The organism is Streptomyces sp. NPDC046805 (assembly GCF_040645355.1).
Taxonomy (GTDB): Bacteria; Actinomycetota; Actinomycetes; order Streptomycetales; family Streptomycetaceae; genus Streptomyces.
The window spans coordinates 1-55,579 of sequence record NZ_JBEYYC010000003.1 but is presented as its reverse complement, the minus strand read 5'-3'; the positions used below and the strand labels follow the sequence as shown (position 1 = coordinate 55,579).

53 protein-coding genes, 1 tRNA gene, 2 pseudogenes and 1 riboswitch (1 of these 57 cut by a window edge) are annotated in these 55,579 nt (G+C 69.7%); of the genes and pseudogenes, 26 read left to right on the top strand and 30 right to left on the bottom strand.

What is annotated here, in order from left to right:
• Positions 1-79, bottom strand: the start of a protein-coding gene (locus tag ABZ910_RS04770) for a hypothetical protein (protein WP_361359252.1). 239 nt of this gene lie to the left of the window's left edge; the window shows 79 of its 318 coding nt (coding positions 1-79); the start codon lies at positions 77-79; the stop codon falls past the left edge of the window.
• 262 nt (positions 80-341) lie between these two features.
• On the opposite strand from ABZ910_RS04770, the gene rpsF reads away from it, so the two are divergent.
• From rpsF to rplI, 4 genes are all read left to right on the top strand, one after another.
• On the top strand, positions 342-632 hold the full coding sequence (rpsF, locus tag ABZ910_RS04765) for a 30S ribosomal protein S6 (protein ID WP_009189556.1): 291 nt from the start codon (positions 342-344) through the stop codon (positions 630-632).
• 73 nt (positions 633-705) lie between these two features.
• Positions 706-1,296, top strand: a complete 591-nt coding sequence (locus ABZ910_RS04760) for a single-stranded DNA-binding protein (protein ID WP_361359249.1) — start codon at positions 706-708, stop codon at positions 1,294-1,296.
• An 82-nt stretch (positions 1,297-1,378) separates the two neighbouring features.
• The gene (gene rpsR / locus ABZ910_RS04755; protein WP_003949403.1) at positions 1,379-1,615 is read left to right on the top strand and encodes a 30S ribosomal protein S18; all 237 of its coding nucleotides are present in this window, start codon (positions 1,379-1,381) and stop codon (positions 1,613-1,615) included.
• A gap of 18 nt (positions 1,616-1,633) precedes the next feature.
• Positions 1,634-2,080, top strand: a complete 447-nt coding sequence (gene rplI, locus ABZ910_RS04750) for a 50S ribosomal protein L9 (protein ID WP_361359246.1) — start codon at positions 1,634-1,636, stop codon at positions 2,078-2,080.
• 175 nt (positions 2,081-2,255) lie between these two features.
• Here rplI and ABZ910_RS04745 read toward each other — a convergent pair whose 3' ends face one another.
• Positions 2,256-3,593, bottom strand: coding sequence for an MATE family efflux transporter (locus tag ABZ910_RS04745; RefSeq protein ID WP_361359243.1), 1,338 nt, complete (start codon positions 3,591-3,593; stop codon positions 2,256-2,258).
• 460 nt (positions 3,594-4,053) lie between these two features.
• Between ABZ910_RS04745 and dnaB the strand changes: the two genes are divergently transcribed.
• Both dnaB and ABZ910_RS04735 read left to right on the top strand, forming a co-directional pair.
• On the top strand, positions 4,054-5,532 hold the full coding sequence (gene dnaB, locus ABZ910_RS04740) for a replicative DNA helicase (protein ID WP_361359240.1): 1,479 nt from the start codon (positions 4,054-4,056) through the stop codon (positions 5,530-5,532).
• 108 nt (positions 5,533-5,640) lie between these two features.
• Positions 5,641-7,026 carry a serine hydrolase domain-containing protein gene (locus tag ABZ910_RS04735; protein WP_361359237.1) on the top strand — a complete coding sequence of 462 codons (1,386 nt, stop codon included), beginning with the start codon at positions 5,641-5,643 and terminating at the stop codon, positions 7,024-7,026.
• 69 nt (positions 7,027-7,095) lie between these two features.
• Here the strand turns inward: ABZ910_RS04735 and ABZ910_RS04730 are convergent, their stop codons facing one another.
• Both ABZ910_RS04730 and ABZ910_RS04725 read right to left on the bottom strand, forming a co-directional pair.
• Positions 7,096-7,548 carry a GNAT family N-acetyltransferase gene (locus ABZ910_RS04730; protein ID WP_361359235.1) on the bottom strand — a complete coding sequence of 151 codons (453 nt, stop codon included), beginning with the start codon at positions 7,546-7,548 and terminating at the stop codon, positions 7,096-7,098.
• A gap of 9 nt (positions 7,549-7,557) precedes the next feature.
• Positions 7,558-7,737: pseudogene (locus ABZ910_RS04725) on the bottom strand (MarR family transcriptional regulator); the annotation flags it as partial.
• 203 nt (positions 7,738-7,940) lie between these two features.
• Here ABZ910_RS04725 and ABZ910_RS04720 point away from each other — a divergent pair.
• Positions 7,941-8,362: pseudogene (locus ABZ910_RS04720) on the top strand (heme-binding protein).
• Between the two features lie 79 nt (positions 8,363-8,441).
• On the opposite strand, the gene ABZ910_RS04715 reads toward ABZ910_RS04720, so the two are convergent.
• Positions 8,442-9,305, bottom strand: a complete 864-nt coding sequence (locus ABZ910_RS04715; RefSeq protein ID WP_361359232.1) for a GNAT family N-acetyltransferase — start codon at positions 9,303-9,305, stop codon at positions 8,442-8,444.
• 694 nt (positions 9,306-9,999) lie between these two features.
• On the opposite strand from ABZ910_RS04715, the gene ABZ910_RS04710 reads away from it, so the two are divergent.
• On the top strand, positions 10,000-11,373 hold the full coding sequence (locus ABZ910_RS04710) for a globin domain-containing protein (protein WP_361359229.1): 1,374 nt from the start codon (positions 10,000-10,002) through the stop codon (positions 11,371-11,373).
• A 3-nt stretch (positions 11,374-11,376) separates the two neighbouring features.
• Here ABZ910_RS04710 and ABZ910_RS04705 read toward each other — a convergent pair whose 3' ends face one another.
• The 5 genes from ABZ910_RS04705 to ABZ910_RS04685 form a co-directional block, all read right to left on the bottom strand.
• The gene (locus ABZ910_RS04705; protein ID WP_361359226.1) at positions 11,377-11,859 is read right to left on the bottom strand and encodes an NUDIX hydrolase; all 483 of its coding nucleotides are present in this window, start codon (positions 11,857-11,859) and stop codon (positions 11,377-11,379) included.
• Positions 11,860-11,944: 85 nt separating this feature from the next.
• Positions 11,945-12,850, bottom strand: coding sequence for a LysR family transcriptional regulator (locus tag ABZ910_RS04700; RefSeq protein ID WP_361359223.1), 906 nt, complete (start codon positions 12,848-12,850; stop codon positions 11,945-11,947).
• A gap of 222 nt (positions 12,851-13,072) precedes the next feature.
• Positions 13,073-14,218 carry a cystathionine gamma-lyase gene (locus ABZ910_RS04695; protein ID WP_361359221.1) on the bottom strand — a complete coding sequence of 382 codons (1,146 nt, stop codon included), beginning with the start codon at positions 14,216-14,218 and terminating at the stop codon, positions 13,073-13,075.
• Positions 14,215-14,706, bottom strand: a complete 492-nt coding sequence (locus ABZ910_RS04690; protein ID WP_361359218.1) for a low molecular weight protein-tyrosine-phosphatase — start codon at positions 14,704-14,706, stop codon at positions 14,215-14,217. Before ABZ910_RS04690 ends, ABZ910_RS04695 begins: the two co-directional genes overlap by 4 nt.
• A 6-nt stretch (positions 14,707-14,712) precedes the next feature.
• Complete coding sequence (locus ABZ910_RS04685; RefSeq protein WP_361359215.1) at positions 14,713-15,093, bottom strand: phage holin family protein; 381 nt, start codon at positions 15,091-15,093, stop codon at positions 14,713-14,715.
• Positions 15,094-15,153: 60 nt separating this feature from the next.
• Here ABZ910_RS04685 and ABZ910_RS04680 point away from each other — a divergent pair, with 60 nt between their 5' ends.
• From ABZ910_RS04680 to ABZ910_RS04665, 4 genes are all read left to right on the top strand, one after another.
• A complete protein-coding gene (locus ABZ910_RS04680; RefSeq protein WP_361359212.1) occupies positions 15,154-15,471 on the top strand; it encodes a cupin domain-containing protein in 318 nt (105 codons plus the stop codon).
• A 177-nt stretch (positions 15,472-15,648) separates the two neighbouring features.
• On the top strand, positions 15,649-15,861 hold the full coding sequence (locus ABZ910_RS04675; RefSeq protein WP_361359210.1) for a DUF5326 family protein: 213 nt from the start codon (positions 15,649-15,651) through the stop codon (positions 15,859-15,861).
• 196 nt (positions 15,862-16,057) lie between these two features.
• Complete coding sequence (locus tag ABZ910_RS04670; RefSeq protein ID WP_361359207.1) at positions 16,058-16,915, top strand: IclR family transcriptional regulator C-terminal domain-containing protein; 858 nt, start codon at positions 16,058-16,060, stop codon at positions 16,913-16,915.
• A gap of 99 nt (positions 16,916-17,014) precedes the next feature.
• Complete coding sequence (locus ABZ910_RS04665; RefSeq protein ID WP_361359204.1) at positions 17,015-17,452, top strand: SsgA family sporulation/cell division regulator; 438 nt, start codon at positions 17,015-17,017, stop codon at positions 17,450-17,452.
• A gap of 99 nt (positions 17,453-17,551) precedes the next feature.
• On the opposite strand, the gene ABZ910_RS04660 is transcribed toward ABZ910_RS04665, so the two are convergent.
• Positions 17,552-19,042, bottom strand: a complete 1,491-nt coding sequence (locus ABZ910_RS04660) for a YibE/F family protein (protein ID WP_361359201.1) — start codon at positions 19,040-19,042, stop codon at positions 17,552-17,554.
• A 71-nt stretch (positions 19,043-19,113) separates the two neighbouring features.
• Positions 19,114-19,292, top strand: a riboswitch (TPP riboswitch).
• Between ABZ910_RS04660 and thiC the strand changes: the two genes are divergently transcribed.
• On the top strand, positions 19,285-21,087 hold the full coding sequence (thiC, locus tag ABZ910_RS04655; RefSeq protein ID WP_361359198.1) for a phosphomethylpyrimidine synthase ThiC: 1,803 nt from the start codon (positions 19,285-19,287) through the stop codon (positions 21,085-21,087). It overlaps the preceding riboswitch by 8 nt.
• A 103-nt stretch (positions 21,088-21,190) precedes the next feature.
• Positions 21,191-21,508, top strand: coding sequence for a hypothetical protein (locus ABZ910_RS04650; RefSeq protein ID WP_361359195.1), 318 nt, complete (start codon positions 21,191-21,193; stop codon positions 21,506-21,508).
• 40 nt (positions 21,509-21,548) lie between these two features.
• Here the strand turns inward: ABZ910_RS04650 and ABZ910_RS04645 are convergent, their stop codons facing one another.
• The 3 genes from ABZ910_RS04645 to ABZ910_RS04635 form a co-directional block, all read right to left on the bottom strand.
• Positions 21,549-22,415 carry a hypothetical protein gene (locus tag ABZ910_RS04645; protein ID WP_361359192.1) on the bottom strand — a complete coding sequence of 289 codons (867 nt, stop codon included), beginning with the start codon at positions 22,413-22,415 and terminating at the stop codon, positions 21,549-21,551.
• A 183-nt stretch (positions 22,416-22,598) separates the two neighbouring features.
• Positions 22,599-23,672 (bottom strand): metallophosphoesterase, encoded by a 1,074-nt coding sequence (locus ABZ910_RS04640; protein WP_361359189.1) that lies wholly within the window; start codon positions 23,670-23,672, stop codon positions 22,599-22,601.
• Between the two features lie 454 nt (positions 23,673-24,126).
• Positions 24,127-25,239 (bottom strand): LacI family DNA-binding transcriptional regulator, encoded by a 1,113-nt coding sequence (locus tag ABZ910_RS04635; protein WP_361359186.1) that lies wholly within the window; start codon positions 25,237-25,239, stop codon positions 24,127-24,129.
• Positions 25,240-25,678: 439 nt separating this feature from the next.
• On the opposite strand from ABZ910_RS04635, the gene hisC reads away from it, so the two are divergent.
• From hisC to cydB, 3 genes are all read left to right on the top strand, one after another.
• The gene (hisC, locus tag ABZ910_RS04630) at positions 25,679-26,758 is read left to right on the top strand and encodes a histidinol-phosphate transaminase (RefSeq protein ID WP_361359184.1); all 1,080 of its coding nucleotides are present in this window, start codon (positions 25,679-25,681) and stop codon (positions 26,756-26,758) included.
• 187 nt (positions 26,759-26,945) lie between these two features.
• A complete protein-coding gene (locus tag ABZ910_RS04625) occupies positions 26,946-28,454 on the top strand; it encodes a cytochrome ubiquinol oxidase subunit I (protein WP_361359181.1) in 1,509 nt (502 codons plus the stop codon).
• Between the two features lie 20 nt (positions 28,455-28,474).
• On the top strand, positions 28,475-29,470 hold the full coding sequence (gene cydB / locus ABZ910_RS04620) for a cytochrome d ubiquinol oxidase subunit II (protein WP_361359178.1): 996 nt from the start codon (positions 28,475-28,477) through the stop codon (positions 29,468-29,470).
• A 55-nt stretch (positions 29,471-29,525) separates the two neighbouring features.
• On the opposite strand, the gene ABZ910_RS04615 is transcribed toward cydB, so the two are convergent.
• From ABZ910_RS04615 to ABZ910_RS04595, 5 genes are all read right to left on the bottom strand, one after another.
• Positions 29,526-30,452, bottom strand: coding sequence for a Cof-type HAD-IIB family hydrolase (locus ABZ910_RS04615; protein ID WP_361359176.1), 927 nt, complete (start codon positions 30,450-30,452; stop codon positions 29,526-29,528).
• Positions 30,453-30,534: 82 nt separating this feature from the next.
• Positions 30,535-31,437 carry an LLM class flavin-dependent oxidoreductase gene (locus ABZ910_RS04610; RefSeq protein ID WP_361359173.1) on the bottom strand — a complete coding sequence of 301 codons (903 nt, stop codon included), beginning with the start codon at positions 31,435-31,437 and terminating at the stop codon, positions 30,535-30,537.
• 97 nt (positions 31,438-31,534) lie between these two features.
• Positions 31,535-32,116, bottom strand: coding sequence for an RNA 2'-phosphotransferase (locus tag ABZ910_RS04605; protein WP_361359170.1), 582 nt, complete (start codon positions 32,114-32,116; stop codon positions 31,535-31,537).
• Between the two features lie 280 nt (positions 32,117-32,396).
• The gene (locus ABZ910_RS04600) at positions 32,397-34,157 is read right to left on the bottom strand and encodes an SDR family oxidoreductase (protein ID WP_361359167.1); all 1,761 of its coding nucleotides are present in this window, start codon (positions 34,155-34,157) and stop codon (positions 32,397-32,399) included.
• Positions 34,154-34,996, bottom strand: a complete 843-nt coding sequence (locus tag ABZ910_RS04595) for a M24 family metallopeptidase (RefSeq protein ID WP_361359164.1) — start codon at positions 34,994-34,996, stop codon at positions 34,154-34,156. Before ABZ910_RS04595 ends, ABZ910_RS04600 begins: the two co-directional genes overlap by 4 nt.
• A gap of 236 nt (positions 34,997-35,232) precedes the next feature.
• Between ABZ910_RS04595 and ABZ910_RS04590 the strand changes: the two genes are divergently transcribed.
• From ABZ910_RS04590 to ABZ910_RS04565, 6 genes are all read left to right on the top strand, one after another.
• Positions 35,233-36,222, top strand: coding sequence for an ABC transporter ATP-binding protein (locus ABZ910_RS04590; RefSeq protein ID WP_361359936.1), 990 nt, complete (start codon positions 35,233-35,235; stop codon positions 36,220-36,222).
• Positions 36,212-37,129: an ABC transporter permease gene (locus tag ABZ910_RS04585; RefSeq protein WP_361359161.1), complete on the top strand. Its 918-nt coding sequence runs from the start codon at positions 36,212-36,214 to the stop codon at positions 37,127-37,129. The genes ABZ910_RS04590 and ABZ910_RS04585 overlap by 11 nt, the downstream gene beginning before the upstream one ends.
• A 51-nt stretch (positions 37,130-37,180) precedes the next feature.
• Positions 37,181-38,092, top strand: coding sequence for an ABC transporter ATP-binding protein (locus tag ABZ910_RS04580; protein ID WP_361359158.1), 912 nt, complete (start codon positions 37,181-37,183; stop codon positions 38,090-38,092).
• Between the two features lie 10 nt (positions 38,093-38,102).
• Positions 38,103-38,822, top strand: a complete 720-nt coding sequence (locus ABZ910_RS04575) for an ABC transporter permease (RefSeq protein WP_361359155.1) — start codon at positions 38,103-38,105, stop codon at positions 38,820-38,822.
• A 130-nt stretch (positions 38,823-38,952) separates the two neighbouring features.
• Positions 38,953-39,180, top strand: a complete 228-nt coding sequence (locus ABZ910_RS04570) for a hypothetical protein (RefSeq protein ID WP_361359152.1) — start codon at positions 38,953-38,955, stop codon at positions 39,178-39,180.
• A 270-nt stretch (positions 39,181-39,450) separates the two neighbouring features.
• Positions 39,451-39,535: transfer RNA gene (locus tag ABZ910_RS04565), tRNA-Ser, on the top strand.
• A gap of 71 nt (positions 39,536-39,606) precedes the next feature.
• Here ABZ910_RS04565 and ABZ910_RS04560 read toward each other — a convergent pair.
• The 9 genes from ABZ910_RS04560 to ABZ910_RS04520 form a co-directional block, all read right to left on the bottom strand.
• A complete protein-coding gene (locus tag ABZ910_RS04560; RefSeq protein ID WP_361359149.1) occupies positions 39,607-40,425 on the bottom strand; it encodes an HAD family hydrolase in 819 nt (272 codons plus the stop codon).
• Positions 40,422-41,699 carry a serine--tRNA ligase gene (gene serS, locus ABZ910_RS04555; RefSeq protein WP_361359146.1) on the bottom strand — a complete coding sequence of 426 codons (1,278 nt, stop codon included), beginning with the start codon at positions 41,697-41,699 and terminating at the stop codon, positions 40,422-40,424. Before serS ends, ABZ910_RS04560 begins: the two co-directional genes overlap by 4 nt.
• A gap of 560 nt (positions 41,700-42,259) precedes the next feature.
• Positions 42,260-43,192, bottom strand: a complete 933-nt coding sequence (gene pheA, locus ABZ910_RS04550; RefSeq protein ID WP_361359143.1) for a prephenate dehydratase — start codon at positions 43,190-43,192, stop codon at positions 42,260-42,262.
• A gap of 108 nt (positions 43,193-43,300) precedes the next feature.
• Complete coding sequence (gene efeB / locus ABZ910_RS04545; RefSeq protein ID WP_361359140.1) at positions 43,301-44,632, bottom strand: iron uptake transporter deferrochelatase/peroxidase subunit; 1,332 nt, start codon at positions 44,630-44,632, stop codon at positions 43,301-43,303.
• Between the two features lie 8 nt (positions 44,633-44,640).
• Positions 44,641-46,557 (bottom strand): copper resistance protein CopC, encoded by a 1,917-nt coding sequence (locus tag ABZ910_RS04540; protein WP_361359137.1) that lies wholly within the window; start codon positions 46,555-46,557, stop codon positions 44,641-44,643.
• A 13-nt stretch (positions 46,558-46,570) separates the two neighbouring features.
• A complete protein-coding gene (locus tag ABZ910_RS04535; protein ID WP_361359934.1) occupies positions 46,571-47,041 on the bottom strand; it encodes a copper chaperone PCu(A)C in 471 nt (156 codons plus the stop codon).
• 17 nt (positions 47,042-47,058) lie between these two features.
• On the bottom strand, positions 47,059-47,736 hold the full coding sequence (locus tag ABZ910_RS04530) for an SCO family protein (protein WP_361359134.1): 678 nt from the start codon (positions 47,734-47,736) through the stop codon (positions 47,059-47,061).
• 91 nt (positions 47,737-47,827) lie between these two features.
• Positions 47,828-48,574, bottom strand: a complete 747-nt coding sequence (locus tag ABZ910_RS04525; protein ID WP_361359131.1) for a YcnI family protein — start codon at positions 48,572-48,574, stop codon at positions 47,828-47,830.
• 157 nt (positions 48,575-48,731) lie between these two features.
• A complete protein-coding gene (locus tag ABZ910_RS04520; protein ID WP_361359128.1) occupies positions 48,732-49,649 on the bottom strand; it encodes a hypothetical protein in 918 nt (305 codons plus the stop codon).
• Positions 49,650-49,896: 247 nt separating this feature from the next.
• Here ABZ910_RS04520 and ABZ910_RS04515 point away from each other — a divergent pair, with 247 nt between their 5' ends.
• The gene (locus ABZ910_RS04515; protein WP_361359125.1) at positions 49,897-50,343 is read left to right on the top strand and encodes an ATP-binding protein; all 447 of its coding nucleotides are present in this window, start codon (positions 49,897-49,899) and stop codon (positions 50,341-50,343) included.
• Positions 50,344-50,376: 33 nt separating this feature from the next.
• On the opposite strand, the gene ABZ910_RS04510 is transcribed toward ABZ910_RS04515, so the two are convergent.
• Entirely contained in the window at positions 50,377-51,870 is a 1,494-nt protein-coding gene (locus ABZ910_RS04510) for an aminopeptidase P family protein (protein WP_361359122.1), read from the bottom strand.
• A gap of 161 nt (positions 51,871-52,031) precedes the next feature.
• Entirely contained in the window at positions 52,032-53,441 is a 1,410-nt protein-coding gene (locus tag ABZ910_RS04505; protein ID WP_361359119.1) for a PP2C family protein-serine/threonine phosphatase, read from the bottom strand.
• A 625-nt stretch (positions 53,442-54,066) separates the two neighbouring features.
• Here ABZ910_RS04505 and ABZ910_RS04500 point away from each other — a divergent pair.
• A complete protein-coding gene (locus ABZ910_RS04500; protein ID WP_361359116.1) occupies positions 54,067-54,744 on the top strand; it encodes a bifunctional DNA primase/polymerase in 678 nt (225 codons plus the stop codon).
• Between the two features lie 56 nt (positions 54,745-54,800).
• Entirely contained in the window at positions 54,801-55,376 is a 576-nt protein-coding gene (locus ABZ910_RS04495; RefSeq protein WP_361359113.1) for a hypothetical protein, read from the top strand.
• Positions 55,377-55,579: the final 203 nt, after the last annotated feature.

Genomic DNA, 55,579 nt, shown 5'->3' with positions numbered 1-55,579 from the left:
GGGCGTCCGGGAGCGGATGGGGTCTGCCGTCCGTGGCCAAGAGGGATCCGGCGGTGTTGGGTCGCAATGCCTGTGTCATGGGCACCTCCTGCGGAAAGCGGCGCATCGTAGCGCCGCGCACACCCGATGTGTACAGATTGGCGGTCCGCCCGACTGGATTTCAACCGGAAGCCAGTGGGCGGGTAGTCTGTAACGTCTGCATTGGTGTCTGCCCATGCCATGAATCGGGAACCCCCGCGGAACCCCGATTGTCAGTGGTGGCCGATACCGTTGCGCACGCATAACAACCCTCCTGCCACGGAACGACCGTGGCCGCTGAGTCCAAAGGAGGTGGGTTCCACATGCGTCACTACGAGGTGATGGTCATCCTCGACCCCGATCTCGAGGAGCGCTCTGTCTCCCCGCTGATCGAGAACTTCCTGTCTGTCGTCCGTGACGGCGGCGGCAAGGTTGAGAAGGTCGACACCTGGGGCCGTCGTCGTCTCGCGTACGAGATCAAGAAGAAGCCCGAGGGCATCTACTCGGTCATCGACCTGCAGGCCGAGCCTGCGGTCGTCAAGGAGCTCGACCGCCAGATGAACCTGAACGAGTCGGTCCTCCGGACCAAGGTCCTCCGCCCCGAGACCCACTGAGCCTCCGGCTCAGCTGATCTCGGGATTCGAGTAGCAAGCAAGCAGCCAGAGCAATCCCGCCGAGAGGTTCCCCATGGCAGGCGAGACCGTCATCACGGTCATCGGCAATCTTGTCGATGACCCCGAGCTGCGCTTCACCCCGTCCGGTGCGGCTGTCGCGAAGTTCCGCGTCGCGTCCACTCCCCGCACCTTCGACCGTCAGACGAACGAGTGGAAGGACGGCGAGAGCCTGTTCCTGACCTGCTCGGTCTGGCGTCAGGCGGCGGAGAACGTCGCCGAGTCGCTCCAGCGAGGCATGCGCGTCGTCGTGCAGGGCCGGCTGAAGCAGCGGTCCTATGAGGACCGTGAGGGCGTCAAGCGCACGGTCTACGAGCTGGACGTCGAGGAAGTCGGCCCCAGCCTGCGCAACGCCACGGCCAAGGTCACCAAGACGTCCGGCCGCGGTGGCCAGGGCGGTTACGGTGGCGGTGGCGGCAACCAGGGTGGCGGCAACCAGGGTGGCGGCGGCTGGGGCGGTGGCCCCAGCGGCGGTCAGCAGGGCGGCGGCGCTCAGGCCGACGACCCGTGGGCGACCGGAGCTCCCTCCGGTGGCAACCAGGGTGGCGGCGGCTGGGGCGGTGGCTCCGGCGGCAGCGGCGGCTACTCGGACGAGCCCCCCTTCTAGGTCTCGGTGCCGGGCCCTTAGGGGCCGACCGGATCAGGGGCGGGTCGTTACCCAAACTTCTTGATCACACAGGAGAAACACCATGGCGAAGCCGCCTGTGCGCAAGCCGAAGAAGAAGGTCTGCGCTTTCTGCAAGGACAAGGTCACGTACGTGGACTACAAGGACACGAACATGCTGCGGAAGTTCATTTCCGACCGCGGCAAGATCCGTGCCCGCCGCGTGACCGGCAACTGCACGCAGCACCAGCGTGACGTCGCCACGGCCGTGAAGAACAGCCGTGAGATGGCGCTGCTGCCCTACACGTCCACCGCGCGCTAAGGGAAGGGTGACCGACACATGAAGATCATCCTCACCCACGAGGTCTCTGGCCTCGGTGCCGCCGGCGACGTCGTCGACGTCAAGGACGGTTACGCTCGCAACTACCTGATCCCGCGGAAGTTCGCTATCCGCTGGACCAAGGGTGGCGAGCAGGACGTGGCGCAGATCCGCCGCGCCCGCAAGATCCACGAGATCCAGACCATCGAGCAGGCCAACGCTGTGAAGGCCCAGCTCGAGGGTGTCAAGGTCCGCCTGGCCGTTCGCTCCGGCGACGCCGGTCGTCTCTTCGGTTCCGTCACCCCGGCCGACATCGCTTCCGCGATCAAGGCTTCCGGTGGCCCCGAGGTCGACAAGCGCCGCATCGAGCTCGGTGCGCCGATCAAGACGCTGGGCGCCCACGAGACGTCCGTGCGTCTGCACCCCGAGGTTGCCGCCAAGGTCAACATCGAGGTCATCGCGGCCTGATCGCCGTGTTCGGCTTGAACAGCTGACAGAAGGGCCGTACCCCGAACGGGTACGGCCCTTCTGCGTGGTCGGAGCGGGCAACGGTTTCACGTGAAACATGGACAGCTGGCGCTGTTTCACGTGAAACGGTCAGCCGATCGTGGCGGCGGCCCGGGTCGGCGGGGCGCCCACGCGGTCAGCGGGTCGCGCCGGTGACGATCCAGCGTCCGGAACGGGTGCGCAGCCAGAGGGTCAGCATCCGGACCGTCATCATCAGCGTCATCGCGGCCCAGAGCGCGGTGAGGCCGCCACCGAGTGCGGGCACGAGCAGTGCCGCCGGGACGAAGGCGGCAAGGGTGACCACCATGGCCCAGGCCAGGTACGGCCCATCGCCTGCTCCCATCAGGACGCCGTCCAGGACGAAGACGACGCCGCAGATCGGCTGGGAGAGCGCCACGATGATCAGCGCGGGCAGTGCGGTGTCCGTGACCGCGGGGTCGCTGGTGAACAGCGGCAGGAAGAGCGGTCGGGCGGCCACCACGAGCAGTCCGAGTCCGGCGCCGATCGCGATGCCCCACTGGACCATGCGGCGGCATGCCTCGCGGGCCCCCTGTGCGTTGTCCGCGCCGAGGTAGCGCCCGATGATGGCCTGTCCCGCGATCGCGATGGCGTCGAGCGCGAAGGCCAGAAGGCTCCACAGGGACAGGATGATCTGGTGGGCGGCGATGTCCGCGTCGCCGAGGCGAGCGGCGATGGCCGTGGCGATCATGAGGATCGCTCGTAGCGAGAGCGTACGGACGAGCAAGGGGACGCCCGCCTGACCGGAGGCCCGTATCCCCGCCGCGTCGGGACGCAGGGACGCCCCGTGCTTGCGGGCGCCCCGGACGACCACAGTGAGATAGATCGCCGCCATGCCGCACTGGGCGATGACGGTTCCCCAGGCGGAGCCGGCGATGCCGAGTCCGGCTCCGTAGACGAGTCCGGCGTTGAGGGCGGCGTTGGCGACGAAGCCCGCCACGGCGACGTACAGCGGAGTCCTGGTGTCCTGGAGTCCGCGCAGTACCCCGGTTGCGGCGAGCACGATCAGCATGGCCGGTATGCCGAGGGAAGAGATCCGCAGATAGTCGATGGCATACGGGGCTGCCGTGTGCGAGGCGCCGAACAGGTCGACGAGCGCGGGCGCCAGGGGCAGTACGACAGCGATGACGGCGGCTCCGAGCAGCAGTGCCAGCCAGATGCCGTCCATGCCCTGGCGGATGGCCGACTGCAGATCGCCCGCTCCGACGCGTCGGGCGACGGCGGCCGTGGTGGCGTAGGCGAGGAAGACGAAGACGCTCACGGCGGTTGTCAGGAGAGCCGAGGCCACGCCGAGTCCGGCGAGCTGGGCCGTGCCGAGGTGGCCGACGATCGCGCTGTCCGCCATCACGAACAGGGGCTCTGCGACGAGTGCGCCAAAGGCCGGAAGGGCCAGCGCGACGATCTCTCGATCGTGGCGTCGGCGGGCGGCTTTGGGGGTCGCGAGAGCCTGAGGCATGGGGGCTAATGTAATCGTCCACAGGTAAGAGATGCAAATGGTCTACGCCCCTTACTTTGCAGCTCGCGGCGCACGCTGTCGCGCACCGTTCGAAGTGATCTTGACTCGGTTGGGGAAGTTTTTCTTCTGCACAGCCGGTGGACGGGAAACACGCAGGTCAGAGGGCCTCCCCTGGTGAGGGCGAGGGCTTGTTCACAGTGCTGTCCACCGGGTCGTGCACAGGTTTTGCCAGGTTCTCCACAGTATCCGGGCCGTCGTCCACAGGGCCTGTGGATAACCAGATTGGCTGACGGTGCCGAGAGCCCTACCGTTGTCCGGCGCCCGCTCTTCGCGCCGACCTCGGGAACGTCATAAAACCGACGCGTCAGAACCGGAGTTGGGCATCTCAATTGTCGGTGCCGTGCCGTAGAAAAGATGGGGCATGGCGAGGTCCGCCCGGCGGACGGGAGGAGGTGGCTCGGTGAGCATTTCCGAGCCCTTGGACGACCCGTGGGCCGACAGCGGACCCGCTGATCGTCTGCCTGCCTCCCGCCGACGCGACGATGGCGGCCGCGGCCGTGCCGAGCAGCACGATCGAGGCCGGGAACACGGCGAGTGGGACGGCGGAGGGTCCTCCTTCGAGAGGGTGCCGCCGCAGGACCTGGACGCCGAGCAGTCCGTACTGGGCGGCATGCTGCTGTCCAAGGACGCCATCGCCGACGTGGTCGAGGTCCTCAAGGGCCACGACTTCTACAAGCCCGCGCACGAGACGATCTACCAGGCGATCCTCGACGTCTACGCGAAGGGCGAGCCGGCCGACCCGATCACGATCGCCGCCGAGCTCACCAAGCGCGGCGAGATCAACAAGGTCGGCGGGGCGTCGTATCTGCACACCCTCGTCCAGACCGTGCCGACGGCGGCGAACGCCGAGTACTACGCGGAGATCGTCCACGAGCGGGCCGTCCTGCGCCGCCTGGTGGAAGCCGGTACGCGCATCACGCAGATGGGATACGCGGCCGACGGCGACGTCGACGAGATCGTCAACAGCGCGCAGGCCGAGATCTACGCCGTCACCGAGCAGCGCACCAGCGAGGACTACCTGCCGCTGGGCGACATCATGGAGGGCGCTCTCGACGAGATCGAGGCGATCGGCTCGCGCAGCGGCGAGATGACGGGCGTGCCCACCGGGTTCACGGACTTCGACTCGCTGACGAACGGTCTGCATCCGGGCCAGATGATCGTCATCGCGGCACGTCCGGCCATGGGTAAGTCGACGCTGGCGCTGGACTTCGCGCGCGCCGCCTCGATCAAGCACAACCTGCCGAGCGTCGTCTTCTCCCTGGAGATGGGCCGCAACGAGATCGCGATGCGTCTGCTGTCCGCCGAAGCCCGCGTCGCCCTGCACCACATGCGCTCCGGCACGATGACCGACGAGGACTGGACGAGGCTGGCCCGCCGGATGCCGGACGTCTCGGCCGCCCCGCTCTACATCGACGACTCCCCGAACCTGTCGATGATGGAGATCCGGGCCAAGTGCCGTCGCCTGAAGCAGCGCAACGACCTCAAGCTGGTCGTCATCGACTATCTCCAGCTGATGCAGTCCGGCGGTTCGAAGCGTGCCGAGAGCCGTCAACAGGAGGTCTCGGACATGTCCCGTAACCTCAAGCTGCTCGCCAAGGAGCTGGAGATCCCGGTCATCGCGCTCTCCCAGCTGAACCGTGGTCCCGAACAGCGCACCGACAAGAAGCCGATGGTCTCCGACCTGCGTGAGTCGGGCTCCATCGAGCAGGACGCCGACATGGTCATCCTGCTGCACCGCGAGGACGCGTACGAGAAGGAGTCTCCTCGCGCGGGCGAGGCCGACCTGATCGTCGCCAAGCACCGAAACGGTCCGACAGCGACCATCACCGTCGCCTTCCAGGGCCACTACTCGCGCTTCGTGGACATGGCGCAGACCTGACCGGTCCGCGGGAGGACGCGGCCGGCAGGCGGACCTGACGACGTGCCCGGCGATGTGTCCCGGGAAAATGAACTCGACGCATGCCGCCTCGCCGGATGGACTTGGGGCATGACGACATCTCCGGAAGAGCTGCTTCCCAGTACAGAGCGTGCGTTGCTGCACCGGATCGCCGTCGCGCAGGCCGAGGGGCGGGTGCCGTCCCTGGTGGCGGCGGTGGTGCGGGGCGGCCGGACTGTGTGGCACGGGGCACGGACCTCGGTGGACGGGTCTGCGCCCGACGAGAACGTGCAGTACAGGATCGGATCGATCACCAAGACGTTCACCGCGGTCCTTGTGCTGCGACTGCGCGACGAGGGCGTGCTCGACCTCGACGACCCGCTGGAGAAGTATCTGCCCGGCACCGGGGCGGGGGAGGCCACCATCGCCGAACTGCTCGCGCACACCAGCGGGTTGGCCGCCGAGTCGCCCGCACCCTGGTGGGAGCGGACCCCGGGTTCGTTGCGGCCCGAGCTGAGCGACGTCCTCGGCGAGAGTCCCCTTCTGCATCCCGCCGGCCGCCGGCACCACTACTCGAATCCCGGCTACACGCTGCTCGGTGCGCTGGTGGAGGAGTTGCGCGGCGCTCCTTGGGAGGAGGTGCTGCGGCGTGAGGTGCTGGAGCCGCTGGGGCTGCACCGCACGAGCGCTCAGCCGCAGGCGCCGCATGCCGACGGCTGGGCCGTGCATCCCTGGGCCGACGCGTTGCTGCCCGAGCCTCTGGAGGATCTCGACCGCATGGCGCCTGCCGGGCAACTCTGGTCCACCACGGGCGACCTGGCGCGTTTCGCTGTCTTTCTGGCTCACGGCGACGACCGCGTGCTGAGTGCAGAATCGACGCGGGAGATGCGGACCCCGGCGGCACCGGCCGAGGCGGCCGACGTCGCGGACGGTTCCGCGTACGGCCTCGGTCTGCAGATCCAGCACCGCCACGGCCGGCTTCTCGTGGGGCACTCCGGCTCGCTCCCGGGTTTCCTGGCCGGCCTTGCGATCAGCGTCGCGGACGACGTGGCCGCCGTGGTGCTGGTCAACGCCACCTCCGGCCCGATGGTGTCCGTGGTGGCCGCCGATCTCGTCCGTATCGTCGCCGAGGCCGAGCCGAGGATGCCCGAACCGTGGCGCCCGCTGGGTGAAGTCGAGCCATCCGTGCTGGAGTTGGCGGGGCCGTGGTACTGGGGAACGCATGCCTTCGCGCTGCGGGTGAGGGCCGATGGCCTCCTGTCGCTGGGTCCGCTGTCCGGCCCCGGTCGCCGTGCACGCTTCCGGGACAACGGTGACGGCACCTGGACCGGCCTGGAGGGCTATTACGCCGGAGAGCTTCTACGGCCCGTACGGCGCCCGGACCGTTCCCTGAGTCACCTGGACCTCGGATCGTTCGTGTTCACGCGACAGCCGTACGACGAAGAGGCTCCGGTGCCGGGCGGAGTGGACCCGGACGGCTGGCGCGGGATCGAGTAGTACAGCGCCGCTGTCTCGGTGATCCGGATGGATGGGCCTGTTTCACGTGAAACAGGCCCATTCGGGCTTTCAGAGCTGAAGCTTGAAGCCCACGTGCGAGGCCTTGAAGCCGAGCCGCTCGTAGAAACGGTGGGCGTCAGTGCGCGATGTGTCGGAGGTCAGCTGTACCAACTGGCAGCCCTGACGCCGGGATTCATCGATGGCCCACTCGATGAGCTGGGTGCCCAGGCCGCTGCCTCGCTCGTCGGCGTGGATGCGTACGGCTTCGATGATCGACCTGGTGGCGCCGCGCCTCGAAAGCCCCGGGATGATCGTGAGCTGGAGGGTGCCGACCACCCGGCCCTCGCGTACGGCTACGACCAGCCGCTGGTTCGGGTCGGCGCTCAGCCTCTTCAACGCGGTCAGATACGGCGCCAGGTCGTCCGGTGATTCCCGCTGTGCGCCCAGCGGGTCGTCGGCGAGCATGCCGACGATGGCGGGGATGTCGTCGGCGACGGTGGCGCGTATTTCAAGATCTCCCATGTCCGCACTCTAGGCGGGCACGTTCAGCGACTCCACGACGCGTACCAGCGGGGCCAGTTCGGGATTCATGGCCGCTTCGTCGAGTGCCTCGCGCAGAGCGGCGTCATTGGTCGGCCGCGCTTCTTCGAGCAGCTTCAGCCCCGCCTCGGTGACGTTCGTGTAGATGCCGCGACGGTCGGTGGGACACAGGTCTGGTCCTCGCCCTCGTCTCAGCGGCCCTGAAGCGCCGGAACAGCGCCTCCAGCGTCGTGGTGGCGGCCGGTGCGCCCGCCGAGCAGCGCTCGCCGGTCCACCACTGAGCCGTCCGCACCCGAGGCCTCCCGGCCCTGCGGCCGCAGTCGGTGGCCGCCTCCCTCCGTCATCCCCCTCAGCAACACTCAAGGAGCAGTTCCATGAGCACGACCACCGTCGCCCCGTTCACCACCCAGGACGCCGAGATCCTCGTTACGGAGGCTCGTCCGGCGGCCGACGCCGCGGGGTCACCGTCAGCGTCACCGTCCTGGACGCCGGCGGGCACCTGCTCGCCTTCCGGCGGGACGACCGGGCCGTGCTGATCTCCGGCGAGACCAGCACCCGCAAGGCCTACACGGCGCTTCAGCTGAACGCGCCCACCGCCGACCTCGTCGACGCGGTCCAGCCCGGTGGCCTCTTCCATACGCTGCCCACCGCGCTCGACCGGCCGCTGCTGTTGTTCATCGCGGGCGGTATCCCCGTCCACCGCGACGGCCGTCTGATCGGCTCGATCGGTGTGGGCGGCGGTGCGCCGGAGCAGGACCACGGCTTCGCCCTCGCCGCTGTGGAGGCGCTCGCCTGATCCCGCACATCGACTGCGACAACGCCGGTTCCACCGTGGAGTGGAACCGGCGTTGCCGTATGAAGGCCGCTCGGCCCGTTCAGGCCGCCACGGTCAGCGGCGCGAACCGACGGGTCCAGTCCCCGGGCGGCTCCGGGATGCCGTGCGTCATGACGGCACTGGAGGCCACGGGCGCCAGCCCTCGGTCGTTCGCCCACGCCAGCAGATTCTCGTGGCGTACGTCGATATCGGTGCGCAGCGGACGGGTGGTGTGCGCGGCGAGTGAGGTGAGGAGGGCCTGCGCCGTCTCCGTGTCGTGAGCGATCAGGGGGCCGACGACCTGGGTGTCCGTGTTCGGCCAGGTGGCCGCGTACCCGGTGATCCGGCCGTCGTCCTCGGCGACGTGCAACCGGTCGGCGAAGGCGGGTAGCCGGGTGATCAGGTGCGTCCGGTCGGCACCGAACACCTCCTCGTCGAGCCGGAGAATCGCGATGAGGTCCTCCGCGGTGGCCGCGCGCGTCGCCACCCGGGGCTCACGCCCCTCCGGTGTGAAGTGCCCCTGCAGCATCTCTGCCCGGCCGGTGGCCTTGAAGCCGAGCTGTTCATACAGCGGGCGGCCGTACGGTGTCGCATGCAGGGCCAGCGGTGTGCTTCCCATCGCTGAGACGACGTGGCGCATCAGCCGCCGCCCGATGCCCTGACGGGCATGGCGCTCGGCGACCAGGACCATGCCGATGGCGCCGAGATCCGGACGGTCGTAAGGTCCGTACGTCGTGACGACGCACGCCGCGACGAGTCCGCCGTGGGGATCGTCGATGCCGTAACCCTGGCCCGCTGTGAGGAGGAAACCCCATTTGTGTTCCTCGCGTGGCCACCCCCGATCCTCTGACAAGTCGGCGCAGGCGGCGAGATCGCGAGGCGACAGACGGCGGATGGGTAGAGCGGCGAGGAAAGGAGTCGGCACGCAGGTCAGGCTGTCCGACCGGTACCCCTGGCGTCCACCCGTTTCATGGTGGACGCATGTGCTTTTGGCCATGTCAGAGCCACCGCACAGCGCGCGACCGGCCGCTACGGGTTTCACGTGAAACACTGCCGAACGGAGGGCTGTCTGTCGGCTCACCAGGGAGCAGTGAACCGGTTTCATTAACCTCGCGGCTCATGACGAGACTTCATCTCTTCGATCTTGTCGGCGATTTGCTCCATGGAATGTTCAGCTCTTCGAGGATTTCTCGGCGACTTGACCGGGAAGCCGAGACGGTGATGGCCGGACGGGATCATTGGGGCGCCTATGAATTGATAGGGCGCGCCGACCGGTTGAAGGAATTGACTGTCCACCCTGTCCCGTTTCGTGGGGGAGCAAGGGGGGGACTTGTATGCGCGGTGGCGCCCGGTATGGTCGACTCCGGTTCACATCCGGGATGCGGTGCAGACATCCCGGGCGGGCCGAGAGCAGGGCAATGCAGCCCAACGGGACGGAAAGATCAAAGACCCGCATTCTCGGTTTCCCGGCTGGGCATCCGCTTGCGAGGGGATGCTGTGATGGCCTCATTGGCCACTTGGCCGGATCGGGATAAGCAATCCGCCCCCGGGGGAAGCAGGAAACTTCCGATCAAGGAAGCGCGCACACCGACCAAAAGAAGTTCGAGGCGAGGCATACGATGGACGCTCCGGCCACCATGTCGGGGGACAACGGCACGTCCGGCGGGGGAAGCTGGTTCGCGCCGCGCAGCGCGCCACCGGAGGGGGAGCAGGAGAGGATCGCAGGGCACAGCCTCGCGCCCACCGACGCGCACGCCACGTCGCCCGGTGCACGGACTCCTGGTCAGCGTGCGGCCACCCCGCCCGACGCAAGGGCCATCGAGCACACGGTGCCGGCCCAGCGCTCACCTCTTGTTGCCAGGTCCGTCACCGAGAAGGCGTCCCCGGACGCCATCCTCATCCGGCGCACCATGGCCGAGGTCGCTCCCGTGGCCGACGAGGTCACCTCGTACTTCTACGCGCTTCTCTTCGTCCGCCACCCCGACCTGAGGCCGCTGTTTCCGGTCGCGATGGATACCCAGCGGGACCGGCTGCTCAAGGCGCTGCTGACCGCGTGCGAGCATGTCGACAACACCCCGGTCCTCGTCGACTACCTGCAAAACCTCGGCCGCGGCCACCGCAAGTACGGCACGCGTCCCGAGCACTACCCGGCCGTCGGCGAGTGCCTCATCGGCGCGCTGAGCACGTACGCGTCCGGCATCTGGAACGCCGAGATGGAGGCGGCCTGGGTCCGGACGTACACGACCATCTCCCAGGTCATGATCGACTCGGCGGCCGCGGACGAACTGCGCTCTCCGGCCTGGTGGCACGCGGAGGTCGTCACCCACGACCTCAGGACGCCGGACGTCGCGGTCCTCACCGTACGGCCCGATCAGCCGTATCCCTTCCTCGCCGGGCAGTACACGAGTGTGGAGACCTCCTGGTGGCCGCGGGTCTGGCGGCACTACTCCTTCGCCTCCGCGCCCCGCTCGGACGGACTGCTGACGTTCCACGTGAAGGCCGTCCCCGCGGGGTGGGTGTCGAATGCCCTGGTGCACCGCGCCCGCCCGGGCGACATCATCCGGCTCGGCCCGCCGACCGGCTCCATGACCGTCGATCACAGCACCAACAGCGGGCTGCTCTGCCTCGGCGGCGGCACCGGCATAGCGCCCATCAAGGCGCTGGTCGAGGACGTGGCCGAGCGCGGCGAACGCCGCCCCGTCGAGGTGTTCTACGGCGCCCGTACCGACTACGACCTGTACGACCTCGACACGATGCTCCGGCTCCAGGAGAGCCATCCCTGGCTCTCGGTCCGGCCGATCGTGGACCAGCAGGGGCGCCTTCATCTCCCCGACGCGGTACGCGAGTACGGCCCGTGGAACCGGTATGACGCCTATCTCTCGGGTCCGCCCGGAATGATCCGCAGCGGGATCGACACGCTGCGGGGCATCGGCATCCCGTCGGAACGCATACGGCACGACTCGGTCGAGGAACTCGTCGTCATCGGGAACTGACCGTCAGCCGAGGTCGGGGGCGTGCATGGCGCGTACGCCCTCGATGTTGCCGTCCAGATAGTGCCGCAGGGACAGGGGCACGAGATGGACGGAGGCGATGCCGACCCGAGTGAAGGCGACGCGCACGATCTCGTACTCGCCGATGGGCTCGTCCACTTCGGGGCCATGCCGCAGAGCCGGGTCCATGGACTCCAGCCGGCAGACGAAGAAGTGCTGCACCTTGACGCCCGTAGCGCCGCCGTCCTCACCGATGTGCTCCACGGTGTCCACGAAGCAGGGCACCACATCGCTGATCTTGGCGCCGAGCTCTTCGTACACCTCGCGGTGCAGGGCATCGACGACGGTCGTGTCTTCCGGTTCGACCCCGCCACCAGGAGTGACCCAGTAGGGATCGATACCGGGCTTGGTGCGCTTGATGAGGATCAGGTCGTCGCCGTCCAGGAGGACGGCACGTGCGGTGCGCTTGACCACGGGTCGGACGGTCATGGAGGGAATGTGGCCCGGTTGGTTCCACGTGAAACATCGCAAAGAGCCATGGGTCGACCGCACGATGTGACGCCGCCAGGCCCGCTCAGTCCCAGTCCGTGGCCGCCCGCTGGAGCCATTCGTGTGCTCGGGCAATGTGGGGCATGGCGAGGGTGCCGGTACGGACCACGAGGAAGTACGTGCGCAGCGGCGGTACCGCGGGGTCGTGCAGCGCGACCACGTCGCCACGCTCGAGCACCGGAGCGCACAGGTAGCGGGGCAGCACCGCGAGGCCGGCGCCCACCGTCGCACACGCCAGGACGGCGCGCAGGTCGGGAACGATGACCGTGCCCGAGGCGGCCGGGCGGGAGTCGAAGACGGAGGCCCAGTAGCGGGAGACAAAGGGCAGCGACTCGTGGACCTCGACGACGGGCAGATTCTCCAGGGCGGGGGCGCCCTTGCGATGGAGCACACCGGGGGCGATCTCCTCGGCCCACCGGGGAGCGGCGACCAGTACATGCTCTTCGTCGCAGAGCGGAGTCGCGGTGAGCAGGGCCCCGCGTGGACGCGCCGTGCTGATGGCCAGATCGTGGTGTCCGGCGGCCAGCCCTTCCAGGGTCTCCTCGGCATTCCCGAAGGATGTGCGCAGTGCAAAGCCCTGGCCGTCGTCGCCGGTGAGTTCCGTGAGTGCGGGAAGCGCGCGTTCGGCCGTGAATTCGGGCGGACCGGCGAGATGCAGGGTGCGTAACGAGGACTCGTCGTCGAGACCTGTCTCGGCTATTTCCACGAGGGCGTCGAGATGTGGCGCCGCTTTGTGGGCGAGTTCGTCGCCGGTGGTCGTAGGAGTCACTCCACGGGCCTGTCGCAGGAACAGCGGGCGGCCCAACTGCCTCTCCAGCGTGCGGATCTGTGAGGTGACGGCCGGCTGCGAGAGGCCGAGCAGTGCGGCGGCGCGAGTGAAGGAGCCGGCCCGGTGCACGGTCACGAACGTGCGCAGCAAGGCCAAATCCATGGCACGGCCCCTTTCCCTGCCCTTCTCCGGCCCCGGGCAGGGCCCAACTATAAATAAGTCGATAGGTCTCTGTCGCTACCGTGATTGGACACTGACGCAGAGTCAACTAGCCTTGGTCGCGCGGTTCTTCGCGCGCAGAACCGCGGCGGTCCGAGCCACGAGGGGGGAGGCTCGGACCGTCCGTTGTGCACAGCCGGCCCGTGAGCCGGCGTCTGCATCCGGTCAGCCCGCCGACTCGTCCAGTGCCCGGAGCACGTCCGCGATGAGGTCCTCGGCGTCCTCGGCGCCGACGGACAGCCGAATGAAGCCCTCCGACACCGCGTCCCCGCCCCAGCGGCGGCGCCGCTCGGCCGTGGAGCGCACCCCGCCGAAGCTCGTCGCGTCCTCCACCAGTCGCAGCGCCTCGAGAAAACGCTCGGCACGCGCGCGTGTGGGCAGCGTGAAGGAGACCACGGACCCGTAGCGCCGCATCTGCTGCGAGGCGATCTTGTGCGAGGGGTCGTCAGACAGTCCCGGATAACGCAGCCCGGTCACCTCGGGCCGCTCCCGCAGAGCCTCGGCGACGGCGAGGGCGGTGACGTTCTGCCGGTCCACGCGCAGCTGGAGCGTGGCGAGGGAACGGTGGGCGAGCCATGCCTCCATGGGCCCGGAGATCGCCCCGACGGTCTTGCGCCAGCGGCGCACGGCGGCCATCGCCTCGCCGTCGCGCCCCACGACGTACCCCAGGAGAACGTCCCCGTGCCCGGTGAGCTGCTTGGTGCCGCTCGCCACGGCGAAGTCGGCGCCCAGATCCAGCGGCCGCTGCCCGAGCGGCGTCGCAAGCGTGTTGTCGACGGCGACCAGAGCGCCACGCGCGCGTGCCGCCTCGGCAAGCCGCCGGATGTCGCACACGTCGAGTCCGGGGTTCGACGGGGACTCGATCCACAGCAGCTTCGCCCCGTCGAGGACGTCGAGCTGCGCGTCGCTGCCGGTCGGCGCGGTACGCACCTCGATGCCGTACGCCTCCAGCTGCTCGCGTACCAGGGCCAGGGCCTGGTAGCCGTCGGAGGGCAGGACGACCGCGTCTCCGGACTGCAGCTGCGAAAACAGCACGGCGGAGATGGCGGCCATGCCGGAGGAGAACACCAGCGTCTCGACGTCGTCGCCGGGCGCCTCCAGCTCGCCGATGGCGCGCTCCAGCAGGGTCCAGGTCGGATTGTCGTCCCGGCCGTAGGCGTACGGTCCCGTCACCTCGCCCGGCAGGTGGAAATGAGCGGCGAAGACCGGACCGGGCAGGGTCGGTTCGTGCTTGACGGGTTCGGGCAGTCCGGCGCGCACCGCGCGCGTGCCCTCACCGAAACGGCCGTCGTCCCTCGCGGAATGGTTCATGCTGCCTGTCCTTCCACCTGCTCGCGTACCTCGGCGAGCAGTCCGGTGCTCGCCGCCTCCACCATGTCAAGGCACTCCCAGAAGCCGTCCAGCTCCCCGTAGTACGGGTCCGGCACGTCGAGGTCGTCGCCGGCGGCGGGGTCGTACGACCGCAGCAGCCGTACCTTCCGCGCGTCCTCCTCCGTGGGCGCGAGGCGACGCAGCGCCTTGAGGTGGCCGGTGTCGAGGGCGATCACGAGGTCGAGGCGCGAGAACCAGGACGCCTGGAACTGGCGGGCGGTGTGGTCGCTGCCGTAGCCCTGTTCCCGGAGGACGGACGCGGCGCGCGGGTCGGCGCCGTCGCCCTCGTGCCAGCCGCCGGTGCCGGCACTGCCCACCTCGACGAGGTCCTCAAGGTCTGCCTCGGCCACGCGGGCGCGGAAGACGGATGCGGCCATCGGGGAGCGGCAGATGTTGCCGGTGCAGACGAAGCACACGCGGTAGGTCATCGGGGATCAGTCCTTGCCGTCGGGCAGGACGACGTCGAGCGCCCAGGAGATGATCGAGATGATCAGGCCGCCCAGGACGGCGGTCCAGAAGCCGTCCACGTGGAATCCCACGCCGATCTGGCCGCACACCCACGAGGTCAGCAGCAGCATCAGGGCGTTGACCACCAGGGTGATCAGGCCGAGCGTCAGGACGAACAGCGGGAGCGTCAGGAGTTTCACGATCGGCTTGACCAGGAAGTTCACCAGGCCGAAGACCAGAGCGACGAGGATCAGCGTGAGGGCCTTCGCGCCCGTGCTGTCACCGGTCAGGGTGATCTTGTCGAGCAGCCATACGGCGACCGCCAGGGCCCCGGCGTTGGCCACCGTCTTGACTACGAAATTCTTCATGTGTCTGATCGTGGCAGACGAGATCGGCGACGGGCAGTGGGGCAGGGGCGGACAAGAGCGATGAAGGCATTCCGGCTGGACGAACTGGAGGCGGAGCGCGCCGCCAACGAGGGGGCCTACCTGCAGTTTCTGCGGGAGCGGAACATGTCGGTCGGCCTCTACGCCCTCGACGCCGGCGAGCACGACCCCCAGAAACCGCACACCCAGGACGAGGTGTACTTCGTGGTGAGCGGCCGCGCCTCGATCACGGTCGGTCTGGAGACCACGCAGGTGGCGCGCGGCAGCGTGGTGTACGTGCCGGCCGGGGTGGCCCACAAGTTCCACCACATCAGCGAGGACCTGAGGGTCATGGTGGTCTTCTCTCCCCCGGAGGCCTGACCTCGCCCCCGGGATTCCCTAGGGGAACGGTCAGGGAAGGACAAGGGATGCGGCACCCACACGAAGACCCCGCGCGGCCCTAGCATCGACAGTGAGACATCGAGACCGCGAGTGCCGGACCTCGACAGCGCGACAGAACGCGATCGAGACCGCACGAGACCGCAAAGGACGAGGGCAATGCGAGAGATCTTCGCTGGACTGCCGTGGTGGGTGAAGTGGATCGCGGTGCCGGTCATCGCCCTGGTCGTGTTCGGCGGCCTGATAGCTACGGTGGTCGGGTTTGTGATCGCCCTGCTCTTCAAGGCACTGATCTTCGTGGCGCTGGTCGGCGGACTGATCTACGTGGTGCGGAAGTTCACGTCGAGTTCTTCGTCGCGCGGCGACTGGTGAGGACCGTGGGACACCGGTGACGGGATAACAGGAATCACCGGTTCCCTCGGTCGGGGGAAGTTTTCCGAGCAGGGCGTCCGCGAGCGGGGGCGGCGGTTAGAGTCCGGAGTTCGACGCGGGGACCAGCCCCGCGGGCGGCGTACCCCCCACCCGTGTTCCTCGCACGGGCCGCCCCCTCGTGCTTCGGGAGTACCCCTTGGCCACGGTTGACTCCGGCCCCGTTGAATCGCACGCACCCCTCGTCCAGCAGCGGTCCGCCACCCCACCCGTCCAGCGGCCGCGCTCCACGGTGGTACCGCAGCAGCCGTCGGCCACCCTCATCGGATCCGTGCAGCGTGCGATGCGCCTGCTGGAATCGGTCGCCGGGCACCCGCACGGAGCCCCGGCCAAACAACTGGCCCGCGAGACACGCCTCGCGCTCCCCACGGCGTACCACCTCCTGCGCACCCTGGCGCACGAGGGCTATCTACGACGGGACAAGGGGCTGTTCTTCCTCGGTGAGGCGGCTGAGCGGCTGGGGAGCAGCGGAGCCCAGCAGAAACGTCGCAGCACGGTGGTGGAAACGCTCGCGCACTGGCGCGATTCCATCGGCGTGCCGGTGTACTACGCGGTGTACCGCGACGGCGAGATCGAGGTCATGTGCGTGTCCGACACCCCGGGCAATCCGGCGGTCGAGGAGTGGGCCGACTTCCGTGAGACCGGGCACGCGCACGCGATCGGCCAGTGTCTGCTGTCCCAGCTGGACGAGCAGACCCGCCGGGACCACCTCGACCGCTACCCCGTGCAGTCCATCACCCCGTACACCGTGCGCGACAGCCACAGTCTGCTGCGGCGGCTGGAGCGGATGCGGCGGATGGAACCGGTGACGGAGCGCCAGGAGTACGCGCTGGGGACGGTCTGCGCGGCGATCCCGATCACGGTCGGCACCACGGCGGCCACGATGGCCATTTCGCTGCCCACCCACCAGGCCGACCGGCTGATGCCCGCGGCTCAGCAGCTGCAGAGCGAGATCGGGCGACTGATCGGGTCACTCGCGCTCTCTATCAGTATCTGAAAACTCACTCCTTGTGATCTGGTGTGCACGTTCAGCAAGATGCCACCAGTGTCAGAGGGGTCATTCCCGGCCAGTCGGTGTCATATGACGGGGTAGGCGATGCGCGAGTCCGTACAGGCAGAGGTCATGATGAGCTTTCTCGTGTCAGAGGAGCTCTCCTTCCGCATCCCGGTGGAGCTGCGGTACCAGACCTGTGATCCCTATGCCGTACGACTGACCTTCCATCTACCCGGGGACGCGCCCGTGACCTGGGCTTTCGGGCGCGAGCTGCTGATCGACGGGGTGGGCCGGCCGTGCGGGGACGGCGATGTGCACATCGCGCCCACGAATCCCGAGGTGCTGGGCGAGGTGCTGATCCGGCTTCAAGTGGGCGGTGATCAGGCGGTGTTCCGGTCTTCCGCGCCACCGCTGGTGGCCTTCCTCGACCGTACGGACAAGCTGGTGCCGCTGGGGCAGGAGGGAACGCTGGCGGACTTCGACGCTCACCTCGAGGAAGCCCTGGACCGCATCCTGGCCGAGGAACAGAGCGCGGGCTGAAGCGTTACGGCACCCGAGGCGTGGCGCTCGGCTGCGTTGACCATCTTTGCAGAAACGCTTCTGCTCGCCCGGTTCGGCGGCCCCGCCCCGGCTGGAGCGTCAGCGCTTGCGGCGCCGGCCCCGCCCGCCGTGTGCCGCCGCCAGCGGGGCTGCCGGAGGCGCCGCCGTCTGCTGCCCCGGCCGGTCGGCCGACACCACCAGGGCCGCGAGGGCGGTGGTGACCGGTACCGAGGCGACCAGGCCGATCGAGCCGACCAGCGTGCGCACGATCTCCTCGGCCACCAACTCGCTGTTGGCGACCGTCCCCACGCTGCTCTGCGCGATGGAGAAGAGCAGCAGCAGCGGCAGTGCGGCACCGGCGTAGGCGAGGACGAGCGTGTTGACGACCGAGGCGATGTGGTCGCGGCCGATGCGGATGCCGGCCCGGTACAGCCCGCGCCAGCCCATCGTCGGGTTGGCCTCGTGCAGCTCCCAGACGGCGGACGTCTGCGTCACCGTCACGTCGTCCAGGACACCCAGCGAACCGATGATGACGCCGGCCAGCAGCAGGCCGCTCATGTCTATCGACGGGTACAGGCCGTGGATCAGGCCGGTGCTGTCGTCCGTGTTGCCGGTGAGCGCGGCCCAGCCGATGAACTCCGAGCCGAGGGCGCCGATCAGCGACAGGGAGACGAGCGTGCCCAGCACTGCCACCGACGTACGTGCCGACAGGCCGTGGCACATGTAGAGGGCGATCAGCATGATGGCGCTCGACCCGACGACCGCCACGACCAACGGGTTCGAGCCCTGGAGGATCGCGGGGAGGATGAACAGGGTCAGCACCAGGAAGCTGACGGCCAGCGCGACCAGCGCCATGACACCGCGCATCCGGCCCACCACCACGACGGCGAGCGCGAAGATCCCGGCGAGCAGCGCCATCGGGAACTGCCGGTTCACATCGGTGACCGAGTACTGCAGGTCCTTCGGCGCCGAAGGCTCGTACGCGACCACGACCTTCTCGTCCTGGTGCAACTGCCGTGTCTGATCAGGCTGCACGAGCTCCGTGAACGTACGGCCCTTGTCGTTGCCGGTGTCGACGCGGACCGTGGCCTTCTTGCAGCTGCCCTTCGCCTGCTGCGGTGCGGAGGTGCCCTCGGCGGTAGAGGGGTCGCCGGCCGGGGCGCCTCCCGAGGCGTTCACCGATCCGCAACTCACCTCCACGACCTTGGTGACCGTCGCCTGCTGCGTCTGCCGGTCGAAGCCGACGCCGGTGCGCTTGTGCGGGGGTGCTCCACCGGGCCAGAGCACCACGAGACCCACCACGACCGCCGCCGTGAACGGGATCAGGACGGCCGCGATCACCTTGCGCAGATGCTTGGAGACGGGCGCGGCGGGGCCATGGCTGTGACTGTGCGAGTGGCCGTGCCCGTGGCCGCCATCGACGCCATGGCCGTGCTCCTGGCCGTGTCCGCCGCTGAAATCCGGTCCCTGATGGCCGTGTTCACCACCGTGCCGGCGGACCTGTCCACCACCATGTGCGCCGCCGCGGCGGGCGTCGTGTCCGCGCGGCGGCTCGGGCGGCGGGTACGGAGGCTGCTGCGTCGTGGTCACCGACCGATCATCGCAAGAACGACAGGGGCCCACTGGTCACCGCGCCCGAATTGACGCTAGCGTGGAGTCACCTTTGCACACGCGGGAGCTCGGAGCACCGGGCTGAGAGGGCGCTGACCTCCGTATTCGCGATGTTTCACGTGGAACGAACGGCGTTCCACACGGAACCAGCGACGAACGGAAACCGCTGCGTCGACCGCTGAACCTGTTACCGGGTAATGCCGGCGTAGGGAGTAGGTCTCATGACCAACAAGGACGCACGCACGCCTGCCTCCGCTCAGGGTGAACAGCCACAGGAGGCCGGGAAGTCCATCGGCTGGCACAAGGGGTACGTCGAGGGCTCACGGCCCGACGTGCGCGTGCCGGTCCGTCAGGTGCACCTCACCAACGGGCAGTCGGTCACGCTGTACGACACCTCCGGCCCGTACACCGATCCACTCGTCGACACCGATGTCCGCAGGGGCCTGTCGCCGCTGCGGGAGAACTGGATCGTTGCCCGCGGCGACACCGAGGAGTACGCGGGCCGCCCCGTCCGGCCCGAGGACGACGGCATCAAGCACACCTCGCCGCGTGGCGGACTGCGCAACCTCGACGCGGTCTTCCCCGGGGGGCCGCGCCAGCCGCGCCGCAGCCGCGACGGCAGCGCGGTCACGCAGCTCGCGTACGCCCGCCGGGGCGAGATCACGCCCGAGATGGAGTACGTGGCCGTCCGGGAGAACGTCTCCCCGGAGGTCGTTCGCGAGGAGATCGCGGCGGGACGGGCCGTGCTGCCCGCCAACGTCAATCACCCCGAGATCGAGCCGATGATCATCGGTAAGCGATTCCTGGTGAAGGTCAACGCCAACATCGGCAACTCGGCGGTGACGTCCTCCATCGAGGAGGAGGTCGAGAAGATGACCTGGGCGACCCGCTGGGGCGCCGACACGGTCATGGACCTGTCCACCGGCCGCAACATCCACACCACCCGCGAGTGGGTGCTGCGCAACTCCCCCGTCCCCATCGGCACGGTGCCGCTCTATCAGGCCCTGGAGAAGGTCGACGGCAGGGCCGAGGAACTGACCTGGGAGATCTACAAGGACACGGTCGTCGAGCAGGCCGAGCAGGGCGTGGACTACATGACGGTCCACGCGGGCGTACGCCTGCCGTACGTGCCGCTCACCGCGAACCGCAAGACCGGCATCGTCTCGCGCGGCGGCTCGATCATGGCGGCGTGGTGCCTCGCCCACCACAAGGAGTCGTTCCTGTACGAGAACTTCGAGGAGCTCTGCGAGATCCTCGCCGCCTACGACGTCACCTACTCGCTGGGCGACGGTCTGCGGCCGGGGTCGATCGCGGACGCCAACGACGAGGCGCAGTTCGCGGAGTTGCGCACACTCGGGGAACTCAACGCGATCGCCAAGCGTTTTCACGTACAGACCATGATCGAGGGCCCGGGACACGTCCCGATGCACAAGATCAAGGAGAACATCGACCTGCAACAGGAGATCTGCGATGAGGCTCCGTTCTATACCCTCGGCCCGCTGACGACGGACGTCGCGCCGGCGTACGACCACATCACCTCCGGCATCGGTGCCGCGATGATCGCCTGGTGGGGCACGGCCATGCTCTGCTACGTCACGCCCAAGGAGCACTTGGGCCTGCCCAACCGTGACGACGTCAAGACCGGCGTCATCACCTACAAGATCGCCGCCCACGCAGCCGACCTCGCGAAGGGGCACCCAGGTGCGCAGGAGTGGGACGACGCGCTGTCCGACGCGCGGTTCGAGTTCCGGTGGGAGGACCAGTTCAACCTCGCCCTGGACCCGGACACGGCACGGGAGTTCCACGACGAGACCCTGCCGGCCGAGCCCGCCAAGACGGCTCACTTCTGCTCCATGTGCGGACCGAAGTTCTGCAGCATGAAGATCAGCCACAGCATCACGGAGCGGTTCGGCGGTGCGGCGGCTGACGCGGCGTCTTCCGAGGAGGTCGCCGAGGGGATGCTGCGGAAGTCGAAGGAGTTCGCGGCCGGCGGGAACCGGGTGTATCTCCCGATCGCTGACTGAGGCACCTCCACGGGCGGTCCACGCTCCCCACTGGCCCCACGCCACGACCGGGGCGCGGACCGCACCGCACCTGTGGACCCGTGCCGGTTGTTAGTGTCCGGGCATGGCGCGTCTGAAGATCGAGGTGTCCGTCCCGGAGAGTCATGCGGAGAGAGTGATCGACGCTCTCCACGCGGCCGGCGCAGGCCGGGTGGGTGAGTACGCCCGGTGTGCCAGTGTCTGGCGCGTCACCGGCACCTGGCTGTCGCTGCCCGGCTCCCATCCCTATGACGGCGAAGTCGGCGCGGTACAGCACGGCAAGGAGTGCAGGATCGAATCGGTCTGTCACGAGGAACAGGCTCGTGCGGTCCAGGAGGCAGTCCTCAAGGTTCATCCCTACGAGGAAGCGGTCATCCACTTCGTGCCGTTGTACGAGCCATGAGCTGTCCGGAACGGTGCAACCGCGAGGGCGCTGATGCGGGCTAATCCGGCTGGTGTTCAGGGCCTCCGAAGTCCGGGCTCGAGTAGTCCGGGCTGCTGAAGCTCGGGCGCTGGCCCGCTGCGGTTCCGTCGTCGGGGCTGCTGAAGCCCGGACGGTCGTAGCCGAGGCGCGGCATGCGGCCGGCCGGTGCTGAAGGGGCCGTGCTGGGCAGTGCGGCGGTGCCGGGTTCGGTGAGGGCGGCCTGCAGGAAGGGCACGATGCCGTGCTCCAGCAGGGCCTCCCGCCAGGCCTCCCTGGCGCGGCTCACTTCCGCGTTCGCCTCGTCGTGCGGGCCGGGTTCGAGCGAGGGGCTGTTGCGCAGAGCGGTGAGCAGCAGCCCGACGGCGGCGACGAGGATTCCGACGACGGTGATGGCCCCGAAAGCCCAGCCCGCGGTGAGCATGGTTTGGGCGAACGCCGGCTGGGGGTCGAGCATCTTCAGGATGTAGCCGACGAGCAGGAAGATCGCCGCGGCCGTTCCGGCCAGGAAGGGAGCGAGCACCGCGACGACGGCTATGGCGCCCGCGCCGTTGGTCTCGGCGGCCTCGCCGAGGGCGGTGGCGATCGCCACCGCGCCAGGTGCCGACTCCTCGGAGCCCGGTTCGCGCGCGGACGACGGGGTGGACGACGCCGGATGGCGCAGTTGCTCGCGGACCTTCACATAGTGCTGGTACTCGGCCGCCGCGGCCGTCGTGATGAGTGCGGTGGCGTTGAGCGCCATGGTGCGCAGCTGTTCAGGGTTGAGCCGCTGTCCGACAGCGGCCAGTTCCGGACGATGTGGGGCGGAGCGCAGCGCCTCGTCGAGGATCCGCTCGTAGTCCTGGCGGTCCTCACTCAGCAGGTGCTGCGGAACGCTGTTCATGTGCATCCCCCGATGCTCCGTAGGGCTTGGGGCTCGCACGCCGACGAGCCCGTCGGGCAGAAACGGAGGGGAGCCTGCTACGGATAAGCCGATGGTAGAGCCGCGACGGCACGAGGTGACAGGGGGTTGCCGGAAATTGGGTGCCCGCCCGCACGCCTGCCGTCTGGGGGACGCCTGCCCGTTGAACGCTCAGATATCCAGGGGGAGTTGCTGAACCAACAGCTTTCCGGCCATGGTCACTCCGCCGTCCATCGCGATGGCGAGCCCGTCGGCGTAGACGTGCGGACCCTCGACGACCGGACCGGCGTCGTCCTCGCCGTCCTCGGAGCCGACTTCGCCCAGCAGATAGGGGATCGGGCTGTGACCGTGAACGATCCGGGTGCCGCCGTATGTATCGAGCAGGGAACGCACGGCGTCGGCGCCCTCGTCACGGAAGGAGAAGCGCTTGGTGAACTTGCGGAACAGGTCCCAGCATTCGTCCACGTCGTTGCGCGTGAGCGTCTCGCGGACCGTGTCGTTGACCGCCTCGATCGAGTCGCCGTAGTCGAGATAGACGGTGGTGTCGGAGTGGACGAGCAGGTAGCCGTCGACCTCCTCCAGGGCGTCCAGGCGGGCCATCCACTGCAGGTGGTGGTCCTGGAGGCGGTCCATGTCGGTCTTCTGGCCGCCGTTGAGCAGCCAGGCGGCCTGGAAGGTGGCGGTGCCCGCACCGGAGTGGACGGGGGCGTCGCGGAAGCGCTTGGCGCCGAGCAGCAGCAGCTCGTGGTTGCCCATGAGCGCCTTGCAGTAGCCGCCGGCCGCGGCGGCCTCGGCGGACAGCCGCATGACGAGGTCGATGACGCCGATGCCGTCCGGGCCGCGGTCGGTGAAGTCGCCGAGGAACCACAGCCGGGCGGTGCCCGCGCACCACTGGCTCTCCGAGTCGATCAGCCCCTTCTCCTGGAGCGCGGCGACCAGCTCGTCGAGATAGCCGTGGACGTCCCCGACGACGAACAGCGGGCCCGGACCGGTGTCGGACTGCGCAGCGGGGTCCGCGGCAGGCTCGGCGGCCGCCTGGACCGTGTCGCCGCGGTCGATGACGGGCAGGTCACGCTGCGTGGGCGTGTACTCCTCCGGGTAGCCCTCGTCGACGCGCGTCACGGTGTCGTCGGAGAGGGTGCTGTGGGCGTACGGACCGGCCTCGTGGACGTACGCGGGTACCCGAAAGTCGCGCAGCGTCGTCACCCGCTCCGCCTCAGGTCCCTGACCGGCCCCCTGAGTCATCAGACCCCTCCACCATCGCGCCGCATCTGCACCGCATCGGACTGCCTGGTCGCAGCGGCCCGCGGTGTCGTGGGCCCATCATAGGAATGCGGATCGCGCCATGTGATGACCCAGGGGTGGTGAATCAGCGCAGGACTCCGGTTCGGCGTGGCTTTCGCCCCGTTTGGGTAGGTTTTGCCTCAGCTGACGGCTGACTTGATGACCAACGGGAGCAGGCTTGGTGATCAACGGATGACCGGCCGGCGATCTTCTGGCGCTCTCCCGATGACCCCCGGACGCGCCGCCCTCCGGCCTCTGCCCGGCCCTCCGGCCCCGCCCCACTCGCCGATGTGCCCACCCATCGAGGCGCCACCCACCGACGTGCCCTCCCCCTCCGGTGCGCCCGCTGTCCCGACAGGGACCGGAACCAGGACCCGCTCCCGGGCCGCCCCCGGCCGACCGCCCCCCGGTGGCGCTACGTCCCGTCCGGCGACCGCGGCGGGCTGACCGTCGTACGCGGGGAACGTCGCATGGAGGAGGTGCGGACGATCAGTTCGGTCGGTATAACCTGCTCGACCGGCTGGTCCGAGTCGACCCCCTCGATGGCGTCGATGAGGAGCTGGACCACCGCCGTGCCGATGCGGCGCGGCTTGAGGGAGAGCGTGGTGATGGGCGGCTCGGTGTTGGCGTACACGGTGGACTCGCTGCAGCACACCAGCAGCAGGTCGTCCGGGACGCGCAGCCCGTAGCGGCGGGCGGCGGCGAGCAGATCGGTTCCGTTGGGGTCGAACAGGCCGTAGACGGCGTCGGGGCGGTCCGGGCGGGCCAGCAGCCGGTCGGCGGCGACGGCGCCCGCGCAGGGGTCGTGCGCCGGGTAGGCCTCGTACACCGGATCCTGGCCGACCCGCTCGCACCAGTGCAGGTACGCCGTGGTCGACAGGTGGGTGTACGTGTCCGTCGTCGTGCCGGTGAGCAGGCCGATCCGGCGGGCGCCCGCGTCGGCGAGGTGGTCGAGGATGCCGAGGACGGCGGCCTCGTGGTCGTTGTCGACCCAGGCGGTGACCGGGAGCGTGCCGGCCGGGCGGCCGTCGGAGACGACCGGTAAGCCCTGCCGGGCCAGCTCGGTGACGACCGGGTCCTGGTCGGAGGGGTCGATGACGACCGTGCCGTCCAGGGCGACGTTCGACCACACGTCGTGGCGCGAGGTGGCGGGCAGGATGACGAGGGCGTAGCCGCGGGCGAGCGCGGCCGAGGTGGCGGCCCGGGCCATCTCGGCGAAGTAGGCGAACTCGGTGAAGGTGAAAGGTTCATCCCCGTACGTCGTCACGGTCAGGCCGATGAGGCCCGACTTGCCGGTACGGAGCGTGCGGGCGGCGGCCGAGGGGCGGTACCCCAGTCGGTCGGCGACCTCGCGGACATGGCGCCGGGTGGCGTCCGGGAGCCGGCCCTTGCCGTTGAGGGCGTCGGAGACGGTCGTGATGGAGACCCCGGCTGCGGCGGCCACGTCTCTGATGCCCGCCCGGCCCGGTCGGGTGCCTCGACGTGAGGTTTCCGCTCGGCTCACCTGGTGCTTCCCTGCTGCTGTCATGGCGAGCCGATAGTAGGGCTCATGTGGTGGGGTAGTGCGGACGCATATGCACGCGTTGACAGGCACGTTTCTGCAAGGTTGCGCAGGGGCAATGGCCTTGGAAACCAAGCCAGTTGAACGATCTAATGGCAAGACGTGACTTGTCGGCGCACACGGGCCTGCCAAGTGCTCCATGTTTCGAAGAGGTCTCAACTCACCTTCACGAGGGATGCGCGCCACGGCGCGAGCCACCGGCGCGTAGATATATGTGCGGCGCGCCCCCTGTTTCGTACGCCTTCGTACGGCGATACCCGTGATGCCTGTGCGGCCCGCGGCTTCCGATCCGGACCGCTTCTCCCTGCCGCTCATCAGTGCGCAGGCGCGCGGAATCCTCATAAGGTGAGGAGTATTGGAAGCCGGCGGCGCTGACGGTCCGCCGGTGGTCGCGAGGAGGAATGCGGTGAGCGAGACGAGCCCGAAGCTGCGCGCCGAGCTGGAGGGTATCCCCACCTACAAGCCGGGCAAGGCCGCCGCGGCCGGCGGACCGGTCGCCTACAAGCTGTCCTCCAACGAGAACCCGTATCCGCCGCTGCCCGGCGTCATGGAGTCCGTGACCGCGGCCGCCTCGTCCTTCAACCGCTACCCGGACATGGCGTGCATGGGGCTGATGGAGGAGCTGTCGGAGCGCTTCGGTGTCCCGCTCAGCCATCTGGCCACCGGCACCGGCTCCGTGGGTGTCGCCCAGCAGCTGCTCCAGGCCACCAGCGGACCGGGCGACGAGGTCATCTACGCCTGGCGGTCCTTCGAGGCGTACCCGATCATCACGCAGATCAGCGGTGCCCGGTCGGTGCGGGTGCCGCTCTCGGCGGGCGATGTGCACGATCTGGACGCGATGGCGGACGCGATCACCGACCGGACCCGCCTGATCTTCGTCTGCAACCCCAACAACCCCACGGGTACGGTCGTCCGGCGCGCCGAGCTGGAGCGGTTCCTCGACCGGGTGCCCAGCAACGTCCTGGTGGTGCTGGACGAGGCCTACCGGGAGTTCGTCCGCGACCCCGAGGTGCCGGACGGCGTGGAGCTCTACCGCGAGCGCCCCAACGTCTGTGTCCTGCGCACCTTTTCGAAGGCGTACGGCCTCGCCGGGCTGCGCGTCGGTTTCGCGATCGCGCACGAGCCGGTGGCGGCGGCGCTGCGCAAGACGGCCGTGCCGTTCGGCGTGAGCCAGATCGCGCAGGACGCGGCCGTCGCGTCGCTGCGCTGCGAGGACGAACTGCTGGGCCGGGTCGGCTCGTTGGTGTGCGAGCGCACGCGCGTGGCCGAGGCCCTGTGCGCCCAGGGCTGGACCGTGCCCGAGAGTCAGGCCAACTTCGTCTGGCTGCGGCTGGGGGAGCGCACGGCCGCGTTCGCGAAGGCCTGTGAGGAGCACGGGGTCGTGGTGCGGCCGTTCCCGAGCGAGGGGGTGCGGGTGACGATCGGCGAGTGCGAGGCGAACGACATCTTCCTGAAGGTGGCGGAGGCCTTCCGCAGGGAGCTCTGAACGGGCCTTAGACGGCAGTGAGTTGTCCGATCCGGCGAGGCGGCGGAGGTCGCCTCGCCGGATCGGCGTCGTCAGGGGGATGACCGGAGCCGAAGGAGGGGACCCCACGTCCGGGTCTCGAAAAGGCGTGCGCCATAATGACTTGTGAATGTGAACTCATTCACAAGCGCGATAAGGAGACCACGCCGTGGAGTTGGCTCTGGCGCCGGAGACACTGGCGCGCTGGCAATTCGGCATCACCACCGTCTACCACTTCTTCTTCGTCCCGCTGACGATCTCGCTGGCCGCCCTCACGGCCGGGCTGCAGACCGCCTGGGTGCGTACGGAGAACGAGAAGTACCTCAGGGCGACGAAGTTCTGGGGAAAGCTCTTCCTGATCAACATCGCGATGGGCGTCGTCACCGGCATCGTCCAGGAGTTCCAGTTCGGCATGAACTGGTCGGCCTACTCCCGCTTCGTCGGTGACATCTTCGGCGCCCCGCTCGCCTTCGAGGCGCTGATCGCCTTCTTCTTCGAGTCCACCTTCATCGGCCTGTGGATCTTCGGCTGGGACAAGCTGCCCAAGAGGATCCACCTGGCCTGCATCTGGATGGTGTCGCTCGGCACGGCCTTGTCCGCGTACTTCATCCTCGCGGCCAACTCGTGGATGCAGCACCCGGTCGGCTACCGGATCAACAAGGCGAAGGGGCGTGCCGAACTCACGGACTTCTGGCACGTGCTGACGCAGAACACCGCGCTGGCGCAGGCGTTCCACACGCTCACCGCGTCCTTCCTGACCGGTGGCGCGTTCATGGTCGGGATAGCGAGCTTCCACCTGCTGCGCAGGAGGCACGTCCGCGTGATGAAGACGTCGCTGCGGCTCGGCCTGGTCACCGTGGTCATCGCCGGCCTGCTCACCTCGGTCAGCGGCGACCTGCTCGGCAAGGTCATGTTCAAGCAGCAGCCGATGAAGATGGCCGCTGCCGAGGCCCTGTGGAACGGTCAGGACTCCGCGCCGTTCTCGGTCTTCGCCTACGGCGACGTCAGCAAGGGCCACAACACGGTGGAGTTGACCGTCCCCGGACTGCTGTCGTTCCTCGCCGACGACAACTTCAGCTCGCATGTGCCCGGCATCAACGACACCAACAAGGCCGAGCAGGAGAAGTACGGCCCCGGCGACTACCGGCCCGTCATCCCCGTCACCTTCTGGGGCTTCCGCTGGATGATCGGCTTCGGCATGGCGTCCTTCGCGATCGGTCTGGCCGGACTCTGGCTGACCCGTGCGAAGTTCATGCTGCCGCGGCACCTGAGGGTGGGCGAGGACGAGGTGCCGCATCTGGTCCTGTTCCGCAACAAGGCGCTCGGCCCGAAGCTCACCACCTGGTACTGGCGCATCGCGATCTGGACCCTGGCCTTCCCGCTGATCGCCAACTCCTGGGGCTGGATCTTCACCGAGATGGGCCGTCAGCCCTGGGTCGTGTACGGCGTCCTGCGCACCCGTGACGCGGTGTCCCCCGGGGTCTCGCAGGCCGAGATCCTCACCTCGATGCTCGTCTTCACCGCTCTGTACGCCGTCCTCGCCGTCGTCGAGGTCAAGCTGCTCGTGAAGTACGTCAAGGCCGGGCCTCCCGAGCTCACCGAGGACGACCTCAACCCGCCCACGAGGATCGGCGGCGACTCCCGGGACGCCGACAAGCCGATGGCCTTCTCGTACTAGGCCGAGGGAGCTGCACAGTCATGGAACTGCACGACGTCTGGTTCGCCCTGATAGCCGTCCTGTGGACCGGTTACTTCTTCCTGGAGGGCTTCGACTTCGGGGTCGGCATCCTCACCAGGCTGCTCGCCCGCGACCGGGCCGAGAAGCGGGTGCTGATCAACACCATCGGGCCGGTCTGGGACGGCAACGAGGTGTGGCTGCTCACGGCCGGCGGCGCGACCTTCGCCGCCTTCCCCGAGTGGTACGCCACGCTCTTCTCGGGCTTCTACCTGCCCTTCCTGGTCATCCTGGTCTGCCTGATCGTCCGGGGCGTCGCCTTCGAGTACCGGGCCAAGCGGCCGGAGGAGAACTGGCAGCGCACCTGGGAGACGGCGATCTTCTGGACCTCACTGGTCCCGGCGTTCCTGTGGGGCGTGGCGTTCGGCAACATCGTGCGGGGCGTGAAGCTCGACGCGCACTTCGAGTACGTCGGAACGGTGGGGGATCTGTTCAACCCCTATGCGCTCCTCGGCGGGCTGGTGACGCTGACCCTGTTCACCTTCCACGGCTCGGTGTTCACCGCCCTCAAGACCGTGGGGGACATCCGGGAGCGGGCGCGGAGGACGGCGCTGCGGGTCGGTCTCGCCACGGCCGTCCTGACGTCGGTCTTCCTGCTGTGGACGCAGGCCGACAGCGGTGACGGCAAGAGCCTGGTGGCGGTGATCGTGGAGATCGTCGCGCTGGTCGCCGCTCTCGTGGCGAACCGGGCGGCCCGCGAGGGGTGGGCGTTCGCTCTGTCGGGCCTCGCCATCGTGGCGACCGTGGCGATGTTCTTCCTGTCGCTCTTCCCGAACGTCATGCCGTCCTCGCTCAACGAGGACTGGAGCCTCACGGTCACCAACGCCTCGTCGAGCCCGTACACCCTGAAGATCATGACCTGGTGCGCGGGGATCGCCACGCCGATCGTGCTGCTCTACCAGGGCTGGACGTACTGGGTGTTCCGCAAGCGGATCGGGACCCAGCACATCGCCTCCTGAAAGGCGTGTTTCACGAAATGGTGTGTTTCACGTGAAACCGAGCGGGCGGGATCTGCTACGGCCGCTCGGCCAGGATCTGCTCGATGACGACCGCCACCCCGTCCTCGTTGTTGGCGACCGTGCGCCCCGATGCCGCAGCGATCACGTCGGGGTGCGCGTTCCCCATCGCGTACGAGGTGCCCGCCCAGGTGAGCATCTCGACGTCGTTGGGCATGTCCCCGAAGGCCACGACCTCCTCGTGCGAGATCCCGCGCTCGGCACAGCACAGAGCGAGCGTGCTGGCCTTGGAGACACCCGGACCGCTGAGCTCCAGCAGGGCGCTGGGGCTGGAGCGCGTGACGTTGGCCCGGTCGCCGACGGCGAGGCGGGCGAGTGTGAGGAAGGCGTCGGGGTCGAGGTCGGGGTGGTAGGCGAGGATCTTCAGGACCGGCTCGTCGCCTCCGGGGCCGTCGGCCGCCAGGATCTTCTCCGCGGGCAGCAGACGGTCGGGCGCCTCCATGTGCAGCTTGGGATACGCCGGCTCCTGGTGGAAGCCGTACGTCTGCTCCACCGCGTACAGCGTGCCCGGCGCGGCGTCGCGCAGCAGTCGTACGGCGTCGAGGGCGTTCTCCCGGGCCAGTTCGCGCACCTTCACGAACCGGTGGGCGCCGGGGCCACCGTGCAGGTCGACCACGGCGGCGCCGTTGCCGCAGATCGCCAGGCCGTGGCCGTGGACGTGGTCGCTGACGACGTCCATCCAGCGGGCCGGGCGGCCCGTGACGAAGAAGACCTCGATGCCGGCTTCCTCGGCCGCGGCCAGCGCGGCGACCGTGCGCGGGGAGACCGACTTGTCGTCCCACAGCAGCGTGCCGTCGAGATCGGTGGCGATCAACCGGGGCGGGACGACGGAGGCGCCTCCCCCGTTGAGCGAAGACGAGAGCTTAGGGGAGGCCGGGGTCTCGGGCTGTCGGGTCGCTGAGGTCACCCGGTCATTCTCATGCATATGCCCGCACGGAAGTGCGAGAGTTCGCACAGATGAGACACAAATGACTGTACGGCGACGCGTGGCTGCCCAACGGCCCTGCTCAGCTCAGCTGGGCCACGGCCTCCGTGGCGATCTGCTCGAACACCTTCTCGTTCGCGGCGAAGTCCGAGTCGGGGATGGGCCAGTGGATCACGATCTCGTCGAAGCCCAGCTCCTGGTGCCGGCCCGCGAAGTCGACGAAGGCGTCCAGGGACTCCAGCGGGCGACCGCGGTCCGGAGTGAACCCGGTGAGCAGGGTCTTCTCCACGGTGCCGGCGTCGCGGCCGATCTCCGCGCAGGCCTTGCCGAGCTTCTCGACCTGGCCGCGGATCGCCGCGCGGGACTCCTCGGGCGTGCCGGTCTCGTACAGCTTGGGGTCGCCGGTCGTCACCCAGGCCTGTCCGTGCCGCGCGGCGAGCTTCAGCCCGCGCGGCCCGGTGGCGGCGACCGCGAAGGGCAGGCGCGGGCGCTGCACACAGCCCGGGATGTTGCGGGCCTCGTGCGCCGAGTAGAAGTGGCCCTCGTAGGACACTGAGTCCTCGGTCAGGAGCCGGTCGAGGAGCGGCACGAACTCGGCGAGCCGGTCAGCCCGCTCGCGCGGCGTCCAGGGCTCCTGCCCGAGCGCGGTGGCGTCGAAGCCGGTGCCGCCCGCGCCGATACCGAGGGTGACGCGCCCGCCGGAGATGTCGTCGAGGGAGATCAGTTCCTTGGCGAGCTGCACCGGGTGCCGGAAGTTCGGCGAGGTCACCAGCGTGCCCAGGCGCAGTCGCTCGGTGACGGCCGCCGCTGCGGTCAGTGTCGGTATCGCGCCGAACCAGGGCCCGTCGCGGAAGCTGCGCCAGGACAGGTGGTCGTAGGTGTACGCGGCGTGGAAGCCGAGCTCTTCGGCCCGCATCCAGGCCGAACGGGCCCCTTCGTGCCAGCGGCGGTACGGGAGGATCACGGTGCTCAGACGCAGACTCATGCGTCTGAGGCTAAGGGGACCATCGGCAACGATGGAAACGGTCACCGTGCGAGGTCGCCCGACCACGTGACGGGAGGGGCGGGTGAGGCAGAAGGTGTCAGCGTGACGCCGGAAAGCGCAGGTACGGGGCCGGCACGGCCTGGGTGAGCCACACGCCGTTCGCGCTGACGTGGAAGACATGGCCGTCGCGGTGCATGGCGGCGGCGTCGACGGTCAGCACGACGGGGCGGCCTCGGCGGGCGCCGACGCGGGCCGCGGTCTCGCGGTCCGCGGAAAGGTGTACGTCGTGTCTGCGCATGGGGCGGAGGCCCTCGGTGCGGATCGCGTCCAGGTTGCGGGCGACCGTCCCGTGGTACAGATGCGGCGGCGGGGTCGCCGGCGGCAGGCCCAGGTCGACCTCGATGCTGTGGCCCTGGCTGGCACGGATCCGGGTGCCCTCGACCGCGAAGCGCTTCTTGTCGTTGGCGGCCACCACATGGTCGAGCTCCTCGCGGGTGAACCGGAAGCTGTGCGCGGCGGCCGCGGCGATCAGCGTGTCGATCTCGACCCAGCCGCCTTCGTCGAGCGTGAGGCCGATGCGCTCGGGCTGGTGGCGCAGGTGCTTCGAGAGGTACTTCGACACCGTCACGGTGCGTCTCTCGCCTCTCCCTCTTCCGTCTCCTGTGTCTCTCGCGTTCATGCCACCAGAGTGCCGGGAGAGACATGGATCACGCGAACAATTTTCGTCCACATGTTTGATCCACAAGCAAGTCCGGTTATCCACAGGGAAATTGGCGAGAGTGTGGACAACTCATGGGCGATTCAAGGTGTTTCGCCAAGATCATTTCCATAGAGGGGACTTGATGGCAGACCGCCCAAGATCCGTACTGCTCCGGCCCGTTCGGCCGACAGCGTCGTGATTGAGGCGACCCGCCCACTCAACTCCCCCAGGGCGCCGCGGCATCGACCACATCAGCGCCTCATATCCGTGGATTCACCCGCGCGATCTTCCTCAACACCCCCGGCATGAAACGGGACATGAGATGTGCGCCGTGCGCCTCCGGGGTCACCGGCGCCAGTGCCTCGTTGCGGGCCACCGCCCGCAGAATCGCCCGAGCCACCTTCTCCGGCGGGTAGTTGCGCAGTCCGTACAGGCGCGCCGTGCGCTTCCGGCGGCGGCGCTCCTCGTCGGCGTCCACGCCGGTGAAGCGTGCCGTCGAGGTGATGGAGGTGTTGACGAAACCGGGGCAGACCGCCGTCACCCCGATTGCCTGGTCGGTGAGTTCGGCGCGCAGGCACTCGCTCAGCATCAGGACCGCCGCCTTGGAGGTGCTGTAGGCGGACAGCGCGCGCGAGGGCTGATACGCCGCGGCCGACGCGACGTTGACGATGTGGCCGCCCTGCCCGCGCTCGGCCATCTGCGCGCCGAAGAGGCGGCAACCATGCAGCACTCCCCACAGGTTGACGTCCAGGACCTTGCGCCAGTCCTCCGGCGTGGTGTCGAAGAACGAACCCGACAGCCCGATCCCGGCGTTGTTCACCAGCACGTCCACCACGCCGTACTCGGCGGCGACCTTCTCGGCGAGCTTCTCCATGGCCTGCTCGTCGGAGACGTCGGCGCTCTCCGGCCAGGCCTCGCGCGCACCGAGCAGGCGTGCCAACTCGGCGGTGCGGGCGGCGGATTCGGCGTCCCGGTCGACGGCCACCACGCGCGCGCCGGCCTCCGCGAACGCGAACGCCGTCGCCCGTCCGATGCCACTGCCCGCGCCGGTCACCAGTACGAGCTGCCCGCCGAAGCGGTCCGCGTGCTTGCCGGAGGACTTCGCCGGCTCCGGCCGGCCGCTTTCGACTCCGGTGACGAACTCCGTGATCCAGGTGGCGAGTTGGTCGGGCCGGGTGCGCGGGATCCAGTGCTTGGCCGGGAGGGTGTGGCGGGTCAACTGCGGAGCCCACTGCTCCAGGTCGTCGTACAGCCGCTCCGAGAGGAAGGCGTCCGCCTGGGGCGTGATGAGCTGCACGGGCGTGTGGGCGTAGGCGTCGGGGCGGGGATGCAGGAGCCTGGACCGTACGTTGTCCCGGTACAGCCAGGCGCCGTGTGCCGCATCCGTGGGGAGCGACGGGGTCGGGTAGTCGGTGCCGGGGGTCTTCTCCATCCGCTCCAGGATCTTCGGCCAGCGCTTGCCGAGCGGGCCGCGCCAGGCCAGCTCCGGCAGCACGGGCGTGTGCAGGAGGTACACGTACCAGGACTTGGCGCCCTGGCCGAGGAGTTGGCCCACCCGCCGGGGCGTCGGACGCTTCACGCGCGCGTTGATCCAGTGCCCGAAGTGGTCGAGGGACGGTCCGGACATCGAGGTGAAGGAGGCGATACGGCCCTTGGTGCGGGCCACCGTCACGAACTCCCAGGACTGCACCGAGCCCCAGTCGTGCCCGACCAGGTGCACCGGTCGGTCCGGGCTGACCGCGTCCACGACCGCCAGGAAGTCGTCCGTGAGCTTCGCCAGCGTGAAGCCGCCGCGCAGCGGATGCGGTGCGGTCGAACGGCCGTGGCCCCGGACGTCGTACAGGACGACGTGGAAGCGGTCCGCGAGGCGCACCGCGACCTCCGACCACACCTCCTTGCTGTCCGGATAGCCGTGCACGAGCACGACCGTCGGCTGCTTCGGATCGCCCAGTTCCGCCACGCACAGCTCGACCCCGCCCGTGCGCACCACGCGCTCCCGCGCGCCCTTCAGCGTCGTCACTTGTCCTCCGCCCAGCGCCGCACGTGCGGCAGATCGTCGTCCAGCCAGAAGGCGCTCTGCTCGGGGTCCCGGGAGTCGGTGACGACCAGGATCTCCTCGAACTTCGCGCCTGTACCCCGGAATCCGAGGTGCGGTTCGACCGCCCACAGGCCCGGCCGCGGGGGGTGGTCCGAGAAGCGGTACGGCGACCACAGGGGCGACCAGCCCTCGCGGTGGCCGTGCAGCGCGTCGGACGCCAGGCCCTTCAGGGACTGCGCGCCGAACCCGAACGCCTTCGGCGACCAGCGGCGCTCCCGCACCCGGTCGACCTTGTGCGCGATCACCCCGAAGGGGTAGGCCCGGTGCCGGTTCGCATAGCCCTGGCGCACCATGAGGCGGTCCACGTCCTCGTATATCTCGCGCAGCGGGCGCCGCTCGCGGACCTCGCGCAGGATCAGCTCGCGGTGCGCCTCCAGGTCGGCCATCAGCCGGTCCTGCACCGGGTTGGATCCGAGAGAGCCCGAGTAACCGATGTCGGCCGTGTACCCCGCGTACACCGGGGCCATGTCGAGGATGAACGGCATGCCCGGCTCCAGCCGGCGGTCCGTCGGGAAGAACTGCAGGGGTATCCGGAAGCCCGTGAACGCCGTACGGTCCCCGAACCAGGCGAACGGCAGGTGGAACCAGTCCCGCACCCCTCGCCGGCGCAGCCACTCCCGCTGCATCCGTGCCGCCTCGCGCTCGGTCACCCCCGGCTCAAGCCGGGCCGCGACCGCCTCCGCGCACTCGTAGGCGAGGCGCTGGACCCGCCTGAACCCCCGCAGTTCCACGGAGAGTTCGTCTTTCACTGCCGTTGTCATGCCACCGCCCCACGGTCGTCCGCGCCGACTGCATTACTCGCCCGTAACGTGACTCCGGCGAATCTCGCAGTTGTTAGAGGCTGCGTCAATAGGGGGAATGCCGGCCTGTGGATACTCCGGGTAGCCCTCAGGCAGGGGCATCCCCTACGGACCCGTACGACTGGAGTCGGATGCCAAGACGGCTCTGCGGTCTGACGACGGCCGCGGCGTACGCCACTACGGTCGAGGACGTGACTGTGATCGCGACCGAAAGCCTGAGCAAGCGGTTCCCCCGGGTGACCGCGCTTGACCGGCTCTCCGTGGACATCGGACCCGGTGTGACGGGACTCGTCGGAGCCAACGGGGCCGGCAAGTCCACCCTGATCAAGATCCTGTTGGGTCTGTCCCCCGCCACCGAGGGGCGAGCCGCGGTGCTCGGCCTCGACGTCGGCAGCCAAGGGGCCGCGATCCGGGAGCGGGTCGGCTACATGCCGGAACACGACTGCCTGCCGCCCGACGTCTCGGCCACCGAGTTCGTCGTGCACATGGCCCGCATGTCCGGCCTGCCGCCGGCCGCCGCGCGCGAGCGGACCGCGGACACGCTGCGCCATGTGGGCCTGTACGAGGAGCGCTACCGCCCCATCGGCGGCTACTCGACCGGCATGAAGCAGCGCGTGAAGCTCGCGCAGGCCCTGGTCCACGACCCGCAGCTGGTCTTCTTGGACGAGCCGACCAACGGCCTCGACCCGGTCGGCCGCGACGACATGCTCGGCCTGATCCGACGCGTCCACACCGACTTCGGCATCTCGGTCCTGGTCACCTCCCACCTGCTGGGCGAGCTGGAGCGCACCTGCGACCACGTCGTCGTCATCGACGGCGGCAGGCTCCTGCGCTCCAGCTCCACCACCGACTTCACGCAGACCACGACCACCCTCGCGATCGAGGTCACCGACACCGACGAGCACCCTGACGGCACCCGCGCGGTCCGCGAGGCGCTCCACGCGCGCGGGGTGGACACCCACGACGACGGCGGCGGCCTGCCCGGTGCCGGACACGTCCTGCTGCTCCCCGCGTCCGGCGACCAGACGTACGACCTGGTCCGTGACGTCGTCGCCGACCTCGGCCTCGGTCTGGTGCGCATGGAGCAGCGCAGGCACCACATCTCGGAGGTCTTCCGGGACGCCGACGAGCAACGGGACCAGCAGCACGACGCGCAGGGGAAGGAGGCGCTCCGCCATGGCGGTTGAGCAGTCCAAGCAGGCGACGGCTACGCCGACGGGTGACCAGAGCCGCATCCACAACATCGGCTACCGCGCCTACGACGGCCCCCGTCTCGGCCGCTCCTACGCCACCCGCTCCCTCTACTCGCAGACCCTGCGCGGCTCCTACGGCCTCGGCCGCTCGGTGAAGTCCAAGGTGCTGCCGATGCTGCTGTTCGTGGTGATGTGCGTGCCCGCGGCCATCATGGTGGCCGTCGCCGTCTTCACCAAGATGCACGACCTGCCGGTGCCCTACACCCGGTACCTGATCATGATGCAGGCGGTCATCAGCCTGTACGTCGCCGCGCAGGCACCCCAGGCCGTCTCGCGCGACCTGCGCTTCAAGACCGTACCGCTGTACTTCTCGCGGCCCATCGAGATCGCCGACTACGTACGCGCCAAGTACGCGGCGCTGGCTTCGGCGCTGTTCATCCTGACCGGCGTTCCGCTGCTCGTCCTCTACGTGGGCGCGCTGCTGGCCAAGATGGACTTCGCCCACCAGACCAAGGGATTCGCCGAAGGACTGGCCTCCGTGGCGCTGCTCTCGCTGCTGTTCGCCGGCATCGGCCTGGTCATCGCGGCCGTCACCCCGCGCCGCGGCTTCGGCATCGCGGCCGTGATCGCCGTACTGACCATCTCGTACGGCGCGGTCTCCACCCTCCAGGCCATCGCCCACTTCCACGGCAACGACGGCGTGATCCCCTGGATCGGCCTGTTCTCGCCGATCACGATGATCAACGGCGTGCAGTCCGCCTTCCTGGGCGCGCCCTCCACCTACCCCGGAGGGGTAGGCCCCTCGCACGCCCAGGGCGCGGTGTTCGTTCTCGTCATCCTGGGCCTGATCGCCGCCGCCTACGGCCTCCTGATCCGCCGCTACAAGAAGGTGGGCCTGTGACCACTCCCACCCGTCTCCCGCCACCACCCTTCTAAGGAATGGGCTGCGCCCATGAGCACTCTTTCCCTCGACCACGTCTCCCGCTGGTTCGGCAACGTGGTCGCCGTCAACGACGTCACCATGACCATCGGGCCCGGCGTCACCGGCCTGCTCGGCCCCAACGGTGCCGGAAAGTCCACCCTCATCAACATGATGGGCGGCTTCCTCGCCCCCTCCACCGGCACGGTCACCCTCGACGGGAAGCCGGTGTGGCGCAACGAGGGGATCTACCGGCACATCGGCATCGTCCCCGAGCGGGAGGCGATGTACGACTTCCTCACCGGCCGCGAATTCGTCGTCGCCAACGCCGAGTTGCACGGGCTCGGGGCCAAGGCTGCCGGACGCGCCCTGGCCACGGTCGAGATGGAGTACGCGCAGGACCGGAAGATCGCCACGTACTCCAAGGGCATGCGCCAGCGCGTGAAGATGGCGAGCGCGCTCGTCCACGACCCGTCCCTGCTCCTGCTCGACGAGCCGTTCAACGGCATGGACCCTCGTCAGCGCATGCACCTCATGGAGCTGCTGCGGCGCATGGGGGACGAGGGGCGCACGGTGCTGTTCTCCTCCCACATCCTCGAAGAGGTCGAGCAACTCGCCCGGCACATCGAGGTCGTCGTCGCGGGCCGGCACGCGGCCAGCGGCGACTTCCGCAAGATCCGCCGTCTGATGACCGACCGGCCGCACCGCTATCTGGTGCGCTCCAGCGACGACCGCGCGCTCGCGGCCGCGCTGATCGCCGACCCGTCGACGTCCGGCATCGAGGTCGACCTCACGGAGGGCGCGCTGCGCATCCAGGCCGTCGACTTCGGCCGCTTCACCGCCTTGCTGCCGAAGGTCGCCCGCGACCACGGCATCCGGCTGCTCACGGTCTCGCCGTCCGACGAGTCCCTCGAGTCCGTCTTCTCGTACCTGGTCGCGGCGTAGGAGGCCGAAGATGTACGACCCCACAGTCGCCCGGCTCACCTATCGGGCCCTGCTCGGCCGCCGCCGAGCCCTCATCCTCGGCGCGCTGCCGCTGCTGCTGCTCGTGATCTCGGTGGTGGTGCGCGCCCTGACCGGAGCCGACGACCAGACGGCGGCGGACGTCCTCGGCGGCTTCGCGCTCGCCACGATGGTGCCGATCATCGGCGTGATCGCGGGCACCGGCGCGATCGGCCCGGAGATCGACGACGGCTCCGTGGTGTATCTGCTGTCCAAGCCGCTGAAGCGGCCGACGATCATCTTCACCAAGCTGATCGTGGCGATCGCGGCGACCATGGTGTTCTCGGCGGTACCGACGCTGATCGCGGGCTTCATCCTGAACGGCAACGGACAGCAGATCGCCGTCGCCTACACGGTGGCCGCGCTCGTCGCCTCGATCGCGTACGCGGCCCTCTTCCTCCTCCTCGGCACGGTGTCCCGGCACGCGGTGGTCTTCGGACTGGTCTACGCCCTCGTCTGGGAGGCGCTGTTCGGCTCCCTGGTGCCCGGGGCGCGCACCCTGAGCGTCCAGCAGTGGGCGCTGGCCGTGGCCCACAAGGTCGCCGGCGGGGACCTGGTGACCTCGGACGTCGGGCTGCCGACGGCCACGGTGCTGCTGGTGGCGGTCACCGTGCTGGCCACCTGGTACGCGGGGCAGAAGCTGCGCACGCTGACCCTGGCGGGCGAGGAATAGGGCCCGCCGCCGGACTCCGCCGGGCCCCGTCCCGACCGATCCGCGTCTTGACGGGGCCCGGACTTGACGGGGGCTTCACGCACCGGTCGGCACACTGGGCCGAGGGGATGCACAGTTGGGAGGTACGGCGATGGCTGACGAGGTGACACGGTACGACGAGGGGCGCGACGAGTGGGACGGCGTCGTGCTGGACGAGGACTTCATACGGTCCGCCGAGACGTCGGAGCCCTCCGCCCGCGCCCGTATGCTCGCCGCCCGCTGGCGCACCGAGGAGCCCGAGCCGCAGCCGTGGAGGTCGGACGAGCCGCCCGCCGGGTGGTTCTTCGGCAAGGCCCGCCGGCGCCGGTGGCGGCGCTGACCGGCGTACGGGCGTTTTATTCGGTGGCGCCCAACTCGGCGTAGCGGCACAGTGGTTGTGTCACACCGCCGGGACGGTCCCGGCGCCGCGTTCCGGGAGAGGAGCCGGGCGATGTCTCTGCACGACAGCACGTCCAGCTCCCGACAGGGCAGCCCGCGGCTGACTCCGGAGTAGCTCGCTACCCCCTCCGTCGAGTCCGCCCCATACGGGGAGCTGCCCGGGGCGGCCGCTTCGAGCACGCGATGTCGCTCTCGCGTGGGCCGCCCACCCGGAGGATTGGCCGAGTGGTAAGGCACCGGCTCGCTGAGCCGTGGTCGGGGTGACCCCCGCGCACGTTCGATCCGTGCATCCTCCGCGAGACGTTGCCACGGGGGCTCGGCTGCATGAGCCGGCCTGGGCAGAGGCCCTTGAGGCGTGCCCCTGCGGCTAACCCAGCAACCGCTCCAGCACCACCGCGATGCCGTCCTCCTCGTTGGACGACGTCACCTCGTCCGCCACCGCCCGCAACTCCTCGTGGGCGTCCGCCATCGCCACGCCGTGGGCCGCCCAGGCGAACATCGGGATGTCGTTGGGCATGTCGCCGAAGGCGATCGTGTCCTTGCCCTTAAGGCCCAGCCGGCGCGCCGCCAGCGACAGTCCCCTCGCCTTGGACAGGCCCAGCGGCAGCAGCTCCACGATGCCCTCGCCGGCCATCACCACGGTGACGAAGCCGCCGGCCGTCCGGCGGGCCGCCTCGGCCAACTCGTCGTCGGAGAGCGTCGGGTGCTGTATGTAGATCTTGTTCAGCGGCGCCGCCCAGATGTCCGAGGCATCCGTGAACGGCGTCGAGGGGAGCGTGCCCGTGGCCGCGTACCCCGGGCCCACCAGGACGTCGCCGTCCAGACCGTCCCGGCTCGCCGCCAGGTACAGCGGGCCGACCTCCGCCTCGATCTTGGCCAGGGCCACGCCCGCCAGCTGACGGTCCAGGGTCACGGACGTCAGCAGGCGGTGCGCTCCCGCGTCGTACACCTGGGCGCCCTGGCCGCAGACCGCGAGGCCCCGGTAGCCGAGGTCGTCGAGGATGTGCCGGGTCCAGGGGACCGCGCGGCCCGTGACGACGATATGCGCGGCGCCCGCCTCGGTGGCCGCCACGAGCGCGTCACGGGTGCGCGGGGAGACCGACTCGTCCGAGCGCAGGAGCGTCCCGTCGAGGTCGGTCGCGATCAGCTTGTACGGGAACCCCTCGGCGGGAGACGCGGCGCTCACTCGGCGACCGGCTCCAGGACCTCCCGGCCGCCGAGGTACGGACGCAGCGCCGGCGGCACGTACACCGAGCCGTCGGCCAGCTGGTGGTTCTCCAGCAGCGCCACGATCGTGCGCGGTACGGCGCACAGCGTGCCGTTGAGCGTCGCCAGCGGCTTGACCTGCTTGCCGTCGCGCATGCGGATCTGCAGGCGACGGGACTGGTACTCGGTGCAGTCCGAGGTCGAGGTCAGCTCGCGGTACTTGCCCTGGGTCGGGATCCACGCCTCACAGTCGAACTTGCGGGCCGCCGAGGAGCCGAGGTCACCGGTGGCGACGTCGATCACGCGGAACGGCAGCTCCAGCGAGGTCAGCCACTGCTTCTCCCACTCCAGCAGGCGTCGGTGCTCCGCCTCCGAGTCCTCGGGGGCGACGTAGGAGAACATCTCGACCTTGTCGAACTGGTGCACACGGAAGATGCCCCGCGTGTCCTTGCCGTGCGAGCCGGCCTCGCGGCGGAAGCAGGGCGAGAAGCCCGCGTACCGCATCGGCAGCTTGCCGGCGTCGATGATCTCGTCCATGTGGTACGCCGCCAGCGCCACCTCGGACGTGCCGACCAGGTACAGGTCGTCCTTGTCCAGGTGGTAGACGTCCTGGGCCGCCTGGCCGAGGAAGCCGGTGCCCGCCATGGACTGGGGGCGGACCAGTGCCGGGGTCAGCATCGGCGTGAAGCCCGCGGCCGTCGCCTGGGCCATCGCCGCGTTCACCAGGGCCAGCTCCAGCAGGGCGCCGACACCGGTGAGGAAGTAGAAGCGGGAGCCGGAGACCTTGGCGCCGCGCTCGACGTCGATCGCGCCGAGGATCTGGCCGAGCTCCAGGTGGTCCTTGGGCTCGAAGCCCTCGGCGCCGAAGTCGCGGATCGTGCCGTGCGTCTCCAGCGTGACGAAGTCCTCCTCGCCGCCCACGGGGACGTCGGGGTGGACGAGGTTGCCGAGCCGGAGCAGGAGCTCCTGGGTCTCGGTGTCGGCCGCGTCGCGCTCGGCGTCGGCGGCCTTCACGTCGGCCTTGAGCTGCTCGGCGCGCTTGAGCAGCTCGGCCTTCTCCTCGGCCGAGGCCTTGGGGATGAGCTTGCCGAGAGCCTTCTGCTCGGCACGCAGCTCGTCGAAGCGGACGCCGGACGACCTGCGCCGTTCGTCGGCAGACAGGAGGGAGTCGACGAGCGCGACGTCCTCTCCACGGGCGCGCTGGGACGCGCGCACACGGTCGGGGTCCTCACGGAGCAGGCGAAGGTCAATCACGGGCCCAAGGCTACCGTTGCCGGGTTCCCGCTCACGAATCACTATTCCGCTGCGACTCCGGTGCGTTCCGAATCGCGGCTTACGTTCCGTTGTGCGGGAATGGCCGAGCGTGTCAATAAAAAGTGTCTCACTCCCTGGGACGGGGCAGGCGGGAGGCTTCCGGTTGACTCGAATCCCTTGCGGAGAACGGGACTTGGGAGTCCGGTTGTCCACAGGTATCCACACCCTCCGGAGGGTTATCCACAGGCTGTGAGGAAGATCTGTGGATTGCGGAATCGATCACTCCGCGACCCGGGGGCTGACCTCGGGATTCCCGGTGCACACCCCATTTACCCCCACTTTCGAGTGGAAGGTGTTCGCCTCAAAGGATTGATCAAAGGAAAAGAGTGGACGAAGGGTGACGTGCGAGGTCGGGGGTGAGCTTGGGCCCTGTAGGGCGATTTGTCGACTAGGTGATGCTTCGTTGTCGACTTGTCCTCAGGTCGAGAAGCCCACCTGTGGATAACTCCTGTGGATAACGAAGATATGCAGGTAGGAACAGCCGGGATCGGTCTGTGAACCTAGAACCGGCCGTCCTGGCACCGCGCCACCCAGTCCGCCGCTTCCGCGAACTCCTGGTCCGAGGTGCCGCGCGACGTGGGCCGGACGTCGTCCGGCGTGATGTCCGCACGCGGGTACGAGCCGAGGAACCGCACCTGCAGACAGAGCCGCTTCAGCCCCATCAGGGTCTCGGCCATCCGTCGGTCGGAGATATGCCCCTCGGCGTCGATGCAGAAGCAGTAGTTGCCGATACCGGCGCCGGTGGGCCGGGACTGGAGCAGCATGAGGTTGATGCCCCGGCTGGCGAACTCGCCCAGCAGATCGCGCAGGGCGCCGGGGTGGTCGTCGCGCTGCCACAGCACGATGGAGGTCTTGTCCGCGCCGGTCGGCGCCGCGGGCCGGGCGGGCCGGCCCACCAGTACGAACCGGGTCTGCGCGTTCTCCGCGTCGTGGATCCCGGTCTCCAGGGGCACCAGCCCGTACCGGGCCGCCGCGAACTCGCCCGCGAAGGCGGCGTCGTACCGGCCCTCCTGGACCAGGCGTGCGCCGTCCGCGTTCGAGGCGGCGGACTCCCAGATGACGTCCGGGAGGTTGGCCTTGAGCCAGTTGCGGACCTGCGGCTGGGCCGCCGGGTGGGCGGTGACCGTCTTGATGTCGGACAGCTTGGTGCCGGGCCGGACCAGCAGCGCGAAGGTGATCGACAGCAGCACCTCGCGGTAGATCGTCAGCGGCGCGCCCGCGACCAGCTCGTCGAGCGTGGTGGTGATGCCTCCCTCGACCGAGTTCTCGATCGGCACGAACGCGGCCTCGGCCTCTCCGGCGCGCACCGCGTCGAGGGCGGACTGCACGGACACGTACGGGATCAGCTCCCGGGTCGCCGCCTCCGGAAGCGTACGCAGAGCGACCTCGGTGAAGGTGCCCTCGGGACCCAGATACGCATAGCTCGCTGGCATGTCCTCACCCTAATGGCCCGGGGGACACGCGGCTCAGGTGTCTCACAAGAGCCCCTCCCGGGAGTGAACCGGCGAGGCGTACCGGCCAGGCGTTCCTGCCAGGCTGCGTCAGGCCTCCAGCAGCCGCTGCCCCACGTACTCTCCCCGCGCGGCGCCGCCCGGCACCGCGAACAGTCCGCTCGCCTCGTGCCGCAGGAACGCCGACAGCGCGTCGCCCCGGTCGAGCTTGCGCTGCACCGGGACGAAGCCGCGCAGCGGGTCCGCCTGCCAGCAGATGAAGAGCAGCCCCGCGTCGGGCACCCCGTCCGCGTCGAAGCCGTCGTGATACGAGAACGGGCGCCTGAGGATGGCCGCGCCCCCGTTCTGGTCGGGCCGGCTGATGCGGGCGTGCGCGTTGAGCGGGACGACGTAATCGCCCTGGGCGTTGGTCTTCTCCAGGTCCATCGCGGTCGTCTCGGTGCCGCCGGACAGCGGTGCCCCGTCGGACTTGCGGCGCCCGATGACGTTCTCCTGGGCCTTGGCCGACAGCTTCTCCCAGTCGTCGAGGAGCATGCGGATACGCCGTACGACGGCGTACGAGCCGTTCGCCATCCAGGCGGGGTCGTTCGAGCCGGACGCCGGCACGAAGATTCTCCGGTCGAAGTCGGGCTCGGCCGGCTTCGGATTGCGGGTGCCGTCGAGCTGGCCCATCAGATTGCGGGCCGTCATGGGGCGGGCGGTCGCGCCGGGGGAGCGGTTGAAGCCGTTCATCTGCCAGCGGATGCGGGCCGCGCCGCCCGCGTCCTTCTGCAGGGCACGCAGGGCGTGGAACGCCACCATGGCGTCGTTGGCGCCGATCTGCACCCACAGGTCGCCGTTGCTGCGCGCCTTGTCCAAGTGGTCGGACGAGAAGTCGGGCAGCGGATCGAGGGCGACCGGGCGCTGCTTCTCCAGGCCGGTACGAGAGAAGAAGCTGTGCCCGAAGCCGAAGGTGATCGTCAGCGCGGAGGGGCCGGAGCCCCGGGCCACGTCCGTGTCGTCGTGCGCGGCGGCCTCGCCCGCCATGAGCCGCTCGGCCGTCGCCGACCAGCGTCGCAGCAGCGCTGCGGCCTCCCGGCGGCCCGCACCGGCCGTGAGGTCGAAGGCGATGAGGTGGCCGCGGGCCTGGAGTCCCTCGGTGATGCCGGGCTGATGTTTCCCGTGAAACATCGCCCGGTCGGCGCCCACGGAGGTGAGCGGCGTGGCCGGGGAGGGCACGGCGGCGTACCCCACGGCGCCGCCCGCCACGCCGAGCACGAGACCGGTGGCACCGGCGGTGCCGAGCAGCGTCCGCCGCGATATCCCCGCTGCGGGGTCGCCGTTTTCGGGCACGGTCTTCTCCTGTGCCTCGGAAACGGTCGTGGCGGCGCCCTGCTTCGGCATGCGTGCCTCGGAGGCCGCCGGTGTGGACTGGTCACCCATGGTGCGATTCAGCCGATCTGCGCGTTCTTGGAGACGGTCACCTGGTCGATGCCGGAGGTCCGCACGGTCACGGCGACCTTCCAGTCGCCGGCCACGGGGATCTGCACTCCGCTCGCCCCCCAGTGTCCGGTGGTGATGTGGTCGACGTTCACGGGCAGCGGCCCGATCTTCTTGGCGGCGAGCGTGAAGGCGACCTTCACCTCGGGGATGTCGAAGGCCTTGCCGTCGGGCCGCTGGACGTAGACGTGCAGCGTGTTGCCGCCCACGCGCGCGGGATCGACGTCGAGCCGTACGACGCCCTTGCCGTTCTTGCCGCCCGTGTCGAAGGGCATGTCCAGGGTCAGCGCCCCGGACGTGTTCGACGACGAAGGGGCCGACGAGGACGATGAGGCCGACGCGGTGGCCGCCTTGGCCTCCTGCTCGGTGCGCCCCGGCTCGGTCTGCGTCAGCACGGTGGTGACGGCGAGCAGCACCACGGCGACGCCGGCCTCCACGAACACCGAGCGGCGCAGGCCGAGTCGGTGCGGATCGGCATCGCGCAGCCGCTTCTGCCGGGCGGCGTCCACGGCGGCCCGCTGCCGGGCGAGCTGAGCGGCCCGCGCGGACTCGCCGGACACCGACTCGCGGCTCACCGCGGGCGCGCTCACGTGGGCCTTCTCCGGCTCGGGCTCCTCCTCCACCGCGGCCTCGGCGGCCGTGTCCGTGAGGCGTGCCGTCCAGCGCCGCGAGATCCATGCGATGCCGACGAGCAGCAGGACGAGCCCGATCTTCACGAGGAGCAGCTGCCCGTACCGGGTCTCGGCGAACGCCGACCAGGAGCCGAGCTGGCGCCAGGACTGGTAGACGCCGGTGGCGACCAGCGTGAGCACGGAGCCGAAGGCGAGGCGCGAGAAACGGCGTACGGCCGCGGCCTCGACCGGTGTCGCGGCGGGCGCCCGGTACAGGGCCACGAGGAGGGTGACGAGGCCGCCCAGCCAGGCCGCGACCGCCAGCAGGTGCACCACGTCGACCGGCATGGCGATGCCTGGCTGGAGCCCGACCGAGGCGTGCTCGGCCATCGCCCAGCTCGCCGCGAGCCCGGCGGCGACCACGGTCCCGCCGATCGCGAGCCCGAAGGTCAGATCGCGCTTCTCGTCGCCTTCCCGTTTGTCGTAGGCCCCGAAGAGGACGGCGATGAACAGCGCGGCCGCGGCGAGCAGCAGCAGCCGGGAGACCAGCGCGGCGCCGGTCTTGGTCTGGAGCACCTGGCCGAGCAGGGTCAGGTCGAAGACGTCGCCGAGCTTCCCGGAGCCGGTGTAGGAGCCGCGCAGCAGCAACAGCGAGAGCGTGGCCGCGGTGAGCGCGAGCCAGCCGCCGACGACGAGCCGCTGGACGGCCCGTACGCCCGAGCCGCGCTGCCAGCAGGCGAGGACGAAGGCGGCGCCGCCGGCCAGCACGGTGAAGCCGGCGTACGACACGTACCGCCCGAACCCGTAGAGCCAGCCGACCGCGCCGTCGGCCGCCGTCTGCCCGGAGACCGAGACGGTGGTCCGGGAGGGGGCGCCGACGGAGAAGGTGTAGGCGCCGGCGACGGGGTGGCTGTCCGCCGAGACGATCTGGTAGGCGACGGTGTAAGTGCCGTGCGCCAGGCCGCCCTTGAGACGCACGGTGTACGTCGTCCCGCTCACGTTGGTGGGGCCGCCGGTGTCGACCCGCTTGCCCTGGGGGTCGAGGACGCGCAGCGAGTCGTCGTTCGTCGCGACCTTCTCGGAGAAGGTGAGCGACACCTGGGTGGGCGCCTTGTCGACCACCACCCCCTGCGCGGGATCGCTGCCGGTCAGCGCGGCGTGCGCGGACGCCGGACCGGCAGCGGCGAGGAGCACGCCGACGACGGCGAGGAACAGCAGCGCCAGGGCCCGCGGTCGGGGTGTGATGGTCCGCGTCAAGGTGGTCCCTCCCTCAGTGTCCGGTCGACGGGTTGTACGTGGCGGACTTCACCGGCATCTCGACGGTGAGGGGTGCGGATTTGGCGAAGGTCAGCTTCAGGGTGACGGTGTCGCCCTGCTTCGGCTTGCGCTTCAGCGCGTCGAACATCAGATGGTTGCCGCCGCTTCGGAACACGAGCCGGCCGTGCGCGGGGACGGTGAAGGAGGTCTTCTCCTTCATGGCTCCGCCCATGGTGCTGTGCATGGTGACGTCGCCCGAGGCCGTACTGGTGACCGAGGTCAGCTTGTCCGCGGTGCCGCCCTTGTTCACGACGGTCAGGAAGCCGGCGGCCATGTCGGGCGAGACGGGCTGAGGCATGTAGGAGGAGCTGACGGAGAGTTCGGCCCGGGAACCGCCGGAGTCATCCGAGCCCGCCGAGCCGCCGCAGCCCGCGAGGGCGAGGGCGCCGGTGAGGAGCGCGGCGGGCGCGGCGAGACGCTTCAGGGAGGTGCCGGGACGCCTCACGGGGTCGCTCCCTCGGCGATCTTGGGGAGGTCCTTGGTGTAGTCGTCGACCGTGGCGTCCTCGCCGTAGAGGAGGTAGCCCTTGTCGGTCTTCGGGGAGAAGGCGAAGACCTGGGTGCCGTGGACGGACGCGATCTTGCCGTCCTTGTCCTTCTTCGCCGGCTCGATGGAGATGCCGAGGGAGCGGGCGCCGGCCTGGATGGTGGCGAAGTCGCCGGTGAGGCCGACGAAGTGGGGGTCGATGCCCTTGAGCCACTTGCCGAGCTCGGCCGGGGTGTCGCGGCCGGGGTCCGTGGTGACGAACACGACCCGCAGCTTGTCCTGCTCGGCCTTGGGCAGCGCCTTCTTGGCGACGGCGATGTTGCTCATCGTCGTGGGGCAGATGTCGGGGCAGTGCGTGTAGCCGAAGTAGATCAGCGTCGGCAGACCCTTGGTCTCCTTGCGCAGGTCGTACTTCTTGCCGTGCGTGTCGGTCAGGACCAGGTCCGGCTTCTCGAAGGGCTGGTCGAGGACGGTCGCGGCCTTGTCCTGGCCGGACTCCTCGGAGACCACGGAGACGGGCGACTTGCCGTCGTCACCGCTGCCGCAGGCGGAGAGGCTCAGGGCGGCCGCGGCGAGCAGCGCGGCGGCGGCGAAGGTCCTCTTGTGCCGGGAAACGAACGTCGTCTTGTGCATAGAAAAATGTCCAGACATGAAAGCTCCGGCACGCGCCGGGTCGTAGCCAAGAGTCGCACGACCCCGGCGCGCGCCATGGGGCGGACGAGACTCAGGCGTGGGACCGCCGGCGCCCGGCGACGATGCCGAAGGCGAGCCCCGCCACGCCGACGACGATGCCCACCACGCCGAGCACGCGCGCGGTGGTGTCGGTGCCGGAGGAGCCGGCGGCCGCGGTCCCGGACTTCGCGGCCTTGCCGGACGTACCGGCCGTCCCGGAGGCGTTCTCGGCGCCCGAGGAGCCGTTGCCGTGGTCGTCGGTCGAGGCGGCGGACAGTTCGAGCACCGGGGCCGGGTTCTCGGGCTCGGCCTGGCCGGCCTGCGGCACCTCGATCCAGCGCACGACCTGCTTGTCGGAGTACGTCTGGAGCGCCTTGAAGACGAGCCGGTCGGTGTTCTCGGGCAGCGCTCCGACGGACAGCGGGAACTTCTGGAAGTAGCCGGGCTCGATGCCCTTGCCGTCGGCGGTCCAGGTGACCTTGGTGACGGCCTCGGTGACCTTCTCGCCCTCCATCGTGAGCGGCTTGTCCAGCTTGGACTTGGTGACCTTCACGCTCCAGCCGGCGACGGGCTGCGGCATCACCGAGGCCAGCGGGTGGTCGGCGGGGAGGTTGACCTCCACCTTGGTGGTCGAGGCGTCGTCGCGCTCGTTGGGGACCTTGAAGTCGATGACCGCGTAGCCGCCCTTGGCGGCCGGGCCCTCGGGCTGCACGCCGACGTGCGCGAAGGCGGGGGCGGACAGGGCGAGGACGGCCGAGCCCGCAAAGGCGGCGGCGACGGCGATACGAGAAGCCTTCATGGCTGAGTGCACTCCACTCCGGGTGAGTTCCGGTGATCGTTCCGGTGAGGGGAAGGGCGCGCGATGCGCACGCGCGCGTGCCGCACGACGGCGGCCGGCCCCTTCCGTTCCGGTCCGGGGTCCGTCCCGGTCCAGGTGGAGTGGTGGTCGCGTCGCGTCAGGCGGCGAGGGCGAGGGCGCGCGCGGGTGGGCCGCGCCGGATCACCGTGTGCTGGAGTGCGGTGGTGTGCGGGGCGGGCGGATCGTCCTGAGCGGTACGGCGTCGGCGCGGGGCCGGCCTCGGCTCGGCCGGGAGCCCGGCGTACAGGGCGCGTACGAGCGCGAGCGCCCAGCGCAGGGACCGTACGCACGCCCCCTCGGCCACTCCGTGCGCCGACAGCTCGATCAGGCGCAGCACCGCCAGATCCCCGCGGCGCAGCAGCCAGCCGACGGCAATTGCCGCCAGGAGGTGGCCGAGCAGCATCGGCAGGGTCGGCAGCAGCGACGCCGAGGAGCCCGTGGCGTCCCCCGCGTGGGACATGGCGCCCATGCCCGGCCCGCCGACGATGTGGGCGTCCGAGAGGATCCGGTAGGCGTGGGCCGGCGTGATCGCCCCCATGCCCGTGCCACACACGAACCGAGCGGCCTGTTCGACGAGGGCGGCGTCATGCGCCCCACCCGTGGAGGCCGCGCCTCCCATGGACGCCATGCCTTCCATGGAGGCCATGGACGTCATCGCCCCGGTGGCACCCGGGGATCCCATCGGCATACCCATGGGCATGCGCATCGCCACATCGCCGAACGGCAGCGCCGCCGTACCGCTCTGACCGAGTCCGAACAGCGTGTGCAGCACGGTCTGGCCGAGTGCGAGCACCGCCACGATCCCCGGCAGCGAGCGCGTCCGCCCGGCGAGCGGCGCCACGAGCACGAAGGAGCCCAGGAATCCCGCGCCCAGCGTCCACGGCGGAACGCCGGCACAGGAGGCCAGTGTGTGCCCGGCGGCGGCCAGCACGACGCAGACCGCGGCGAACACCGCGGCCCGCAGGATCCGGAGTTCGACGCCGGAGCGCGCCGTGCTCGGGTGGAGGGCAGACATGGCGGCCTCATCATCGCACCGGAGGGATGCGTTCCGTGCGGCAGGTCCGAAAGTGCCCCATACGTCGGATCTTCAGTGCCCCGAGCGCCGGATCTTCACGTCAACTCCGGATCCGGAGGCTTCCATACACCGATTCCCGCGAGGGCACATCCCCCATATGGGCGGCGTCACGCCGAGAGTGTGCTTACACCCCGGTACGGGCGGCAATACGTAACGGTATGTCGAGCCGCGGCCAGGAGGCTGGAGCATGAGCATCTGGTGGTCACTCCATCTGCGCCGCGATGCCGCGAGCGTTCCGCTCGCCCGGCGGCTGCTGATCGGCACGATGGAGACCGCGGGGGTGGACCCCGACATCTCGTACGACCTCTCCGTCGCCCTCAGCGAGGCCTGCGCGAACGCCGTGGAGCACGGCGGCGGCACCCCATGCAACGGTTCCGCGGAGGCGTACCGCGTCACCGCCTACCTCGACGGGGAGAGGTGCCGTATCGAAGTGGCCGATTCCGGCCCCGGGTTCGTGCCCGGCCCGGGCGCCCGGCCCGCGCGCGCGGACGCCGAGCACGGTCGCGGGCTGTGCCTGATCCGGGAACTCGCCGATCACGTCCACATCGGCGGCAAGCCGGGGCGCGGCGGGACGGTGGTGAGCTTCGACAAGATCCTCAAGTGGACGAAGGACCCTTCCCTGCTCACCGCGTGACCGTCCCGCCCCGTACCCCGGCAGCGGCGGACGTCAGCCCTTCAGGGCGGCCATCCAGGCCTCGACCTCGTCGGAGCGGCGCGGCAGCCCCGCCGACAGGTTCTTGTTGCCGTCCTCGGTGACGAGGATGTCGTCCTCGATGCGGACGCCGATGCCGCGGAACTCCTCGGGGACCGTCAGGTCGTCGGCCTGGAAGTACAGGCCCGGCTCGACGGTCAGACACATGCCCGGCTCCAGCGTGCCGTTCACGTACGTCTCGGTGCGCGCGGCCGCGCAGTCGTGGACGTCCATGCCGAGCATGTGGCCGGTGCCGTGCAGCGTCCAGCGGCGCTGCAGGCCGAGCTCCAGGACGCGCTCGACCGGGCCCTCGACCAGACCCCACTCGACGAGCTTCTCGGCGAGCACGCGCTGGGCGGCGTCGTGGAAGTCGCGGAAGCCGGCGCCCGGCTTCACGGCCGCGATACCGGCCTCCTGGGCCTCGTACACGGCGTCGTAGATCTTCTTCTGGATCTCGCTGTACGTGCCGTCGACCGGCAGCGTGCGCGTGACGTCCGCGGTGTAGAGGGTGTGCGTCTCGACGCCCGCGTCCAGCAGGAGCAGGTCGCCGGAGCGGACCGGGCCGTCGTTGCGCACCCAGTGCAGCGTGCAGGCGTGTGCGCCGGACGCGCAGATGGAGCCGTAACCGATGTCGTTGCCCTCCACGCGCGCGCGGAGGAAGAAGGTGCCCTCGATGTAGCGCTCGGAGGTCGCCTCGGCCTTGTCGAGGACCTTCACGACGTCCTCGAAGCCGCGCACGGTGGAGTCGACGGCCTTCTGCAGCTCACCGATCTCGAACTCGTCCTTGACCAGCCGGGCCTCGGAGAGGAAGACGCGCAGCTCCTCGTCGCGCTCGGCGGTGACCTTGTCGGTCAGGGCCGCCTCGATGCCGGCGTCGTGGCCGCGCACGACGCGGACCGGGCCGGTGGCCTCGCGCAGCTTGTCGGCGAGCTCGCGCACGTCGGCGGCCGGGACGCCGTACAGCGCCTCGGACTCGGTGAGCGAGTGACGGCGGCCGACCCACAGCTCGCCCGTGCCGGAGAGCCAGAACTCGCCGTTCTCGCGGTCGGAGCGCGGCAGCAGGTAGAGCGTCGCCTCGTGGCCGTCGACGGTCGGCTCCAGGACGAGGACACCGTCCTCGCTCTGGTTGCCGGTGAGGTACGCGTACTCGGTCGCGGCCCGGAAGTTGTACTCGGTGTCGTTCGAGCGGGTCTTCAGGTTGCCCGCCGGAATCACGAGGCGCTCGCCCGGGAAGCGGGCGGACAGCGCGGCACGGCGGCGCGCGGTCTGCTCGGCCTGCTCGACGGGCTTCAGGTCACGCAGCTCGGTGTCGGCCCAGCCGGACTTCATGTTCTCGGCGAGCTCGTCGGAAACGCCCGGGTACAGGCCGTTCTTGCGCTGCTTGATCGGCTTCTCGGACTCGGCTTCCTGGCCCGCTGCATCGGCAGCGAGATCGGACACGGCTTCGTTGACCTCGTCGGCCACGGTCATCCTCCTCGGCACGGCACTGAATCCCGTCCATCGTACGTTCGCACCGAAAGGGACCCCAGGGCCGGAAGGTGCATATTCCGCGGACCGGGCGCTGAGCTGCGTTTTTGACCGACAGATCAGGCCGGTCGGGCCGGTCGCCCCGGTGAGGCCGGTCACGCCGCTCAGTCGAAGCGGGCCGCCAGCAGCACCACGTCCTCCTCGTTGTCCGCCGTGTCCAGACCGTCCGGCAGCACCGTCCGCAGGACGTGGTCGGCGACGGCCCCGGGGTCGCGGCGCAGCACGCGCGGCACACCGGCCGCCGCCGCGTGCAGCCGGGCGAAGGCGCGGTCGGTGGGGTCGCCGGTGCGGTGCAGCAGCCCGTCGGTGTAGAGCAGAACCGTCTCTCCTGGCTCTGCCTGGAACTCCACGCTCGGAGCCTCCCAGCAGGCGAGCATGCCGAGGGGCGCGGACACGGAGGTCTCCGCGAACTCCGTGCGCCGTTCGCCGATCAGCAGCGGCGGGCTGTGCCCGGCGCCGGCCAGCGTGATCTTGCGCAGCGTCGGCTCGCAGTACGCGAAGAGGGCGGTGGCGGAGCGGGCGGGCTCGGTGAGGCGCAGCAGCAGTTCCAGGTCGGACAGGACGGCGACCGGGTCCTCGCCCTCCATGACGGCGTACGCCCGCAGGGACGCGCGCAGCCGTCCCATGGCGGCCACGGCGCTGGGTCCGGAGCCGGTGACCGAGCCGACCGCGAGGCCGAGCGTGGCCTCGGGCAGCGGCAGCGCGTCGTACCAGTCGCCGCCGCCGCGCGGGCCGGTGCGGTGGCGCGCGGCGAGCTCGACGCCCGTCACGCGGGGCAGCCGGGAGGGAAGCAGTTCCTCGGAGATGGTTCTCATGCACGCGCGCGTGCGCTCGAGTTCGACCAGCCCTGCCAGGTGCTCGGTGGCGTAGCGGACGTACAGGCCGACGAGGTGGCGCTGGCGCTCGTGCGGCTCGGCGGGCTCGTCGTAGAGCCATACGGCCGCGCCCAGTCGGCCTGCGGCGTCGGTGGACAGGGGGCGGGCGTAGCTGGCGGCGTAGCCGAGACGGGCGGCGACCTCGCGGTGACGCGGGTCGAGTCCGCCCTCGGCGAACAGGTCGGGGTGGACGATCTCGCTGTCGCCGCCGGGGAGTCCGGCGGTCGTGTCGAGGAGTTTGCCGTAGGGCAGGGCGCCGCGCGGCACCGTCTCCATGTGACCGAGATCGGACCGGGCGAGGCCCAGGCCGATCGTGGTGCACGGGCCGAGTCCGTCGTCGGGCTCCAGCACGACGAAACCGCGCCGGGCGCCCACGAGGGCGGCTCCGGCGCGCAGGAGTTCCGGGAGTGCGGCCTCGAGCGTGTGGGTACGGCTCAGGCGTTCCGTGAGTTCGTGCAGGGTCGTCAGATCCGAGACCCAGCCGGCCAGCCGGTCCTGGAGAAGGGCGGCCGGTGCGGGGCCGTTGGGGGCGGGGACGGGAGCGGCGCCCGGGACCGCCGGTGCAGGTGGGGCAGTGTGTGCGGGAGTGGGGACCGTGGAATCGATTCCAGCCACTTTCGGAGGGTGAGGGGCGTTCATGGCGTCCGGCTTTCAGACCGGTGCGTATTGCTGAAAAGCATCGCAAACCCCCATGTCATTCTGCGCCGCTAGCAGTGTCTCCACATGTACACGCACTCGTGAGGGGATGTCCAGCATTGTCCTGCTGGGATTCCTGGTGTCCATGGGCCTCTTGTGGGTTGCCGCCGTTGTTTCTTCCGGACCCCTTGCGCATCGTCAAAGTTGGCTTGAAACTGCCTCGGGTATCGGTTCATTGCGGTCGACTGGCCTTGCTCCACGGAGCGTCACAGCGGTCGTGATGGGTACGTACTCGGAGAAGGCCAGGGGTGGTTGGGGGACCGCCCGGAACCTGGTGACGGACCCGGGCGTCTTAACCACCGACGACCGTGCCCCATCCTCCCGTGGCGGAGGCGGAGAGAAATACGCGCGACGGCAAAACGCCAGACTTCGCCACCCCCGCGCCGCGGCCGTGCTTTTGATAGACGCAGTAGGGCCGCGGACACGGTCAACGCTCGACCCCTTGGGGATCCCCTTGCTCGAAGCAGGGGTGTGACGCGCCAACAGGTACGCACAGTGAAGTGATCGACGCATGGTGTGATGTGGTCCACGGTGTTGCCAGCGGTGCAACGGAAAGGAACGAGCGCTCATGCGCGAGATCCTCGGAAGGCGACGCAGGCTCCTGTCCAGGCGAAATGACGAGCGGGACGACGGGAGGCCTGACTTGATCAGCGCGGCCCTGACCTTCGCCACGGAATGGCGGTGGCCGGTCCTGCCGGGTGTGGCCCCGGACCCGCAGGGGCGGGCCCGCTGTGCCTGCCCCGACCCGGAGTGCGCCGCCCCCGGCGCACATCCCTTCGATCCCGGCCTCCTCGCGGCCACGACCGACGCGCGCATGGTGCGCTGGTGGTGGACCAACCGGCCCGGAGCTCCGATCGTCCTGGCCACCGGGGGCAACGCCCCCTGTGCGGTCAGCCTGCCGGCCCTCGCGGCCGCCCGCGCCCTCGGCGCGCTCGACCGCCGCGGCATGCGCCTCGGCCCGGTGGTCGCCTCGCCCACACGCTGGGCGATCCTCGTGAAGCCGTACTCCATGGAGCAGTTGGGCGAGCTGCTCTACGCCAAGGACTTCGTGCCCGGCTCCCTGCGCTTCCACGGCGAGGGCGGCTATCTCGCCCTGCCGCCGTCCGAGACCGGCCAGGGCGCCATCCGCTGGGAGCGCGCGCCGCTGCCCGGCTCGGCGTCGCCCTGGGTGCCCGACGTCGAGGCGGTGGTGGACGCCGTGGTCGACGCCCTCACTCGTACGGGTGTGAGCGCGCCCGAGTTGTAGGGGTGTCGGGCGCGCGCGGAACCTGACGCACGTCATCGGTCGTTATCTTCCCTTTCATGAACCTTCGTCTGCTCGCCCTCGCGAGCGTCGCGGCCGGCGCGCTCGCGCTGCCACTGGCCGTGGCGTCCGCGGGGCCGGTGGGCGACGCGGGACGGTCGTCCGTACGTGGTTCCGCGCAGGACGCGGCACACGGTTCGCCGTACGGCTCCTCGTACAACGGCTCGGACGGCGACCCGCAGAAGGACGAGAAGGACGCGTCGCCCTCGGCCACCGCCACCCCGCGCCTGCTCGGCCTGGGTCTCTCCACCGCCGTCCGCTGCGGTCCCGAACTCTCCTCACCCGACGGCATCGAGGCGCAGACCTGCGTCATGACGCAGGGGGAGGACACCTGGGCGCGCACCTACTACCGCAATGCCACCGGTGGGGCGCTGGATTCCGTGCTGAGCCTCATGGGGCCCGGCGGCCGTACCGTGCGCATGCGCTGCACGGCCGGCACCGACGACGAGCCCGCCACCTGCGAGACGCCGCGGGAGCGCACACGGGGCGGCCTGGACGCCTACACGGCGGTCGCGGAGTTCGCGGCACGGGACGGGCAGGGGCCGCTGCTGCTGCGCTCGGGGAGCAACTCCTAGGGAATTCACGGGAGTTGATGTACCGCTAAGAGGTCCTAACAGAAGCTGTCGATCATGTGACTGTCGGCCTGATTGCTCGTTGGTCTTGTTGTGGGGAAGAGGGAGTCTCGGCCGTGGATCGTTTCGGACGAACTGTGGTCGCTCATTGAGCCGTTGCTGCCAGGGCCGGGTCCGAAACTGGTCGAGGGCAGACCACGGATCCC

Excerpts from the sequence above, each read along its gene's own strand:
- rpsF (WP_009189556.1), top strand. The coding sequence starts at position 342 with ATGCGTCACTACGAGGTGATGGTCATCCTCGACCCCGATCTCGAGGAG.
- ABZ910_RS04760 (WP_361359249.1), top strand. The coding sequence starts at position 706 with ATGGCAGGCGAGACCGTCATCACGGTCATCGGCAATCTTGTCGATGAC.
- rpsR (WP_003949403.1), top strand. The coding sequence starts at position 1,379 with ATGGCGAAGCCGCCTGTGCGCAAGCCGAAGAAGAAGGTCTGCGCTTTC.
- rplI (WP_361359246.1), top strand. The coding sequence starts at position 1,634 with ATGAAGATCATCCTCACCCACGAGGTCTCTGGCCTCGGTGCCGCCGGC.
- ABZ910_RS04745 (WP_361359243.1), bottom strand. The coding sequence starts at position 3,593 with ATGCCTCAGGCTCTCGCGACCCCCAAAGCCGCCCGCCGACGCCACGAT.
- ABZ910_RS04735 (WP_361359237.1), top strand. The coding sequence starts at position 5,641 with ATGACGACATCTCCGGAAGAGCTGCTTCCCAGTACAGAGCGTGCGTTG.
- ABZ910_RS04730 (WP_361359235.1), bottom strand. The coding sequence starts at position 7,548 with ATGGGAGATCTTGAAATACGCGCCACCGTCGCCGACGACATCCCCGCC.
- ABZ910_RS04710 (WP_361359229.1), top strand. The coding sequence starts at position 10,000 with ATGGACGCTCCGGCCACCATGTCGGGGGACAACGGCACGTCCGGCGGG.
- ABZ910_RS04705 (WP_361359226.1), bottom strand. The coding sequence starts at position 11,859 with ATGACCGTCCGACCCGTGGTCAAGCGCACCGCACGTGCCGTCCTCCTG.
- ABZ910_RS04700 (WP_361359223.1), bottom strand. The coding sequence starts at position 12,850 with ATGGATTTGGCCTTGCTGCGCACGTTCGTGACCGTGCACCGGGCCGGC.
- ABZ910_RS04695 (WP_361359221.1), bottom strand. The coding sequence starts at position 14,218 with ATGAACCATTCCGCGAGGGACGACGGCCGTTTCGGTGAGGGCACGCGC.
- ABZ910_RS04690 (WP_361359218.1), bottom strand. The coding sequence starts at position 14,706 with ATGACCTACCGCGTGTGCTTCGTCTGCACCGGCAACATCTGCCGCTCC.
- ABZ910_RS04685 (WP_361359215.1), bottom strand. The coding sequence starts at position 15,093 with ATGAAGAATTTCGTAGTCAAGACGGTGGCCAACGCCGGGGCCCTGGCG.
- ABZ910_RS04680 (WP_361359212.1), top strand. The coding sequence starts at position 15,154 with ATGAAGGCATTCCGGCTGGACGAACTGGAGGCGGAGCGCGCCGCCAAC.
- ABZ910_RS04675 (WP_361359210.1), top strand. The coding sequence starts at position 15,649 with ATGCGAGAGATCTTCGCTGGACTGCCGTGGTGGGTGAAGTGGATCGCG.
- ABZ910_RS04665 (WP_361359204.1), top strand. The coding sequence starts at position 17,015 with ATGCGCGAGTCCGTACAGGCAGAGGTCATGATGAGCTTTCTCGTGTCA.
- thiC (WP_361359198.1), top strand. The coding sequence starts at position 19,285 with ATGACCAACAAGGACGCACGCACGCCTGCCTCCGCTCAGGGTGAACAG.
- ABZ910_RS04650 (WP_361359195.1), top strand. The coding sequence starts at position 21,191 with ATGGCGCGTCTGAAGATCGAGGTGTCCGTCCCGGAGAGTCATGCGGAG.
- ABZ910_RS04645 (WP_361359192.1), bottom strand. The coding sequence starts at position 22,415 with ATGCACATGAACAGCGTTCCGCAGCACCTGCTGAGTGAGGACCGCCAG.
- ABZ910_RS04640 (WP_361359189.1), bottom strand. The coding sequence starts at position 23,672 with ATGACTCAGGGGGCCGGTCAGGGACCTGAGGCGGAGCGGGTGACGACG.
- ABZ910_RS04635 (WP_361359186.1), bottom strand. The coding sequence starts at position 25,239 with ATGACAGCAGCAGGGAAGCACCAGGTGAGCCGAGCGGAAACCTCACGT.
- cydB (WP_361359178.1), top strand. The coding sequence starts at position 28,475 with ATGGAACTGCACGACGTCTGGTTCGCCCTGATAGCCGTCCTGTGGACC.
- ABZ910_RS04615 (WP_361359176.1), bottom strand. The coding sequence starts at position 30,452 with ATGCATGAGAATGACCGGGTGACCTCAGCGACCCGACAGCCCGAGACC.
- ABZ910_RS04610 (WP_361359173.1), bottom strand. The coding sequence starts at position 31,437 with ATGAGTCTGCGTCTGAGCACCGTGATCCTCCCGTACCGCCGCTGGCAC.
- ABZ910_RS04605 (WP_361359170.1), bottom strand. The coding sequence starts at position 32,116 with ATGAACGCGAGAGACACAGGAGACGGAAGAGGGAGAGGCGAGAGACGC.
- ABZ910_RS04595 (WP_361359164.1), bottom strand. The coding sequence starts at position 34,996 with ATGACAACGGCAGTGAAAGACGAACTCTCCGTGGAACTGCGGGGGTTC.
- ABZ910_RS04585 (WP_361359161.1), top strand. The coding sequence starts at position 36,212 with ATGGCGGTTGAGCAGTCCAAGCAGGCGACGGCTACGCCGACGGGTGAC.
- ABZ910_RS04580 (WP_361359158.1), top strand. The coding sequence starts at position 37,181 with ATGAGCACTCTTTCCCTCGACCACGTCTCCCGCTGGTTCGGCAACGTG.
- ABZ910_RS04575 (WP_361359155.1), top strand. The coding sequence starts at position 38,103 with ATGTACGACCCCACAGTCGCCCGGCTCACCTATCGGGCCCTGCTCGGC.
- ABZ910_RS04570 (WP_361359152.1), top strand. The coding sequence starts at position 38,953 with ATGGCTGACGAGGTGACACGGTACGACGAGGGGCGCGACGAGTGGGAC.
- pheA (WP_361359143.1), bottom strand. The coding sequence starts at position 43,192 with ATGCCAGCGAGCTATGCGTATCTGGGTCCCGAGGGCACCTTCACCGAG.
- efeB (WP_361359140.1), bottom strand. The coding sequence starts at position 44,632 with ATGGGTGACCAGTCCACACCGGCGGCCTCCGAGGCACGCATGCCGAAG.
- ABZ910_RS04530 (WP_361359134.1), bottom strand. The coding sequence starts at position 47,736 with ATGCACAAGACGACGTTCGTTTCCCGGCACAAGAGGACCTTCGCCGCC.
- ABZ910_RS04525 (WP_361359131.1), bottom strand. The coding sequence starts at position 48,574 with ATGAAGGCTTCTCGTATCGCCGTCGCCGCCGCCTTTGCGGGCTCGGCC.
- ABZ910_RS04520 (WP_361359128.1), bottom strand. The coding sequence starts at position 49,649 with ATGTCTGCCCTCCACCCGAGCACGGCGCGCTCCGGCGTCGAACTCCGG.
- ABZ910_RS04515 (WP_361359125.1), top strand. The coding sequence starts at position 49,897 with ATGAGCATCTGGTGGTCACTCCATCTGCGCCGCGATGCCGCGAGCGTT.
- ABZ910_RS04510 (WP_361359122.1), bottom strand. The coding sequence starts at position 51,870 with ATGACCGTGGCCGACGAGGTCAACGAAGCCGTGTCCGATCTCGCTGCC.
- ABZ910_RS04505 (WP_361359119.1), bottom strand. The coding sequence starts at position 53,441 with ATGAACGCCCCTCACCCTCCGAAAGTGGCTGGAATCGATTCCACGGTC.
- ABZ910_RS04500 (WP_361359116.1), top strand. The coding sequence starts at position 54,067 with ATGCGCGAGATCCTCGGAAGGCGACGCAGGCTCCTGTCCAGGCGAAAT.
- ABZ910_RS04495 (WP_361359113.1), top strand. The coding sequence starts at position 54,801 with ATGAACCTTCGTCTGCTCGCCCTCGCGAGCGTCGCGGCCGGCGCGCTC.